This is a genomic window from Mesobacillus sp. (genome assembly GCF_057785455.1).
On sequence record NZ_JBYNSB010000035.1, the window covers coordinates 115,344 to 171,271 of the forward strand.

64 protein-coding genes, 1 tRNA gene and 1 riboswitch (2 of these 66 cut by a window edge) are annotated in these 55,928 nt (G+C 42.5%); of the genes, 15 read left to right on the forward strand and 50 right to left on the reverse strand.

Features of this window, described 5'->3' with window-relative positions; translation table 11 throughout:
- The 4 genes in view from spoIIIAD to spoIIIAA are tightly spaced (at most 19 nt apart) and all read right to left on the reverse strand, a layout consistent with a single transcriptional unit that may run on beyond the window.
- Nucleotides 1-58 carry the start of a stage III sporulation protein AD gene (gene spoIIIAD, locus AC3EBE_RS14410; RefSeq protein ID WP_488595798.1) on the reverse strand. The gene continues 338 nt to the left of window position 1, outside the view, so 58 of the gene's 396 nt are visible here — the first part of the coding sequence; its start codon is at nt 56-58; its stop codon lies beyond the left edge, outside the window.
- A gap of 8 nt (nt 59-66) precedes the next feature.
- Nucleotides 67-273 (reverse strand): stage III sporulation protein AC, encoded by a 207-nt coding sequence (gene spoIIIAC, locus AC3EBE_RS14415; RefSeq protein WP_009794945.1) that lies wholly within the window; start codon nt 271-273, stop codon nt 67-69.
- Nucleotides 274-292: 19 nt separating this feature from the next.
- Nucleotides 293-808: a stage III sporulation protein SpoIIIAB gene (gene spoIIIAB, locus AC3EBE_RS14420; protein WP_488595736.1), complete on the reverse strand. Its 516-nt coding sequence runs from the start codon at nt 806-808 to the stop codon at nt 293-295.
- Nucleotides 809-1,732, reverse strand: coding sequence for a stage III sporulation protein AA (spoIIIAA, locus tag AC3EBE_RS14425; protein WP_488595737.1), 924 nt, complete (start codon nt 1,730-1,732; stop codon nt 809-811).
- Nucleotides 1,733-2,285: 553 nt separating this feature from the next.
- Between spoIIIAA and AC3EBE_RS14430 the strand changes: the two genes are divergently transcribed.
- The 3 genes from AC3EBE_RS14430 to AC3EBE_RS14440 all read left to right on the forward strand — a co-directional run bounded on the left by AC3EBE_RS14430 (nt 2,286) and on the right by AC3EBE_RS14440 (nt 3,689).
- Entirely contained in the window at nt 2,286-2,438 is a 153-nt protein-coding gene (locus AC3EBE_RS14430) for a hypothetical protein (protein ID WP_488595738.1), read from the forward strand.
- 103 nt (nt 2,439-2,541) lie between these two features.
- On the forward strand, nt 2,542-3,204 hold the full coding sequence (locus AC3EBE_RS14435; RefSeq protein WP_488595739.1) for an SIMPL domain-containing protein: 663 nt from the start codon (nt 2,542-2,544) through the stop codon (nt 3,202-3,204).
- Nucleotides 3,205-3,326: 122 nt separating this feature from the next.
- Complete coding sequence (locus tag AC3EBE_RS14440) at nt 3,327-3,689, forward strand: rhodanese-like domain-containing protein (RefSeq protein ID WP_488595740.1); 363 nt, start codon at nt 3,327-3,329, stop codon at nt 3,687-3,689.
- 826 nt (nt 3,690-4,515) lie between these two features.
- Here the strand turns inward: AC3EBE_RS14440 and efp are convergent.
- The 4 genes from efp to AC3EBE_RS14460 form a co-directional block, all read right to left on the reverse strand.
- Nucleotides 4,516-5,073, reverse strand: a complete 558-nt coding sequence (gene efp, locus AC3EBE_RS14445; protein ID WP_488595741.1) for an elongation factor P — start codon at nt 5,071-5,073, stop codon at nt 4,516-4,518.
- 22 nt (nt 5,074-5,095) lie between these two features.
- Nucleotides 5,096-6,157, reverse strand: coding sequence for a M24 family metallopeptidase (locus tag AC3EBE_RS14450; protein WP_488595742.1), 1,062 nt, complete (start codon nt 6,155-6,157; stop codon nt 5,096-5,098).
- A 4-nt stretch (nt 6,158-6,161) separates the two neighbouring features.
- Complete coding sequence (gene aroQ, locus AC3EBE_RS14455) at nt 6,162-6,608, reverse strand: type II 3-dehydroquinate dehydratase (protein ID WP_488595743.1); 447 nt, start codon at nt 6,606-6,608, stop codon at nt 6,162-6,164.
- A 78-nt stretch (nt 6,609-6,686) separates the two neighbouring features.
- Nucleotides 6,687-7,202, reverse strand: coding sequence for a YqhR family membrane protein (locus AC3EBE_RS14460; RefSeq protein WP_488595744.1), 516 nt, complete (start codon nt 7,200-7,202; stop codon nt 6,687-6,689).
- Nucleotides 7,203-7,508: 306 nt separating this feature from the next.
- On the opposite strand from AC3EBE_RS14460, the gene AC3EBE_RS14465 reads away from it, so the two are divergent.
- A complete protein-coding gene (locus AC3EBE_RS14465; RefSeq protein ID WP_488595745.1) occupies nt 7,509-7,886 on the forward strand; it encodes an SA1362 family protein in 378 nt (125 codons plus the stop codon).
- A gap of 10 nt (nt 7,887-7,896) precedes the next feature.
- On the opposite strand, the gene AC3EBE_RS14470 is transcribed toward AC3EBE_RS14465, so the two are convergent.
- The 5 genes from AC3EBE_RS14470 to AC3EBE_RS14490 form a co-directional block, all read right to left on the reverse strand.
- Nucleotides 7,897-8,781: a patatin-like phospholipase family protein gene (locus AC3EBE_RS14470; RefSeq protein ID WP_488595746.1), complete on the reverse strand. Its 885-nt coding sequence runs from the start codon at nt 8,779-8,781 to the stop codon at nt 7,897-7,899.
- Between the two features lie 92 nt (nt 8,782-8,873).
- On the reverse strand, nt 8,874-9,899 hold the full coding sequence (splB, locus tag AC3EBE_RS14475; RefSeq protein WP_488595747.1) for a spore photoproduct lyase: 1,026 nt from the start codon (nt 9,897-9,899) through the stop codon (nt 8,874-8,876).
- Between the two features lie 335 nt (nt 9,900-10,234).
- Nucleotides 10,235-11,245, reverse strand: a complete 1,011-nt coding sequence (locus AC3EBE_RS14480) for a DUF1646 family protein (protein WP_488595748.1) — start codon at nt 11,243-11,245, stop codon at nt 10,235-10,237.
- Between the two features lie 121 nt (nt 11,246-11,366).
- Complete coding sequence (locus AC3EBE_RS14485) at nt 11,367-13,925, reverse strand: vitamin B12-dependent ribonucleotide reductase (protein ID WP_488595749.1); 2,559 nt, start codon at nt 13,923-13,925, stop codon at nt 11,367-11,369.
- A 346-nt stretch (nt 13,926-14,271) separates the two neighbouring features.
- Nucleotides 14,272-15,108 (reverse strand): lipoate--protein ligase family protein, encoded by an 837-nt coding sequence (locus AC3EBE_RS14490; protein ID WP_488595750.1) that lies wholly within the window; start codon nt 15,106-15,108, stop codon nt 14,272-14,274.
- A 244-nt stretch (nt 15,109-15,352) separates the two neighbouring features.
- On the opposite strand from AC3EBE_RS14490, the gene AC3EBE_RS14495 reads away from it, so the two are divergent.
- On the forward strand, nt 15,353-15,673 hold the full coding sequence (locus AC3EBE_RS14495; RefSeq protein WP_488595799.1) for a rhodanese-like domain-containing protein: 321 nt from the start codon (nt 15,353-15,355) through the stop codon (nt 15,671-15,673).
- A gap of 27 nt (nt 15,674-15,700) precedes the next feature.
- Here the strand turns inward: AC3EBE_RS14495 and AC3EBE_RS14500 are convergent, their stop codons facing one another.
- From AC3EBE_RS14500 to gcvT, 4 genes are all read right to left on the reverse strand, one after another.
- A complete protein-coding gene (locus AC3EBE_RS14500; RefSeq protein ID WP_488595751.1) occupies nt 15,701-16,219 on the reverse strand; it encodes a hypothetical protein in 519 nt (172 codons plus the stop codon).
- 224 nt (nt 16,220-16,443) lie between these two features.
- Nucleotides 16,444-17,907, reverse strand: a complete 1,464-nt coding sequence (gene gcvPB, locus AC3EBE_RS14505) for an aminomethyl-transferring glycine dehydrogenase subunit GcvPB (RefSeq protein ID WP_488595752.1) — start codon at nt 17,905-17,907, stop codon at nt 16,444-16,446.
- A complete protein-coding gene (gcvPA, locus tag AC3EBE_RS14510; protein ID WP_488595753.1) occupies nt 17,900-19,246 on the reverse strand; it encodes an aminomethyl-transferring glycine dehydrogenase subunit GcvPA in 1,347 nt (448 codons plus the stop codon). Before gcvPA ends, gcvPB begins: the two co-directional genes overlap by 8 nt.
- 23 nt (nt 19,247-19,269) lie before the next feature.
- On the reverse strand, nt 19,270-20,376 hold the full coding sequence (gene gcvT / locus AC3EBE_RS14515; RefSeq protein WP_488595754.1) for a glycine cleavage system aminomethyltransferase GcvT: 1,107 nt from the start codon (nt 20,374-20,376) through the stop codon (nt 19,270-19,272).
- Between the two features lie 191 nt (nt 20,377-20,567).
- Nucleotides 20,568-20,656, reverse strand: a riboswitch (glycine riboswitch).
- Between the two features lie 169 nt (nt 20,657-20,825).
- On the opposite strand from gcvT, the gene AC3EBE_RS14520 reads away from it, so the two are divergent.
- Nucleotides 20,826-22,514: a DEAD/DEAH box helicase gene (locus AC3EBE_RS14520; protein ID WP_488595755.1), complete on the forward strand. Its 1,689-nt coding sequence runs from the start codon at nt 20,826-20,828 to the stop codon at nt 22,512-22,514.
- On the forward strand, nt 22,492-23,280 hold the full coding sequence (locus AC3EBE_RS14525) for a YqhG family protein (protein WP_488595756.1): 789 nt from the start codon (nt 22,492-22,494) through the stop codon (nt 23,278-23,280). The genes AC3EBE_RS14520 and AC3EBE_RS14525 overlap by 23 nt, the downstream gene beginning before the upstream one ends.
- Nucleotides 23,281-23,513: 233 nt before the next feature.
- On the opposite strand, the gene AC3EBE_RS14530 is transcribed toward AC3EBE_RS14525, so the two are convergent.
- The 9 genes from AC3EBE_RS14530 to comGA are packed head-to-tail and all read right to left on the reverse strand — an operon-like array spanning nt 23,514 to nt 28,215.
- Nucleotides 23,514-23,696 (reverse strand): YqzE family protein, encoded by a 183-nt coding sequence (locus tag AC3EBE_RS14530; RefSeq protein WP_488595757.1) that lies wholly within the window; start codon nt 23,694-23,696, stop codon nt 23,514-23,516.
- Between the two features lie 39 nt (nt 23,697-23,735).
- The gene (locus tag AC3EBE_RS14535) at nt 23,736-24,236 is read right to left on the reverse strand and encodes a shikimate kinase (protein WP_488595758.1); all 501 of its coding nucleotides are present in this window, start codon (nt 24,234-24,236) and stop codon (nt 23,736-23,738) included.
- 16 nt (nt 24,237-24,252) lie between these two features.
- Nucleotides 24,253-24,576 (reverse strand): competence type IV pilus minor pilin ComGG, encoded by a 324-nt coding sequence (gene comGG, locus AC3EBE_RS14540; protein WP_488595759.1) that lies wholly within the window; start codon nt 24,574-24,576, stop codon nt 24,253-24,255.
- Between the two features lie 47 nt (nt 24,577-24,623).
- Complete coding sequence (gene comGF / locus AC3EBE_RS14545; protein ID WP_488595760.1) at nt 24,624-25,067, reverse strand: competence type IV pilus minor pilin ComGF; 444 nt, start codon at nt 25,065-25,067, stop codon at nt 24,624-24,626.
- Nucleotides 25,051-25,380 (reverse strand): hypothetical protein, encoded by a 330-nt coding sequence (locus AC3EBE_RS14550; RefSeq protein ID WP_488595761.1) that lies wholly within the window; start codon nt 25,378-25,380, stop codon nt 25,051-25,053. Before AC3EBE_RS14550 ends, comGF begins: the two co-directional genes overlap by 17 nt.
- Nucleotides 25,364-25,798 (reverse strand): competence type IV pilus minor pilin ComGD, encoded by a 435-nt coding sequence (comGD, locus tag AC3EBE_RS14555; RefSeq protein ID WP_488595762.1) that lies wholly within the window; start codon nt 25,796-25,798, stop codon nt 25,364-25,366. The genes AC3EBE_RS14550 and comGD overlap by 17 nt, the downstream gene beginning before the upstream one ends.
- A 3-nt stretch (nt 25,799-25,801) precedes the next feature.
- Entirely contained in the window at nt 25,802-26,101 is a 300-nt protein-coding gene (comGC, locus tag AC3EBE_RS14560) for a competence type IV pilus major pilin ComGC (RefSeq protein WP_488595763.1), read from the reverse strand.
- A 25-nt stretch (nt 26,102-26,126) separates the two neighbouring features.
- Nucleotides 26,127-27,158, reverse strand: a complete 1,032-nt coding sequence (gene comGB / locus AC3EBE_RS14565; RefSeq protein WP_488595764.1) for a competence type IV pilus assembly protein ComGB — start codon at nt 27,156-27,158, stop codon at nt 26,127-26,129.
- On the reverse strand, nt 27,145-28,215 hold the full coding sequence (comGA, locus tag AC3EBE_RS14570) for a competence type IV pilus ATPase ComGA (protein ID WP_488595800.1): 1,071 nt from the start codon (nt 28,213-28,215) through the stop codon (nt 27,145-27,147). Before comGA ends, comGB begins: the two co-directional genes overlap by 14 nt.
- A gap of 138 nt (nt 28,216-28,353) precedes the next feature.
- Between comGA and AC3EBE_RS14575 the strand changes: the two genes are divergently transcribed.
- Nucleotides 28,354-28,425 (forward strand) — tRNA-Gln (locus tag AC3EBE_RS14575).
- A 62-nt stretch (nt 28,426-28,487) separates the two neighbouring features.
- On the opposite strand, the gene AC3EBE_RS14580 is transcribed toward AC3EBE_RS14575, so the two are convergent.
- Entirely contained in the window at nt 28,488-28,841 is a 354-nt protein-coding gene (locus AC3EBE_RS14580; protein ID WP_488595765.1) for a Spx/MgsR family RNA polymerase-binding regulatory protein, read from the reverse strand.
- 195 nt (nt 28,842-29,036) lie between these two features.
- Here AC3EBE_RS14580 and AC3EBE_RS14585 point away from each other — a divergent pair, with 195 nt between their 5' ends.
- The gene (locus tag AC3EBE_RS14585) at nt 29,037-29,738 is read left to right on the forward strand and encodes a helix-turn-helix transcriptional regulator (RefSeq protein WP_488595766.1); all 702 of its coding nucleotides are present in this window, start codon (nt 29,037-29,039) and stop codon (nt 29,736-29,738) included.
- Nucleotides 29,739-29,817: 79 nt separating this feature from the next.
- Complete coding sequence (locus tag AC3EBE_RS14590) at nt 29,818-30,063, forward strand: DUF2626 domain-containing protein (protein ID WP_226602050.1); 246 nt, start codon at nt 29,818-29,820, stop codon at nt 30,061-30,063.
- An 87-nt stretch (nt 30,064-30,150) separates the two neighbouring features.
- Here AC3EBE_RS14590 and AC3EBE_RS14595 read toward each other — a convergent pair whose 3' ends face one another.
- Both AC3EBE_RS14595 and AC3EBE_RS14600 read right to left on the reverse strand, forming a co-directional pair.
- Nucleotides 30,151-31,245: a class I SAM-dependent methyltransferase gene (locus tag AC3EBE_RS14595; RefSeq protein WP_488595767.1), complete on the reverse strand. Its 1,095-nt coding sequence runs from the start codon at nt 31,243-31,245 to the stop codon at nt 30,151-30,153.
- A 174-nt stretch (nt 31,246-31,419) separates the two neighbouring features.
- Nucleotides 31,420-32,055, reverse strand: a complete 636-nt coding sequence (locus tag AC3EBE_RS14600) for an MBL fold metallo-hydrolase (RefSeq protein WP_488595768.1) — start codon at nt 32,053-32,055, stop codon at nt 31,420-31,422.
- A 132-nt stretch (nt 32,056-32,187) separates the two neighbouring features.
- Here AC3EBE_RS14600 and AC3EBE_RS14605 point away from each other — a divergent pair, with 132 nt between their 5' ends.
- Both AC3EBE_RS14605 and AC3EBE_RS14610 read left to right on the forward strand, forming a co-directional pair.
- A complete protein-coding gene (locus tag AC3EBE_RS14605) occupies nt 32,188-32,655 on the forward strand; it encodes a hypothetical protein (protein ID WP_488595769.1) in 468 nt (155 codons plus the stop codon).
- Between the two features lie 122 nt (nt 32,656-32,777).
- Nucleotides 32,778-32,951, forward strand: a complete 174-nt coding sequence (locus AC3EBE_RS14610) for a DUF2759 domain-containing protein (RefSeq protein WP_488595801.1) — start codon at nt 32,778-32,780, stop codon at nt 32,949-32,951.
- Between the two features lie 58 nt (nt 32,952-33,009).
- On the opposite strand, the gene AC3EBE_RS14615 is transcribed toward AC3EBE_RS14610, so the two are convergent.
- The 6 genes from AC3EBE_RS14615 to AC3EBE_RS14640 all read right to left on the reverse strand — a co-directional run bounded on the left by AC3EBE_RS14615 (nt 33,010) and on the right by AC3EBE_RS14640 (nt 39,825).
- Complete coding sequence (locus AC3EBE_RS14615) at nt 33,010-33,321, reverse strand: MTH1187 family thiamine-binding protein (protein ID WP_488595770.1); 312 nt, start codon at nt 33,319-33,321, stop codon at nt 33,010-33,012.
- Nucleotides 33,322-33,396: 75 nt separating this feature from the next.
- Complete coding sequence (locus AC3EBE_RS14620) at nt 33,397-34,551, reverse strand: YqgU-like beta propeller domain-containing protein (protein WP_488595771.1); 1,155 nt, start codon at nt 34,549-34,551, stop codon at nt 33,397-33,399.
- 214 nt (nt 34,552-34,765) lie between these two features.
- Nucleotides 34,766-36,655: an LTA synthase family protein gene (locus tag AC3EBE_RS14625; RefSeq protein WP_488595772.1), complete on the reverse strand. Its 1,890-nt coding sequence runs from the start codon at nt 36,653-36,655 to the stop codon at nt 34,766-34,768.
- 292 nt (nt 36,656-36,947) lie between these two features.
- Entirely contained in the window at nt 36,948-37,925 is a 978-nt protein-coding gene (locus AC3EBE_RS14630; RefSeq protein WP_488595773.1) for an ROK family glucokinase, read from the reverse strand.
- Nucleotides 37,926-37,932: 7 nt separating this feature from the next.
- Nucleotides 37,933-38,148 carry a YqgQ family protein gene (locus AC3EBE_RS14635; protein WP_488595774.1) on the reverse strand — a complete coding sequence of 72 codons (216 nt, stop codon included), beginning with the start codon at nt 38,146-38,148 and terminating at the stop codon, nt 37,933-37,935.
- 216 nt (nt 38,149-38,364) lie between these two features.
- On the reverse strand, nt 38,365-39,825 hold the full coding sequence (locus AC3EBE_RS14640) for a spore germination protein (protein ID WP_488595775.1): 1,461 nt from the start codon (nt 39,823-39,825) through the stop codon (nt 38,365-38,367).
- 170 nt (nt 39,826-39,995) lie between these two features.
- On the opposite strand from AC3EBE_RS14640, the gene AC3EBE_RS14645 reads away from it, so the two are divergent.
- The gene (locus AC3EBE_RS14645; protein ID WP_488595776.1) at nt 39,996-40,880 is read left to right on the forward strand and encodes a hypothetical protein; all 885 of its coding nucleotides are present in this window, start codon (nt 39,996-39,998) and stop codon (nt 40,878-40,880) included.
- Here AC3EBE_RS14645 and AC3EBE_RS14650 read toward each other — a convergent pair.
- The 9 genes from AC3EBE_RS14650 to AC3EBE_RS14690 form a co-directional block, all read right to left on the reverse strand.
- Nucleotides 40,861-42,402: a rhomboid family intramembrane serine protease gene (locus AC3EBE_RS14650; RefSeq protein ID WP_488595777.1), complete on the reverse strand. Its 1,542-nt coding sequence runs from the start codon at nt 42,400-42,402 to the stop codon at nt 40,861-40,863. The two genes, AC3EBE_RS14645 and AC3EBE_RS14650, sit on opposite strands and share 20 nt — an antisense overlap.
- A 302-nt stretch (nt 42,403-42,704) precedes the next feature.
- Nucleotides 42,705-42,902 carry a hypothetical protein gene (locus AC3EBE_RS14655; RefSeq protein ID WP_488595778.1) on the reverse strand — a complete coding sequence of 66 codons (198 nt, stop codon included), beginning with the start codon at nt 42,900-42,902 and terminating at the stop codon, nt 42,705-42,707.
- Nucleotides 42,903-43,124: 222 nt separating this feature from the next.
- Nucleotides 43,125-44,078: an L-lactate dehydrogenase gene (locus AC3EBE_RS14660; RefSeq protein WP_488595779.1), complete on the reverse strand. Its 954-nt coding sequence runs from the start codon at nt 44,076-44,078 to the stop codon at nt 43,125-43,127.
- Nucleotides 44,079-44,199: 121 nt separating this feature from the next.
- Complete coding sequence (locus tag AC3EBE_RS14665) at nt 44,200-44,991, reverse strand: DUF92 domain-containing protein (protein ID WP_488595780.1); 792 nt, start codon at nt 44,989-44,991, stop codon at nt 44,200-44,202.
- Entirely contained in the window at nt 44,981-45,550 is a 570-nt protein-coding gene (locus AC3EBE_RS14670) for a 5-formyltetrahydrofolate cyclo-ligase (RefSeq protein ID WP_488595781.1), read from the reverse strand. The genes AC3EBE_RS14665 and AC3EBE_RS14670 overlap by 11 nt, the downstream gene beginning before the upstream one ends.
- A 458-nt stretch (nt 45,551-46,008) precedes the next feature.
- Complete coding sequence (gene rpmG, locus AC3EBE_RS14675; protein WP_016204868.1) at nt 46,009-46,158, reverse strand: 50S ribosomal protein L33; 150 nt, start codon at nt 46,156-46,158, stop codon at nt 46,009-46,011.
- A gap of 56 nt (nt 46,159-46,214) precedes the next feature.
- The gene (locus AC3EBE_RS14680; RefSeq protein WP_488595782.1) at nt 46,215-46,844 is read right to left on the reverse strand and encodes a hypothetical protein; all 630 of its coding nucleotides are present in this window, start codon (nt 46,842-46,844) and stop codon (nt 46,215-46,217) included.
- A complete protein-coding gene (locus AC3EBE_RS14685) occupies nt 46,841-48,094 on the reverse strand; it encodes a glycosyltransferase family 4 protein (protein WP_488595783.1) in 1,254 nt (417 codons plus the stop codon). Before AC3EBE_RS14685 ends, AC3EBE_RS14680 begins: the two co-directional genes overlap by 4 nt.
- Nucleotides 48,091-48,552, reverse strand: coding sequence for a DUF4912 domain-containing protein (locus AC3EBE_RS14690; protein ID WP_488595784.1), 462 nt, complete (start codon nt 48,550-48,552; stop codon nt 48,091-48,093). Before AC3EBE_RS14690 ends, AC3EBE_RS14685 begins: the two co-directional genes overlap by 4 nt.
- Before the next feature lie 329 nt (nt 48,553-48,881).
- Here AC3EBE_RS14690 and AC3EBE_RS14695 point away from each other — a divergent pair, with 329 nt between their 5' ends.
- Nucleotides 48,882-49,256 (forward strand): hypothetical protein, encoded by a 375-nt coding sequence (locus tag AC3EBE_RS14695; protein ID WP_488595785.1) that lies wholly within the window; start codon nt 48,882-48,884, stop codon nt 49,254-49,256.
- On the forward strand, nt 49,253-49,759 hold the full coding sequence (locus AC3EBE_RS14700; RefSeq protein WP_488595786.1) for a hypothetical protein: 507 nt from the start codon (nt 49,253-49,255) through the stop codon (nt 49,757-49,759). The genes AC3EBE_RS14695 and AC3EBE_RS14700 overlap by 4 nt, the downstream gene beginning before the upstream one ends.
- A gap of 806 nt (nt 49,760-50,565) precedes the next feature.
- Here AC3EBE_RS14700 and phoU read toward each other — a convergent pair.
- From phoU to AC3EBE_RS14730, 6 genes are all read right to left on the reverse strand, one after another.
- On the reverse strand, nt 50,566-51,225 hold the full coding sequence (phoU, locus tag AC3EBE_RS14705; RefSeq protein ID WP_488595787.1) for a phosphate signaling complex protein PhoU: 660 nt from the start codon (nt 51,223-51,225) through the stop codon (nt 50,566-50,568).
- 37 nt (nt 51,226-51,262) lie between these two features.
- Nucleotides 51,263-52,090 carry a phosphate ABC transporter ATP-binding protein PstB gene (pstB, locus tag AC3EBE_RS14710; protein WP_488595788.1) on the reverse strand — a complete coding sequence of 276 codons (828 nt, stop codon included), beginning with the start codon at nt 52,088-52,090 and terminating at the stop codon, nt 51,263-51,265.
- Nucleotides 52,091-52,108: 18 nt separating this feature from the next.
- The gene (gene pstA, locus AC3EBE_RS14715; protein ID WP_488595789.1) at nt 52,109-52,993 is read right to left on the reverse strand and encodes a phosphate ABC transporter permease PstA; all 885 of its coding nucleotides are present in this window, start codon (nt 52,991-52,993) and stop codon (nt 52,109-52,111) included.
- A gap of 1 nt (nt 52,994) precedes the next feature.
- On the reverse strand, nt 52,995-53,969 hold the full coding sequence (gene pstC, locus AC3EBE_RS14720; RefSeq protein ID WP_488595790.1) for a phosphate ABC transporter permease subunit PstC: 975 nt from the start codon (nt 53,967-53,969) through the stop codon (nt 52,995-52,997).
- A 114-nt stretch (nt 53,970-54,083) separates the two neighbouring features.
- Nucleotides 54,084-55,037, reverse strand: coding sequence for a PstS family phosphate ABC transporter substrate-binding protein (locus AC3EBE_RS14725; RefSeq protein WP_488595791.1), 954 nt, complete (start codon nt 55,035-55,037; stop codon nt 54,084-54,086).
- Between the two features lie 219 nt (nt 55,038-55,256).
- Nucleotides 55,257-55,928, reverse strand: the 3' portion of a protein-coding gene (locus AC3EBE_RS14730) for a peptidoglycan D,D-transpeptidase FtsI family protein (protein WP_488595802.1). It continues 1,464 nt past the right edge of the window; 672 of the gene's 2,136 nt are visible here — the last part of the coding sequence; its start codon lies off the right edge, out of view; its stop codon occupies nt 55,257-55,259.

Sequence of the window (55,928 nt, forward strand, 5' to 3'; positions counted from 1 at the left end):
GCGCAAGGAAGGTCGCAATCAGGGCAACGCCAATTATCTGAAGGATCTCAATGGCAATGACCTCCCTTAGCCCTGAAATAGAAATACAGATTTGATTTTTTGGAACAGATCATCAACAATCGAGGCTACCATAAACAGGATGTAGATGAACCCAAATAATGTGACCCACTGCGCGTACTCCTTTTTGCCGACCTGGTCAAGAATGGTGTGCAAAAATGCTACAACGATGCCTACACCTGCGATTTTAAAGATAATATCTACTTCTAGACCCATCTTGTCCTCCTCCTAAAAGCTACATCAATAAGATGATTAATAATAAACCTGATAAAAACCCGATGCTCTTCACCATTTTTTCGTATTTCATCTGCTTCTCGAAAGCATCCGCTTCCTCCCTTTCAAGATGGGAAATCGTGAGCAGGATTTGTTTTTGCTGGGAGTGCCTGTCATGCCTTCCGAGTGTCTCGCCGAATTGCTTCATGATTTCAAATTCTCCCTGTTTGAAGGCGGTCAGCTTCCAGACTTCTGACAGGCTTTCTTCCCAGGCAGCTTTAACTGTCGTTTCTGATTCGGTCAATTTTTTCGAAAAAGCTTCAAAAAACCACGATAGCGGCTTTGACATCTGTGCAGCCAGTTTCCTTGATGCCTCATGCAAAGGAGTGTGCCCAAACATGATTTCCGCTTCAAGTGACTGAAGTGCCGATTTCAACAGCCTCAGCTGCCTGGGTCGTTCACTTAAATGCCTGGATGCCTCAAAACCTGTCCAAGTTGTGGCCAGGATGATCATTACTGCGCCGATTATTTTTATCATTTATGTCACTCTCACTTTATGCTGGATTTCTTTGCCGTACGCGTCTTTTATCGAAGTTATGGTTCCTGGCCCGGAAACCCGCGCGAGTTCAACAAATCGATCAAAAATACCCATCTCAAGAATCGGTTTAAGTGTAGGCCGCTTCCGGATATCAGCCAGAGATTCACCGTGTGTTGTCATAATCAGCTTAATTCCTGCATTTACCGCCTCAAGAATCGCCTCTCCATCTTCCTTCCGGCCTATCTCGTCGACAACCAAAATATCAGGACTCATCGACCGAATCATCATCATCATTCCTTCTGCCTTCGGACAGGAATCCAGAATGTCGACCCTTGGGCCAAACGTCAGCTGCGGGACGCCTTTCACACAGCCTGCAATTTCTGATCTTTCATCCACAATGCCTGCTTTAAGCGGCGGGAGTTTTTTTGACGGCACTCCGCTCGAAATCATCCTCGCAATATCCCTTAGCAATGTCGTCTTGCCAGTTTGCGGCGGGCCGATGATCATCGTATGCTTCCAGCCATTCTGATATAAAAAAGGAAGAAGCGGCTCAGCGATTCCGATTTTTTCCCTGGCTATCCGGAAATTGAAGGATGAAATATCCCTGATCGCTTTAACGGTTCCATTTTCAAGGATAACCTTGCCCGCAAGGCCGACCCGATGGCCGCCAGCGATGGTGATATAGCCCCTTTTCAATTCCTCTTCCAATGTATACATAGAAAAATGTCCTAGCTTGTTCAACAGCTGGACAGCATCCTCCGGGGGAACAATGTATGCAAGGAATTGCGGCTTTCCCCTTACCGTGATCTCAATCGGCCGGCCAATCCTTATGCGCACTTCTTCCATTCCTTCTCGATCATTAGGAGGCACTGTTTCCAGTATTTCAGCTATTCGTTTCGGCAAAAAAGATAAGATATCGTCCATTATTGAACCTCCTGGCATACGCTTAATTAATATGTATGCCTGCTTGGCCACTTTATGACCTTATGCTGATAGATTCGTTCATGGAGTTTTGTAAATAAGAGTGGTATAAAAATTGGTAGGATTAGTAAAATCGAGAGGACAATACGGCCGTTTAGCTTATTTTTTTGGGAGAATTTTTAATGCGGGGTTAAGAATGATAGGCTTGATTCACGAGTTAACGGAACCTATTGGCATCTCTTTTTTCCGGACGTGAAATAGCTTGAGGAATAGCTTTAATTAACAGGCTCGGCTAAAGCTGATTGTTGTTTTTAAAGCCTGTTGATTGTAGTGGAAGGTGCGAAGACTCCTTCGGGATGAAGCGGGCCAGGTGAGACCCCGCAGGAGCAAAGCGACGAGGAGGCTCACCGCACGCCCCGAGGAAAGCGGAGCACCTGGAACGAAAATCAACTACCTTGTTTACAGAGCTTTTTAAAAGCTTAATTTCGATTAATCCGTCCGTTTAAACAGGTAACAGTTTGCAGAAAATAAACTTCATGAAAGGAGTTGATAAGATATGAATGAGGATCATCAAAAATTCCAGAAAGTGCAGCGTGACGACCGTGCAGCTTATTTAGGAGGCGGCAGAAGCCCTAAAGGCTCTCCAACAACAGATACAAAATACAATAACAACAATGATACAGATAAAGCTCCAGGTGCAGGCGAGTAATTGAGCAGCTGGCCCGGCCAGGCTCTCCTGCTCTCTGCTTGTGATGGATTTCATTATCCCATCATAAGTATAAGAGAATAGGAAAAAGCTTGGAGGGATGCGAATGGTTAATGGAGTATATCCAGACAACCGGACTTCAGAAAGCCAAAGAAAAATAACGGTAAATGGCGAAGGCACCGTCAAGGCAAGTCCAGATCTGGCGACGGCAACACTTGGAGTCCGAACTGAAAACCTCAACCTTCAGGAGGCCCAGGCAGAAAATGCGAAAAAGGCCAATGATCTGGTTAATGCCCTTGTTGGACTTGGCATTCCTAAAGAAGATATAAGAACGGCAGATTACCGTATCGACCCCATTTATTCGTATGAAGATGGCAAGCAGCTTTTTCAGGGTTATCGGGTTACACACCTTTATACGATCACTATTCGTGCTGTGAATCAAGTAGGCCAGGTAATTGATACCGCTGTGGCAAACGGAGCAAATGAAGTAATGAATATCCAATTTACCGTTGCCCAGCCTCAGGCGTATTATAACAGGGCTTTATCTCTTGCCGTCATCGATACATTTCAAAAAGCTGAAACCATCGCACGAACTTTCGGGATAACCACACAGCCACAGCTATTGACGATCAGAGAGGAATCACAAAAGGCCGTGCCTGGACCCTACATGGTGGCCTCTTTTGAAAAAACGGCAGGCAGCGGGACTCCGATCGAACCCGGAAAACTTGAGATAAAAGCAGCTTTAACAGCCACATATTCAATCTCTTAAAACAACCAGGCATTATGCCTGGTTTTATTTTTGTAATAGCCCTGCTTGTCACAATTTGTCTATACCCAAACATCTGCTTTTGTTGTAAAATACCCATATATGTATTTTAAGGAGAGAAGAACATGAAAAAAATCATTGCTGCGTTCATGCTTTTACTGTTGATTACCGGGTGTTCAGGTGCCTCATATAAAGATGTTTCTGTAGATGAAGCTAAGGAATTGATTGATTCAGGCGAAGTTAAAGTCATCGATGTCCGCACACCTGAGGAATTTGCAGCGGGACATATCCCAGGGGCAAAACTTGTCCCACTTCAAGTAATGGAAAGCATGCTTTCTGAACTCGATCAGGATCAAAAATACGTGGTGGTGTGCAGAAGCGGTAACCGTTCGACCGAGGCAAGCGGCATACTTGCTGAGAATGGGTTTAAAAATATCTATAACATGAACGGCGGACTAAATGAATGGAAATATGGGCTTGAGCAATAATTGTTTTTGACTGGCATCTCTTTAACTGAGATGCTTTTTTTATTTTTTGTTATGGATTGGATTGAGCTGGGTTCTCATTTCCGTTCAGTAGCGAAAATTGGAGCTGAAGTGCATCGAGCGGGGCTCTCGTTGCAGTTAAGCTGTGAAGATTCTTTTTGAAGTGCTTGATGGGGCATCTCGTTACAGTTCAGTTGCAAAAATTCTTTTTGAAGAACATTGAGGGTGGCTCTCGTTACAGTTCAGTTGCAAAAATTCTTATTGAAGTGCATCGATGGAGGCTCTCGTTGCAGATCAGCAGCAAAAATCCTTTCTGAGTTGTCTCAAGCAAGCTTCTTAGAACAATTCAACTGCAAAAAATCCCATGTGAATTGTCATGGGCGGGGCTCTCAGAACCATTCAAATGCAAATATCCCTACTGAATTGTCTTGGGGGAGCTCCTCAGAACAATCCAACTGCAAATATCCTATTTGAATTGTCTTAAGCGGTGCTCTCAGAACAATTCATCAGCAAAAATCCCATTTGAATTGTCTTGGGCGGGGCTCTCAGAACAATTCAACTGCAAAATTCCCATTTGAATTGTCTTGAGTGTGGCTCTCAGAACAATTCAAATGCAATACTCCCATTTGAATTGTCTTAAGCGAGCTTCTTAGAACAATTCAACTCCAAATATCACTACTGAATGTCTTGGGGGACCTTCTCCGAACAATTTAAGAGCACATTAACACCACAATTTCAACACGATAAAGTCAAGTGACGCTTTGCCTTAACTAATACGGAGTTGATCACATCCATATGAAAAAACCTGCCCTAAAGGCAGGTTTTTAGTTTATGCACGTGATACATAAGTCGAATCAGTTGTGTTGATGATCAATCTGTCACCCTGGTTGATGAAGAAAGGAACTTGAACAGAAAGACCAGTTTCCATGATTGCAGGTTTAGTTCCGCCAGAAGCAGTGTCCCCTTTGATTCCTGGTTCTGTTTCAGTAACTTCCAGTTCAACTGTGTTAGGAAGCTCGACACCAAGTGTTTCATGTCCGAATTGCATGATATATACTTCCATGTTTTCCTTAAGGAATTTCAATTCGTATTCAATAGAATTAGCTGGCAATTCAATTTGCTCATAAGACTCATTGTCCATGAACACGTGTTGGTCACCGCTAGCATATAGATATTGCATTTTGCGGTTTTCGATTTGAGCTTTCGCTACTTTTTCACCAGCACGGAAAGTTTTTTCCTGGATTGCTCCTGTACGAAGGTTACGTAGCTTGGAACGAACGAAAGCCGCTCCTTTTCCTGGCTTAACATGTTGGAAATCAAGTACTCTCCAAATGCCGTTGTCCACTTCGATTGTTAAACCAGTACGAAAATCGTTTACTGAAATCATTGTTTGTCCTCCTAAATACGTCTTATAGTATGATGAGTTCTTTTGTAGAATGTGTAAGGGACTCGTTATGGTCTAAAGTAATCACAGTATCGTCCTCAATACGGACTCCGCCTAACCCGGCGATATAAATTCCTGGTTCAACGGTTACAACCATTCCTGGTTCAAGTACTGTTTCAGAGCGAGAAGAAAGTCCAGGACCTTCATGAACTTCAAGGCCGATGCCATGTCCGGTTGAATGTCCGAAGTATTCCCCATAGCCTTTTTCTGTAATGAAGTTTCTTGTTAACGCGTCTGCTTCTTTGCCCAGCATACCAGGCTTGATCCCTGCCATTCCCCGAAGCTGAGCTTCCAGGACAATGTCATAGATTTCCTTCATTTTGTCTGCTGGTTTGCCAACAGCAACGGTACGCGTGATGTCAGAAACATATCCTTTATAATATGCACCATAATCAAGGGTAACCATGTCACCCGTTTCAATCACCTTGTCACTTGCCACACCATGAGGAAGGGCAGAACGGTAGCCAGAAGCTACAATGATATCAAATGAAGATGAAGTCGCTCCCTGTTTTCTCATGAAGAATTCAAGTTCATTCGATACTTCCAGTTCTGTTCTTCCCGGACGGATAAACTCAAGTATATGAGTAAATGCAGCATCTGCAATGGCTGCTGCTTCCTTTAATATCTTAATCTCTGAATCAGTCTTAATCAAGCGTAACTTTTCAATTTCGCCTGATACAGGGACAAGCTCTGCTTCGATCCCCTTTTCAAACGTTTTAAATGCAGAATATGTAACATGGTTTTCTTCAAATCCAAGCTTATTTATTCCAAGATTCTTAGCTTGTGCAGCAACCTCATCCTGGATAAGGCCTTTATGAAGGACAACTTCATAGCCTTCACATTGCTTTGCAGCCTGCTCTGTGTAGCGGAAATCTGTAATGAATAATGCTTTTTCGCTGCTGATCAACACCATGCCAGCTGATCCTGTGAAACCAGTCATATACCTGCGGTTAAAATCGCTAGTTACCAGCATCCCATCAATGCCAAGTTTCTCGAATGACGCACGTAGTTTCTGTATCTTTTCCATTTCTCTATTCCTCCCCTTTTCCTTCTTTGATAAACGCTTCAAGAGCAAGCTCATAACCAATTAGTCCAAGCCCGGCAATCTGGCCCTTTGAAACGGGTGCAATAACCGATTTGTGCCTGAAGGATTCTCTTTCATATACATTCGAAATATGTACTTCGATAACAGGACAATTTATTCCTGCTATTGCATCCCGTAGGGCATAACTATAGTGTGTAAATGCCCCGGGATTAAAAATGATTCCATCTACACCAGTGTCCTCTGCCTCATGGATTTTGTCAATCAATTCTCCTTCATGATTGGATTGGTAACAAACGATTTCGATGTCGGCTTCCGCTCCGAGCGAAACCATTTTCCTTTCCAAGTCCTTGAGTGTTTTAACTCCATAAATACCAGGTTCCCTTTTCCCAAGACGATTTAAATTGGGTCCGTTTAGCAAAAGTATTTTTTTCATAGAATGCTCCCGTAAAAAAAGAATGTCCAATATGAACATTCTAACATAAATATTTTTCTGAACACTACCTTGAACGACTTAAGTAGCAGCCTCTTTATGCTTTTTCTCACGGTTCTGGATTTCATTTTCTTCATATGATATTGAATACCCTACAAATACACCATACAGGATGTAAAAACACGCTGATGTGAAAATGGTGTCTTTGGATAGCTCCCAAAAAGGTTTGATCCCTGGGAATATCGGGTTCAGGACATAGAATACAAGGAAAAATAACACGAGCCCAAAAGCTGCCCCCGCCCAGATAGATTTAATCTTTCTCATCGCCGCATAGTAAACGAGGGCTGCTCCGATTGAAAAGAGTCCAATTGCAATTATCGAAATCACTGTTCCCAGCCATTGCTCCTTCCATTTTCCTAAAGCCCATGGCTCGAGGATGACGTTAGGGCGGATATCGGTAAAATTGAAAACATACGCCAGATACGCTAGGGAACTCCACAATATTCCCCCGAATAAACCTGTAATGATTGTCATTGCAATGAAGGACATTGGCTTTTCACGCTGGTTTTGTTCAAGATCTTCTCGATTGTGTTCCATTCATTACACCTCCGCTGTTAGTATGTCCCGAAGCAAGAAAGGAGTTGCATGAACTGGAAAAATTGTCGCATGGCCGCTTAACCGTATAGTGATTTTTGCATATTTTTAGTAAAATGAAGGAAACAATAAATTTATTGGATATTTTCGAACTGAACATGTGCCACAAGTTGTTAGAATTCTTCCGTTTAATTCCCCTGCAAAAAAGGAAAAAGAAGCAGGAGAACAGTATAATATCGAAGAATTTGTATAAAGTAAGCGATGGCAAGTTTAAAAGACTGAAAAAATGCTCATGATGCTTTTAGGGAGGTGGCTTTCTTGAATAATCGAACTTCTTTGTTCCTGGTTACAGGACTCATAATCCTTGCGATCATCGGATTTGTAAGCGGAATCCTGTACAATCCTGCTGGTGTTCTCCAAATGATCGCTATGGCAGCAATAATCGGTGCAATTATTTATTTCCTGGTACGGCGTTTTTCTGGATCCAGCCCTGGAAAGCAGCAGCATCGAGCATTTCAAAAAGCAGCTAAGCGATCCAAGAAAAGATTTCAGGCGAAAGAAGCAAATGCTTCTGGAAAAAAATCTAAAATAAAATCTCTCGCATCTGCTCGCAAGAAAAAGGATGCGTCTCATTTAACTGTCATAGACGGAAAAAAAGGCAAGAAAAAAAATCGGGCATCGTTTTAGCCCGATTTTTTTAATAGCACCAGGATTTGAAAAATTTGTCCGCATTCTTTTTCCCCAATTCAATAAGCTCCCATTTTTTACTATCAGTTAATTGAAACTCCGTTGTCAAAGAGCCTTCTGTGGGAATGAAAATAATATTTTTTTCATGTTTTCGGGAAATATATCGCGAATCATGCGCGTCCTTCATCGTTTCAAATAATGCATCAAACATTTGCAGCGCATTCTTGATTTTATTGGTTGGCTGCTGAATATAATGCTGGCTCAGCTTGACTCCAAGTACTGGCCTTACTTTTTTCACATTTTCCTTGTCAAACAGCCACATTGGAAAATTGCTCAATACTCCCCCATCAACAACAATATTGGTGCCAATTCTATCCCTCAGCTTAACCGGCTCGAAAAAGAACGGCAAGCTACAGCTCATCCGGATTGCCCTGGCAACGGGGAAAGTCCGGGGATCGATACCATACTTCGGTAAATCATCAGGAAGGATTAACAGCCTACCATTTGTTAAGTCTGAAGCAATAATTCTTAGTGAATCTGGCGCAAGATCACCAAAGGTCCTGAGTCCTCTAGCTGCAAGCGTATTGGCGATCCAGCATTCGAGCTCATCCCCTTTATACAGTCCCAGCCTCCAATAAACAAACAGCCACTTAGTCAATGCTGAGGGGATAATTGTTTTTCGCGAATCAAGGAACTTTTTCAGATCCAGTTCATCCACAAGACTGGCCATTTCTGCACTTGTATAGCCAGCAGCCAGCAACCCGGCTATTATGGAACCGGCACTTGTGCCTGCAACCCTTTTGAACCTGAATCCCCGCTCCTCAACTGCAGCACAGGCACCGATCAACGCAAAACCTTTGATTCCTCCGCCGGAAAAAACGCCGTCTATATACATATCAGCCACTCCCGTCGATGTAATCCCATCGTTACATCTTTAAGCGCTGTTTTTGTAAAATAGTACGGCGTACAAGTTGAAAATTTTTGGCTCTAAGTAAAATATTGGATTTCTGCCTCAGGGAAAAATGAATGGATATAGCCCCGGATTGTCTCTTCCAATTCGCGGGCTTCATCGGTTTGGTAGACATATTTGCCGATTCCGTAGCGTCCCCACTTGTATTTGCGCTTTTCTTCATCCATTTCCAGCTTGGATTTTGGATACCTCTTCTGAATCACGTTTTTAGCCGGCTTTGTAAACCGATGCTGGATCAGCTCAAAGCTCAGGCCAGTCAAATCGACTCCTTCAAGAGAGTGGCTCAGCCTTTCAAATAATTCATGATACCCTTCCCTCCAGCCTTCGTGAATATATATTGGCGCGACTATAAAGCCTAGCGGATAACCCGCACCTGCAACCTTCCGTGCCGCCTCCAGCCTCTCATCAAATGAAGATGTTCCGGGCTCGAAATTCTTGATGACATAGCGGGCATTTACGCTGAAACGAAATCTTGTCTTGCCATTGTGCTTTGCATCCAGCAAATGATCGACATGATGATATTTCGTCACGAACCTTAATTGACCATATTCGGTCTGTCCAATGAACTCGATTGTCTTTTTAAGAGCGTGGGTCAAATGGTCGATCCCAACAATATCAGAGGTACATGCAGCCTCAAACCGGGTGATTTCCGGCGCTCTTTCTTCCATGTATTTTTCTGCCTGTTCAAATATTTCATCGAGATTCACGTATGTACGAATATACGGTTTACTCCCAAGTGTTGTCTGCAGATAGCAGTAATGGCAATGACCCATGCACCCAGTGGCAAGCGGGATTGCGTATTCTGCTGACGGTTTGGAGGTATCGAATTTAAGAGTACGTCGCACGCCAACCACAAGAGTCGATTTGGCGTTTCGGTATTGTTGCAGTTCATTGTCTCCAGGAATGCCGCGAACCTGGTTGTGTGAGGTGGTCTCTCTGATCTCAAGCCCCATCTTTTCAAACTTTTCTTTCAGTTCCCTGCCTAGCGGGTATTCCAGAGCCTGTGGCTCAATGTATACTAATTGAGGTTCAAAAGGTTTCACTGTATATTCCTCATTTCTGTCCAGGTTCATTAATGTTAGTATGGTCAGAAATGAGAAAAGAGGATGGGAAAAATATTTCCATCCCCTTTTTGATGCTCTGTTAAACAAGGCTGTTGATTTTCGTTCCAGGCGCTTCGCTTTCCTCTGAAAAATTATGAAAAATCCCAACTGCAGGCTTTTTCAAGGGCAAATTTTTCTTGGGGCGTGCGCTAAGCCTCCTCGTCGCTTCGCTTCTGCGGGGTCTCATCTGCCCGCTTAATCACGAAGGAGTCTGCGCGCCTTCCACTACAATCAACAGGGTTTAAAAAACAAGATTCGGAATTAACCGAGCCAAACTAAAAGAAAAAAAGCACGAAGTAATATAGAAGCATCGTTGCCAGACCGACGGGTACTCCAAATGCAGCCCATTCTTTGCTGGTAATATTCAGCTTGCCAGCGGAAATGATGTTGGGAATGTTGCCCGGTATCAGCATTCCTCCACTGATTATCAGCCCCAGCAAAACTGCCCTGATTGTTTCCGAACCCATATCGGGGCTGATTTCTGCAGCGGCAAGTGTTGCATTATCAAGGATCGCAGAGATCATATTGATCCAATATAGGAGAGAAGGTGAAAGCCCGATGACATACTCATGAATAAAAGGTTCAAATCCATGGCCAAGAAATGTGAGGCCCATAACAAAAAAGTATATTTTCACCGACCTAACGATTATTTCCCTATAGCTTTCTGATTTGCTGCTAGACTTTAAACCATTGGTATCTGTATGCGGTTTTACCAAAAACATCGACATAATCCCGAAAATCACTATTGCCGGCATTACTTCCGAACCAATCAATTTAAACAAATAAAAGAAGTCGGCATCCAGTTTGCTGATTGTTATGGTCGCTAATGGTTCGCCAATAGGTGTTAAAGCTGCTCCAAGTCCGATTGAAAAACAGGCCAATACAGTGAAACGTATTTCCGATTTTCGGTCGAGCGGTAGCACATTAATGATGATAACAAGGATGATTGCTGCGATAATCGCTGTAATAATACTAGATGCTAACCCAAGTATAATCACTGTCAGTGCGAAAAACACTCTTGGTGTCAATACTCTGTTTCCCCATAAAATTGATTTTTCCATCGGCCCTTGAAACCATTTGGTTAACAAGCCTGCAGCAAAAACGGCAATAGTGATGGTGATTGAATCCATCAGAGCTTTTTCAACTAATTGATGATCCAGCATTCCGCTGATTCCTGCAGCTGCAATTCCCATGAAAAACAGAAAGAATTCCAGGTTGTGTTCTACTTGTTTCACTGTAAAAGGCAATAGTAAAACCAAAAGCAAAATGATGATTAAGCCAGTCATATTCTCCAGTCCTTTTTATGCAAGTGCTTTTATTATAAAACTATTCATATTATTTAGATAATAATTAACTCTAATAAGGTAAAAAAAATACCACGGCATGGCCATGGTATTTTCTCTTTATTTATAATCCACATTTCAGCTGTGCGTTACAGTTTGTACATGTATTGCAGCCGCCAATTTCTTTTACTTCACCTTTGCGGCAGACCGGGCAAGTATTGCCGACTTCAGAACCAATCGTTACATTCGTAGAGCGAAGCTCGTTGATTGTATCAACAAGGACAACATGCTGCTTCTGCTTTTCTTTCTTGTCGATTTCTTCTTCCATTGTGTTCTCTTCAGCTTTCAGCGTCAGTACCTGAGAGTCGCGTGAACCGTCTACATAAACAGTTCCACCCTTCGCTCCGCCTTTATACAGGCGCTCATAAACCTTTTCAACCTGCTCAACGCTATATCCTTTCGGAGCATTGACCGTTTTACTGATCGAGCTGTCAATCCAGCGCTGGATGACACACTGTACATCAGCATGAGCTTCCGGTGCCAATTCCATTGCTGACACGAACCAGTTAGGAAGGTTTTCCGGATCCGCATCCGGGTTGGAGTCAAGGTATTCCTGAACGATATCAGCCTTCACTTCAATGAACTTCCCAAGACGTCCGCTGCGGAAGTAAGAGAAGGAGAAGTAAGGTTCAAGGCCTGTTGAAACGCCAACCATGGTTCCAGTAGATCCCGTGGGAGCAACAGTCAATAAATGCGAGTTGCGAATACCGTTTTCAAGTATCGACTCACGAATATCTTCTGGCATTTTCTTCATGAAGCCAGTGTTCGTAAACGCCTTGCGAAGCCTATTTGAATCTTCTTCAGTCTCGCCTTGAAGGAATGGGAAGCTTCCTTTTTCCTTGGCAAGCTCAACAGATGCTCGGTAAGCAGATGTCGCAATCGTTTCAAATACTTTATCTACAAGCTTGTTGCCTTCTTCTGATCCATATTCAGTCTCACAATAAATCAGAAGATCGTGGAGACCCATTACGCCAAGGCCAACACGGCGTTCGCCTAATGCCTGTCTCTTATTGTCTTCCAGGAAGTAAGGCGTCGCATCAATGACATTGTCCTGCATGCGGACACCTACTTCAACCGTGCGTTTCAATTTCTCAAAGTTTACTGTTTTTGTTTCCTTGTCTGCCATTTCTGCCAGGTTAACGGCAGCGAGGTTACAGACTGAATTAGGTGCAAGTGGTTGTTCCCCACATGGGTTTGTCGCTACAACCTTCTGTCCATAAGCTTGTGCGTTTGTCATATCGTTGGCATTGTCGATGAAGAAGATGCCTGGTTCTGCTGAGTATGTCGCACAGATATTGATCAGGTTCCATAATTCTTTAGCTTTGATTTTTCTGTAGGTACGTACCTTGTATCCAAGCTTTTCCCACTCTCGTACATCGCCTACTTTATACCACTCTTCATTATAAAACTTCATTGTTTCAGTATCATAGCTTTCAACATCAGGGAAACGAAGTTCATATTCTTCATCATTTTCCACGGCATCCATGAAGTCTTTAGTCAATGTCACTGAGATGTTAGCACCTGTAAGGAATTCGGAGTTATGGACTGTATAGGTGCCGCCTGTCGCAAGCTTCTCTTCTGCTGATTTCACGATATCAGCGCTGAAACCGCCATAGCCTGGGATATGCTTATAGTTCACGATTCCCTGGTACATTGCTTCTTCCTGCAATGTCAGCGGTGTGAATTTCAATTTTTCTTTCGCTTGCTTTTTGATCGTTTCGTCTTGAGTATTTTCAATCAGGAAGCGAAGGATTCTTGGGTTTTGCATTTTTGAAATGATGAATTCTACGATATCAGGATGCCAGTCCGAAAGCATGATCATCTGTGCTCCCCTGCGGGAACCACCCTGCTCAACCAAATGAGTCAGCTTCGCAATATCATCCAGCCAGGAAACCGAACCGGAAGATTTTCCGTTAACACCCTTTGCAAGAGTATTACGTGGTCTTAATGTTGACCCGTTCGTTCCAACTCCGCCGCCTCGGCTCATGATTTCCATAACCTGCTTGCGGTGCTCGGAAATACCTTCGCGTGAATCCTTTACAAAAGGCATTACATAGCAGTTGAAGTAGGTTACATCCGTGTCGGCGCCTGCTCCATAAAGCACACGGCCTGCCGGGATGAAATTCATCGATACAAGCTCCTGATAGAACTTTTCAAACCATTCCTGGCGCTTCTCTTCTGTTTTTTCAACAGCTGCGAGTCCAGTAGCATTTCGCTTTGCGATTTGCTCGTAAAAAACTTCCAGCGGTTTTTCAATGACATCCAATGAACGTTTGATTACGCCAGTTGAAACCTCCTCCGGATCATCGAGCACTCCTCGGAATTCTTCATCTACTAGGACCCTGGCTGTTTTGCTTTCCCAATCAATATCTAGTATGAATCCTAATCCCCTGGCTGGGAACTTCGGATCCTCTTTGATCGTAAGGACGACGAAGTCCCCATTTGATAGAGTGATTTTTTCAGTGTCTTTAAAAGTATAGCGGTCCAGCATGACAAGTCGGGATACGCCTTTGTGGGTTAATTTCATATCTGGTGTAATCGGATGAACCTGTGGGAACAACTTAATATCATCGTTCAGACTCTCCACGTTCAGGCTCATTTTCTGTCCAATGGTAACAGACATTTCTACAACTCCTTCATTGGTTTTATTGCACATCTATATAGTTTTACTAGAAGTATGTAACTCTAGCTGCAATCTTGAATTACCCTTACGTTATCATAATGAAACATAAAAAATCAATATATAGTGTATTTTTTATTTTCGACAACACTATATATGGTGTTTAGGTCAAATAGAATTAATTTTGTCAAAAACGAAATCTATTAAGAAACAGAGAGAAAATGAGAGAAAGATAGATAATCAGCCATTTATGATAAAAATCAACAATTTTCGAGGGTTGCACATTTTACGAACAAAATGGCCCCTTGAAAATACTGGATAAAATAAAAAAAGCGGCTCTCCGCTTTTTTTATCTTTTAAAATTCCACTCATCAGACTCATATTTATTTTTTGCCAGACTGTTTACATAATCTAATTCTTCATCACTCAATGTGTACGGCTCAAGAGTGATGCCGAGCCCATCCTCAAAGCCTTTTTTGAAGGCATCTTTCGCCTCGTTAATCGTGATTTTTCGGCTGGAGATTTCATTAATGGCAACGGCCTTTGACTTAAATGCTTTCTGCATTCTTTCTTTGACCCGATCACTTGGGTATTTAAACAAACTGAAAAGTTTATCCTCATCAAGATCCAACAGAATGGATCCATGCTGAAGGATTACACCCTTTTGCCGGGTCTGGGCACTGCCGGCAACCTTTCTGCCCTCTACAACTAGCTCATACCAGCTTGGGGCATCAAAGCAGACTGCGGAACGGGGATTCTTCAGGGCCGCTTTTTCTTCGGAAGTTCTAGGAACCGCAAAATATGCCTCCAGTCCAAGCTTCTGAAAGCCTTGCAAGATCCCTTCGGAAATCACCCTGTATGCCTCTGTTACTGTCTTAGGCATTTCAGGATGCTCTTCTGAAACAATTACACTGTATGTTAGTTCATGTTCGTGCAGGACACCCCTGCCGCCAGTTGGACGGCGGACAAATCCAAGTCCGTGCTCCTTCACGGCATCCATGTCTATTTCCCTTTCAATCTTTTGGAAATAGCCAACAGAAAGGGTCGGCGGATTCCAGCCATAAAAACGGATGACAGGGGGGATTTTCCCAGCACCATGCCAATCCAGGAGAGCCTCATCAAGGGCCATATTAAAAGACGGAGAATTGTCTCCGGAATCAATAAAACGCCATACTTCTTTTTCCATGCCATTACCCCATTTTTGATTATTTGCAGATACGATTTTTTAAGTCTATCAAAATAATTCTCAAATGCAAAGCAGCTTGATTTTTACAAACTCTTTAAGAAATTTAACAAATTCCTTTGCTCTCAGGTCCAAGGACTTATATAATTATAAGTGGCTCAGCTATGCTTGAAAGGAGAAAGATGTTTTGGATACACTAATTTTTTTAATCGTCCTAACAGTTGCAGTAATCCTTTACTCGGTCTACATGTATTTCTACCAAAAGAAAATCGTGAAGACATTGTCAGAGGAAGAGTTTAAGAGCGGCTACCGCAAAGCCCAATTGATTGATGTCCGCGAACCAAATGAGTTCTCCGGCGGACATATTCTAGGTGCGAGGAATATCCCTCTTACGCAACTGAAGTCCCGCTTGAAGGAAGTGAGGCCGGACAAGCCAGTCTATCTTTATTGCCAGAGCGGATCCCGGAGCGGCCGAGCAGCACAAATGCTGTACAAAAAAGGCTACAAGGATCTGTATCATCTTGAAGGCGGCTTCAAAAAATGGGGCGGCAAAGTTAAAGCTAAATAAGCAATATTACCATATAAGACCCCTCAGCTAAAATCGCTGAGGGGTTTGGCTTTTTGTTTCTTTGTATGATGATAAAACAGCACCTCCCCATATCGCCAATGCCGAGAGGAAAACCAGCAAATAGATATTGAAAAACATAGTATTAGTGTACTGATTTAACCAGGGAAAACGATAAATTCTTGACTCCGGGACAAGGGGCCCTCCTCCAAGAAGTGAAATGAGTTCAAGACTATCCTGCCACATTCGGGCAAGGGAAAAGATGATGATGAGCGGCAATATCATTGAAAGGAGCAGCTTCCATTTACCGTTCATGACTTCCTTAACAAATATAAACAAGGCTATTAAATAGATTGGCAGTAATATTAAAAAGGGAATAATCACTACTACCGCAAGATTCCCATTTCCTGAGGTCCTGCGTGGATCAATCGTCATCGCTTCAATACCCGCTATCAGTAAAATGCAAAGAAAAGCTAGGACTACTATATAAGCCAGCTTATAAGCTTTTGATAAACTTTTATAAAATTGAATCGTTACTTCCACCCCCAACTCACTGCTCCCACTTAATTTTATTCGCACTTAACATCCCGATTCCCTTCAATCCCCCCATTTTTAAAATTCCCCCTTCCATACCGCTAGTGCATTTGCGCACTCCTCATTGATGATCCAATCGAACACATTAATCTTCACTCTCACCTCCACTCGAATTCCTTCAAAGGTTTTACCTCATAAAAAACAGTCCTGCCAAAATGACAGGACCATTCCTTTAATCTTTATTCAGCCTTTTGATAACGCAAAATCGGTTTTCTGGCTGCAGTAGTTTCATCAAGGCGTCCTACAACTGTTGAGTGTGGAGCTTCCTGGACGATTTCCGGATTTTCTTCTGCTTCCTTAGCAATCTGGATCATGACATCAATGAACGCATCGAGTGTTTCCTTAGACTCTGTCTCTGTAGGTTCGATCATGATGGCTTCTTCCACGTTCAGAGGGAAGTAGATGGTTGGCGGATGGTAACCGAAATCAAGCAAGCGTTTTGCAATATCCAGCGTGCGGACACCCAGCTTCTTCTGGCGTTTTCCGCTAAGGACGAATTCATGCTTGCAGTGCCTGTTGAATGGAAGGTCATAATGCTCAGCAAGCCTTCTCATCATATAATTCGCGTTTAGGACTGCATATTCTGTAACTGCCTTAAGTCCATCCGGGCCCATTGTGCGGATATATGTGTATGCACGGACATTGATGCCAAAGTTTCCATAGAAAGGCTTAACTCTTCCGATGGATTGCGGGCGGTCATAATCCAGCTTAAACACGCCATCCTGCTTAGTCACGATTGGTTTTGGCAGGAATGGAATCAAGTCAGCCTTAACACCTACAGGGCCTGAACCAGGGCCGCCTCCGCCGTGAGGACCTGTGAATGTCTTATGAAGGTTTAAGTGAACAACATCGAAGCCCATGTCGCCAGGTCGCGCTTTTGACATAACTGCGTTCAGGTTAGCTCCATCATAATACAGCTTTCCGCCTGCCTCATGGACAATCTCAGCCATTTCAAGGATATTTTCTTCGAATAGGCCAAGCGTATTAGGATTAGTCAGCATCAGCGCTGCAGTATCCTCGCCGACCACTATACGAAGGTCCTCTAAGTCAACAAGACCATTTTCATCGGATTTGACCGTGATCGTTTCAAAACCTGCCACTGTTGCGGAAGCAGGATTTGTACCATGAGCCGAGTCAGGAACGATTACCTTTGTACGATTCTGGTCCCCGTTTGCCTCGTGATAGGCACGGATCATCATCAATCCTGTCCATTCACCATGCGCACCAGCTGCCGGCTGAAGGGTTACTTCATCCATGCCAGTGATTTCAATCAAATGCTCCTGCAGGTCATACATCAGCTCAAGGGCACCCTGGACAGAGCTCTCATCTTGAAGCGGGTGCAAATGGGCGAATCCATTGAAGCGTGCAACATTCTCATTCATCTTAGGATTGTATTTCATCGTACAGGAACCCAGTGGATAGAAACCTGAGTCAACACCATGGTTCCGCTTGGAAAGTGCTGTGTAATGGCGCATGATATCAAGCTCAGAAGCCTCTGGAAGTTCTGGCTCCTCTTCACGAAGGAAACCTTCCGGCAATAACTCTGATAAATCTGCTTCAGGAACATCCATCTCTGGCAGGCTGTAGCCTACACGGCCTGGAGTACTGAGTTCGAAAATGAGTGCCTGATCTTCCTTATGCATTGATATCCCCCATTTCTTTTACAAATGTATCAATTTCTTCTTTTGTCCTTAGCTCAGTAACCGCTACGAGCATATGCTGCTCAAGTCCAGGGTAATCACGGCCAAGGTCATAGCCGCCGATGATGCCTTTTGTCAGCAGCTGCTGGTTCACTTCTTTAACCGGCTTATTGAGCTTGACAACGAACTCATTGAAGGAAGGTCCATCAAAAGCAATTTCAAAGCCATTTTCCATCAATGCTTTTTTTGCATAATGCGCCTTTTGAATATTGGATAACGCCATTTCACGGACACCTTTTTTGCCAAGAGCCGTCATGGCAACCGAGGCAGCAAGTGCGTTCAAGGCCTGGTTTGAACAAATATTTGAGGTCGCCTTATCTCGGCGGATATGCTGTTCCCTCGCCTGCAGCGTCAATACGAAACCGCGGCGTCCCTGGTCATCCTTCGTCTGGCCGACAAGTCTTCCTGGAACCTTTCTCATCAGCTTACCTGTAACAGCAAAATAACCGCAGTGAGGTCCGCCAAATGCTGTCGGGATTCCGAATGGCTGGGCATCTCCTGTGACAATGTCAGCTCCGAATTTGCCTGGAGGTGTCAGCGCACCAAGGGCAAGCGGGTTGCTTGATACAACAAAAAGGGATTTATTGTTATGTGTGATTTCCTCGATCTCCTTCATTGGCTCGATGCGTCCAAAGAAGTTTGGATACTGGACGATGACTGCACCAATTTCTTCGTTCGCCAGATCCGTTAAAGCATCAAGGTCTGTCACGCCATCCTTGTGAGGGATCTCAATTACATCAATATATTGTCCCTTTGCATATGTCTTAACAACATCCTTATATTCTGGATGCACCGCGCTAGAGATGAGGACCTTCTTGCGCTTGGTGTGGCCAGCGCTTAACATGGCTGCTTCAGCCAATGCGGTTCCCCCATCGTACATGGAAGAGTTCGCCACTTCCATTCCAGTCAATTCACAAATCATTGTCTGGAATTCAAAAATCGCCTGCAGCTCACCCTGTGAAATTTCAGGCTGGTAAGGTGTATAGGCAGTATAAAATTCAGATCGGGACAGGACGTGATCAACAATGACCGGGATATAGTGGTCATACACACCTGCACCAATAAAAGAAGTATTCATCTTCAGGTCAGCATTCTTTGCGGCGAGCTGTGCCAATTCCTTCATTAGTGCTGTTTCAGGCTTGGCTGGCTTTATATTGTATTCTCCCGCAAAACGGACTTTTTCAGGAATATCGCTGAACAATTCATCGATTGAGGAAACGCCGATGCTTTCCAACATTGCGACTTTATCACTTTCAGTAAGCGGTAAATAGCGATGCTTCATATTTCTAACCCCTTTCCGGTTATTTACTTTTTTTCTCTCTTATAAAAAGGTGTAGCTGATACAGCGGCTTTCAAACGCTTTCCGCGGATTTCAACTTCCACTTCATTGCCAATCTCAGTTTCTTTTGTATCAATCAGCGCAAGGCCAATGTTTTTCTTGAGGGTCGGAGATTGTGTACCAGTGGTGACTTCACCGATCTTGACATCTCCCTTATATACCGGATATCCATGGCGAGGAATTCCGCGGTCAATCATTTCGATTCCTACCAGCTTTCTAGGAACACCATTTTCTTTTTGCTTCTTGAGCGCCTCTTTGCCAATGAAATCTTCTTCTTTATTCAGCTTCACTGCAAAGCCGATTCCAGCTTCAAGCGGGCTGATTTCAGGAGAAAGCTCCTGTCCGTACAATGCAAGATTCGCTTCAAAACGGAGTGTGTCCCTGGCACCTAAACCGCATGGAACCACGCCAGCAGATTTACCTGTTTCAAGAATGTCCTTCCATAAACTGACGGCATCCTCAGATTTACAGTAAACTTCGAAGCCGTCTTCTCCCGTATATCCTGTTCTTGAAACCAGTGCTTTCTTGCCATTCAAATCCACTTCCTCACTGAATTTGAAGAATCCGATTTGGCTTAAGTCATGCTCATTAGCAAGCTTTTGCAGAACATCCTCTGCTGCCGGTCCCTGTAGTGCCAGCTGGGCCATATCCTCGGAAAGATTCTTGATTTCGACATCTCCCTCAAGATGGTCCTTCATCCACCCGTAATCTTTTTCAATATTGGATGCATTCACTACTAAAAGATAATGATCCTCTTCTATCTTATAAACAAGCAAGTCATCGACAGTGCCCCCGTTTTCATAGCACATGGCTGTATACTGGGCACCGCCATTTTTCAATTTTGAAACATCATTTGTCATCATTTTTTGCAAGTAGGCGAGACTTCCAGGGCCTTTTACTTCAACCTCTCCCATGTGGGAAACGTCGAATAAGCCTGCTTTTGTCCTTACAGCTTCATGTTCTTCCTTGATGCTTGAAAACTGAACGGGCAGCTCCCAGCCTCCAAAGTCGATTGTTTTCCCACCATATTCCTTGTACACATCAAAAAGCGGTGTTCTCTTTAATTCAGTCATTATGTATCCCCCTTCGTCCTGTGCCTGATTATTCAGCAAACAGCCGTGCACTGATGAGCATGCCACATCAAAAAAGGACAGAGTACCCCCTCTGAATTTGAGAAGGTCTCTGTCCTTTTCACCTGAAAGTTTACCTGTTAAGGCTTTCCCCTTTGGTGGCCCCCCTATATTGGAAGCACTCTCCAGAGATGCGTCAAACAAGAGTTCTTTTGCCTGAGAGATTCACAAAGATTGCTTGCTCCTTCGGCGCTACATAGGTAGTCTCTCCCCTTGCCGTCATCCGCATTTATATATTTTTCCAAATTGGGCATGCTAAACCTTATTAGACATGACTGCAAACTGATTTTAACTATAAAGTGACAAATTTCAAAACATTCAAAGCTACCTTCATCCTACCATTAGACAGACTTGTTCGGCAATACATTTATATTTTGAAAGAGGTGTGTAAAATGACCGTGCAAATTAACTTTGATTCTACTTGGCAGGAGGAAATGTCGACCCGGATCGAGAACGATGGCCCTTGGGGAAATTGGGAGCTTTTCAAGCTGGCGGTAGAAATCGAAAAACATACAATTATTCCGGAATTTGAAGGTCTGCAGGCCCCTGTACACTTGCCAGAATTGACTCCGCTTCCCCATCAGCTTGAAGTAGCGCGTCAGGTTGTCGAAAATATGAATGGAAAGGCGATCCTTGCAGATGAGGTAGGTTTAGGGAAAACAATAGAAGCAGGCTTGATCCTGAAAGAATACATGATCCGCGGTCTTGTCAAAAAGGTCCTTATCCTTGTCCCGGCATCGCTTGTGTCTCAGTGGGCTATGGAGCTTAATACAAAATTCCATATTCCTGCGATTGCGCAAAAAAAGAGCTATGTCTGGGAACAATGCGAGGTGGTTGTATCTTCAATCGATACCGCCAAACGTGCACCGCACAGGGACATCATCAATAACCTCAATTACGACCTTATTATCATTGATGAAGCTCATAAGCTAAAAAATAACAAAACAAAAAACTATGAATTCGTCCAGAATTTGAAAAAGAGATTCTGCCTGCTGCTGACTGCCACTCCAATCCAAAATAGAATTGAGGAGATTTTCAATCTAGTTTCACTTCTGAAACCAGGCCACCTAGGCAGTGAGACAGCGTTTTTTGATAAATATAAAAAGGATTCGAGATCCGTCAACGACGATGAGCACCTGAGAGAGCTTGTAAATAAAGTAATGATCCGCAACAGGCGTGCCGATACAGGCATCGAATGGACCAAACGCCATGTTGAAACCTTTCCAATTGAATTTTCAACAGAAGAACGTGCTTTGTATGACTCTATTCTGTCATTGAGAGAATCCGAGGGCGGGCTTGCCTCAAGCCAGTTTTCGCTGATGACGCTTCAGAGGGAAGCCTGCAGCAGCAGGGAGGCGGTTTTCTATACTTTAAAGAACATGCTGCAAAGGCAGGAAAATCCTTCAATCGGCTTTCAGCAAATCATCGGCCAGCTGATTAAAAGAGTTGAAGCTGTTACTAAGAATTCGAAAGCCGAGAAAGCGCTGGAATTAATCAAACAAATAAATGATAAAGTCATCATCTTCACGGAATATCGTGCAACCCAGCTCTATCTTCAATGGTTCCTGAAGCAAAACGGAATAACCTCCGTCCCTTTTCGCGGCGGTTTTAAAAGAGGCAAGAAGGATTGGATGAGGGAGCTTTTCCAGAAAAACGTCCAGGTTTTGATTGCAACAGAGGCAGGAGGAGAAGGGATCAACCTTCAGTTCTGCAGCCATATCATCAATTTTGACCTCCCCTGGAACCCAATGAGGCTGGAGCAAAGAATCGGCAGGATCCATCGCCTCGGTCAGGAAAAGGATGTGAAAATCTATAATTTTGCCACACGGGATACAGTGGAAGAACATATACTCAAGCTTTTATATGAAAAAATCCACCTGTTCGAAAAGGTAATTGGAGAGCTGGATGATATCCTGACAAGGCTGGAGTTCGGCAATATCGAAGATCACCTGGTTGATATTTTCGGAAAATCTTCCTCCGAAGGCGAGATGCGGATTAAAATGGAGAACCTTACATCGATGATCCAGTTTGCAGAGGAAATGAAGGAGGGAAATCAGCGTGCAGCAACAGGAAATTCATAATTTTCTCGAGCGGTATTTTACAGCCAATAACTGTGAGCTCCTTGAAAATAATTCGGGCTATATGACCGTACAGCTAACGGTAGATCTGGACAAGGAATTGATGAACCGTCCGTTTTACTGGCACTATCTTGAAAAGACTGGCGGCGTGCCGAACCCTATGAAGCTGACGTTCGTAACCAACAGCCAGCAGGCTCCTGACACTGTAAAAGGTGAGGTGATCCATTTCGGCTCACCCCGCCTTCATCAAATCTTCCAATCAACAAAAAGTCTTGCCGGTTTCATCAGGCTCTATGAAAACAACAGTTATGGTGTCCAGACACCACTTATTCCCTGGATCGGATTGAATATGAAAATTTCATATCAATGTGATAGGAAACGTGACGTCTTTCATTCTATCGGTCTTCATTTAATCAATGGAAGGATGGTTGAAGATTTTCATGAAAAGCTGCTAAGACTCCCGATGAAATCCAAAATACCAGATTATGCTTACACCCTGTCACCATTGATCAAACCAAAAAGCGGTGTTAACAGAATCCAGTCTTTTATCAACAGCAGGATCGAACAGGAAGACCACTCCTGGGCAGAGGAAGCAAGGAAACGCTGGAAAAAGGACCTGGATCTGCTGCATCATTTTTATGAAGATGCAGAAGAGAAATCCGAAAGCTTTGAAACGGAGAAATTGGCACTCCAGGAACAGTACGAACCAAAAATCAATATCTCGATCGTAAATGGCGGCTTGTTTTATCTGACTGAGAGATCTATTTAGCAGAAGATTGCTTTTTGTCAACTTTGCTTGGCTTGCCGCCTTTTCTGGCAGAATTACTGGTACTTTCTCACGGATTTATAAAAGGTGCAACCATTTCTGTCACAAGCACGTGGATTTTCTGTCAGAATTAAACAGAAAGCAGACCTTTTGTGCAAACTTGGGACAATCTTCAGATGAAGCATCTAAAGTTAAAAACTAATAAAAAATAAACCCGGCTCTTCAGCCGGGTTTTCCTATTGCCTTTTCTTTTTGATACTGGACATCAGCAAAAATGGCAGAATACCGAACCACCTGAAAAGGAATGTTGCCTCAGCTTCTTTCTTTTCCTGTTTGATTCTTTTCCGCTCTTCCTTTGGCTGATCGATATACTTTACAACTGTCTGGGTGATATATTTCACATAATCATTTGTTTTCATGTCTACACCTGCCCTTACGGTAACAAGTATATCCACTGATTACTTTTTCATACATCCTGCTATTTCACGGACGATTTCCTCAATTGACTTCCCAGAAGTCTTAATTTCATAATGGGCAGTCTCTCGGTATAACGGCAGGCGGCTAGTGTATAATGTTCGCGCAGCTTCGTGCCCATTCTTTTGAAGCAAGGGCCTGGTATTGTCTCCTGCAAGACGCTGGAGGATTTCCTCCATCTCTGCATAAAGGAAAAACACCAGTCCGTTTTCCTTCATATGCTTTCTGTTCACCTTTGCAGACACGATCCCTCCTCCGGTTGCTATTACCGCATCATCATTGGGCATTGTCTGCAATATTGACGATTCAAGTTCTCGAAACTTCCCTTCTCCTTCTGAAGAGAAGATATCATTTATTGATTTTCCGGCGGATTCAACTATTTTTTGATCTGTATCATAGTGGGCAATTGCCAGTTCCTCAGCCAGCTGCTTAGAAACCGTCGTCTTCCCTGCACCCATGAAACCAATCAGGTAAATGGCTTTCATTTATCCCTACCCCTATCTAATTCCTTTCTTTCCATTTTACCATCCTGCCCTGTTCCTTGTCATAGGTGCCTGTTCCTGTGATTTTCGTTCCGCGGTCAAGGCTCAATGTAAAAGTGATATCTTCAAGGTATTCAGATAGAGTTACTCTCGAAAACGCTACTCTTCCCTTATCAAATTCAATGGAGCCGTTTGTTGTAAGACTATTATCCAGCATCCTCTGTTCAGCAAGCTTCAGGGAGCTTAACATATAATACTCCTGAAGCCTGATGGCTTCGGTTTCTTTTTTGAATTTTAGCTCAGCGAGGTACTGCTGAGTCATGATGACTAAGAATACTGACATAAATAAAAGCAGTATCATTGTCAGAGGATAAACGAACCCTTTTTGGTCTATAACTCAACCTCTCCTATCTTGATGAAGTTTTGGATCCTGGTGATATAACGCTTCCCTTTTGTATCAGCTGCAGATATTTCTACACCTTCAGGAATCGTCTTAAATTGAAAGCTCGAAAGATTTTGCATCAGAATTTCATATCCCTTGAAATTAACCCTTCTCCTAATATTCGCGCCATATTTATCATAAATGATTGTGTTCGAACCTGATTTCAACAGGATTTTATCTGTGCTGACCGTCATTTGGTCTGCGGAGCGCATCTCCTTTTTTACCTGGCTGCTGAAGATTTCCCATTCCATGCGCTGTATCCCGCTTGCATTCACACGCTCATTGAGGATAATTTTGACCGCAAGCGGAAAAGCAGAGGCTATCATTAGAAACACAATCAGCGCTAACAGCATTTCAACAAGTGTAAAACCACGCTCATTCCACTTTTGCACATTTACGAGTTTCTTTTTGATTCTCGCTTTTAAAATGGATACACACCTCCGTGGACTGGGAATCCTTGTACACTCTCGTTTCAAAGAAATATCCCTGGAGATTCACAGTTTTCCTGTCAGATTCCAATCCATTGATTTTTATATACATAAGCTCGTCGTATAAAATATGGATAGCAGCTGTTTCCGCCCTGGTCTGCAAAATCTGGCTGATCACCATATTTGCTGCAGGCAGGAGCACAATAGTACCCACCATGAAGGCAGCCAGGGACAGGAGCATTTCTGCTAAGAAAAATCCATCATTCTTCCGTAACATAGAATCTGCCCTTTCCTATCTGAATCATAAAAACAAAGCTTCTCTTCCCGATTTTGATGTAAATAGGGCCAAACTTATCGATATTCCCATCTGGCATATAGCTGAATTTTAAAAGAATGCTTTCAATCTGAATTTGAGGGAAATACTTCCGATGAATAATATAGCCCCCGCCATATGATTCCCCGATTATGTAATACAGTTTATCCTCAGGGACAATATGGACCGTTATCTTCTCCTGATGGGAAATCGCATATTGCTGGGCAAATAGCAAATCAGTTTTAAATTGCGAAAAAAAGAGATTTTGTTCGAGAAGCTCATCCTGGGGAGAGAAAAGGAAGATTGCTGAAAAGGAAAGAACCATAAAAGCCGAGAGGACAACGAGCATTTCCACCATCGTAAATCCTTTTGAGTTTTTCATGTGTTATTGTTTTTTTACATCGCCTTCAGCTGTGATTACAATTGTAGAACCATCCGGACATGATGCTTCAGGGCTTTTCAAATAGTTTTCAGCCGCAAGCTCCGTGAATCCCGGGGTTTCATTATGTTCAATTTTATAAGCCTGAACCTGGGCCTCGACAAGTTTCATATACCCTTCACAGCCCTTTGAATTGATGTTTGAGGTGTGCTTTGAAATATAGGGCACTGTGATAATCAGCAGCATTGAAATGACCAGCAAAACAATCATCATTTCTATAAGTGTAAATCCTTTTTGATTTTTCATTTCGTTTTCTCCTTTGATCATTAAGTTAGATTCCTTGTATCAGCTCGAACATAGGCAGCAGAATTGCCAGATATAAAGAGACGATCAGCATACCCAAGAAGCTGAATAGCACCGGCTGGATGATTTTCATCAGCTTTTCCGTGCTTTCTTCCAGCTGGGAGAGGCAATGCCTGCTATAAAAATACAGTTCCTGATCGAGCTTTGCATTTTCCTGTCCATGTTTGATGATCCTTGACAGCTCGTTTTCAAAAAATGGATAGGATACAATAACCAGTTCAAGCGGTTCTCCTTTAGCCAGCTTCGCAATAGTGCTGCTGCCGATTTCCTTTAGGAACGGGTCCTTCCGGTTTTGCTCGAATATTTTAAAGGCATCCAAAATAGACAGCCCTCCTGCTAAAAGATAGCTTAATTGTGCCGAGTAGAAATGAGTTATGAATAGTTTGATCAGGCTGCCGGCCAACGGCAATTTTATAAGGAGCGACTTTTGCCGGAATGGAGTGAGCCTGCGAAAAAACCAGTAGTAATAGGCAATCAATGAAAGAGACACTATGATGAGAGAAGTTAGGAGATATGGAAATAAAGAAGCAGCGAAACTGATAGTATTCATGAAGATATTAGGTTTAAGATTCATATCCAGAAATAGAGATGAGAATTTTGGGAGCAATATTCTTTCGATGAAGAAAAAGAGGACTCCGGTGAGCAATACCAGAAATAGTGGATAGAATGCGAGCTTTCTGATCCTCTTATAATCACTGTCACGTTTTAAGACGATTTCACTGCCCTCCAGAACTGCTTCGGCCAGTCCGCCATGCTGTTCAGCAAAATAAACATAGCTTACCAAGTCCTTATTGAAATTCAGGTTATTAAGAATCATATACAGGGGATAGCCCTCTTTAAGGGTGGAAAGGCTGTTTTGGATATCACTCCATCTCTTCTTTTCCAGGTAAAACGACAATGACTCGATCGCCTCAGCCAATGAATAACCGCGCATCAGAAGTTCACCAGTTCTTTTAAGGAAGCGGGCCTGCTCCTCAACAGACCATTTATTCTCCATCATTCAGTACCCACCTCTGATATTCTGTTTCCTTGATGTAGCCAAGTGCGATTCCTTTTGTTATGGCATCCTTCAGTGTTTTGTACCGGTGGACCTGCGGCTCCCCTTTCGCTTCCATCATCACAGCAGCCAAATCCCTGCCGCTGAGGATTTCAAACACATTCCCCCTTTTACCGCTGCCAGTGGAATAACAGAATGGCGAACAGCCGCCATCGCAGTAGGGACAGGTCAATTCCACAAGCCTTTGTGCCGTTACAGCTATCAGTGTCTGTTCTATCTCAAGCCAATTTATCCCGAATTCACTGAGCCTGTAAATGGCACCTTTTGCATCCCGCGTATGCATGGTCGTTAACACGAGATGGCCGGTAAGCGCTGCCCTGATTGCTGTTTCCGCCGTTTCCCTATCCCTGATTTCCCCAACCATGATAATATCCGGATCATGTCTTAATATCGCTTTAAGGCCGGCAGAATAAGATATGCCCGCCCGCTCATTCACCTGGACCTGCAGCACTGTCTCACTTGGTTTTTCTATGGGATCTTCCAATGTAATGACATTGCGGTTCACAATTTCTGCCGTTTCGGACAGCATTGAATATAGGGTTGTTGTCTTTCCGCTGCCGGTCGGACCTGTGAAGATGATTAGACCATGGGCATGCTTTAATAATGAGATGAGCTTTTTGGATGTTTCCGGGAAAAGGGATAGTTTGAATGAAGGAATCTTGTTATTTTGAGGCAGGAGCCTTATGACCATGCTTTCGTTCTTATAGGCGGGGAGAGTCGAAATCCTCAGGCCAATTTTTTCATCTTTATACTGATAAGTATAAGCACCGCTTTGCGGCCTTCTTTTTTCACCAATATCCATTGAGGCTGTGAATTTAAAATGGGAAATGAGCCGGTCGCAATCTGTTTGATCTAAAGTGAAGCGGGGCAGCAGCTGGTTACCCAGCCTGAATTTGATGAGGGTGTCTTTTTCGCGGGGAATGATGTGGATGTCAGAAGCCCCGCTGATTAAAGCATCCTTTAAAACACTATCTGCCAGTAGCTCTATTGATTTTTCAATGAGTGAACACCACCTTTTTCTGTTATACCTTATATTTCTCTATCTCCTTTTGTTATCCTGCAATAAAAATAAATCAAATGTGTATAAAAAGTGACAAATAGTTTTATACTACTATCGTAGTCAACACAGCTTCTTCATTGGGCTATAGCCAAGCGGTAAGGCAACGGACTTTGACTCCGTCATGCGTTGGTTCGAATCCAGCTAGCCCAGTAAAAAACTCCGCAGCTTCATAGAGCAATAAAGAAACGGAAGCAATAACTGCTTCCGTTTTTTTATTTGGCTATACTTTTTAAAGCATCAGGATTAAAACCGACAATTAGTTTCTTTCCATCAGTCAAAATTGGCCTCCTTAGCAGTTTCGGCTCGTCAATCATCAGTTTGACCATTTCTGAAAGCGGCAGGTCCTCTACCTCTATTCCTAATTTTTTATATGTCTCCCCTCTTGTCGCAAGGAGTTCATCCAGCCCGTCGGTGGTCAGGGATAGGATCTGCAGTAATTCGTTTCTTGTCGGAGTGTCCTTAAATAAATGACGTTCTTGAAATTGGACGCTGTTCGAGACAAGCCACTTCTTCGTTTTTCGGCAAGATGTACAGCTCGGATAAGAAAAAAACGTCAGTTCCTTCACTTTAATAACCTCCTGGAGTTATATATAATTTCTTCTTGAATTCATTGTATAACTTTTGTATAACTTTTGTACAGTAATTTGTCATCAATTCGCCATTTAGTTGTGAACATTTTCTAAACATATTGTTTAAACAGTGTAAACCTTATTTTCCTCTGTATTATAATTGAGGAAAATCGTGGGCTGAGGTGAAAAAAGGTGGAACAAACATTAAAAATCACAAGTGTTTTGTCTGACCCTACTCGTTATTATATTTATCAGTACATTACAAAACGGCATAAGGATGTAACTGTCCAGGAAATCGCGGACAATTTTGACATCCACCCGAATGTCGCAAGGCTTCATCTTTCAAAACTTGAGGATGTCAACATGCTCGTGTCTGAAACCAAAAAAACAGGAAAAGGCGGACGGCCGAGCAGACTGTACCGGCTATCGGATGATGTGATCCAGCTGCACTTTCCCTACAGGGACTATCAGCTGCTGGCCAAAATCGCCATGACAACCATGATGTCCTTAGGTGAAGCTGGCAAAGACGCTTTGTATCAAACTGGTAAGCGCTTCGGGGCCGAACTGATGGACCAGGAAATTTCCCGGCATCCTCAGATACCTGTAGACATGACTTTTGAACATAAGCTCAATGCCATAAAGAATGCTGCTACCCTTGCAGGTTTTTATCCTGAGTTTGAAACAGATAGCGATAGGACAAAAATTTATTTTCAAATTTTCAATTGCCCTTTTAAGGAAGTTGCCGCTGACCATACAGAAACTGTGTGCAATATGCACTATGAATTCCTGAAAGGCATGTTTGAAGCGCTCTTCGGAGATATCGAGCTGATCGAGAAGGAGAATATGTTCACTGGCTGTGACTCGTGTTCATATCAGGCTGTTATTGCACAATAATCAATCCTTGTTTACTTTTCTGTCTACTTTACTTTATAATATGATAGTGATGGACTTGCAGGGTAAAGGAGGGATATCTTTGGATCGTATGTACAGAGTATTAGGATTCTGGACGGGAATCTTTGCAGTGATGTTTTTCTTAGGTCACATGTATACGACGTCCTTGATTTTCTTTGGTCAAACAGGATTTTTCTTGCTATTAAGTTATTTGAAACTGTCCGAGCGTATGTACATATACGTTTTCGGCGCATACTTAACGGTTTTCTTTGCTGGATTTACTTACTGGTCAACATTTATGATGCCACTTGGCGGAGCTGGCCATTAATTCTTTCCACAATAAAAAAAGCGATGGTGTCCATCGCTTTTTTTATTTGTACCCATAAGGCTGTATTCCGGCTTTCCCTTTCGAGGTTTACACAAATAATCTTTCTGCTGAATCCCCTAACGCCTTTCCCTGAATAATGACATCAAAGGATTGGCTGATGCTTCCTGGCAGGACCAGGCTTCGGATCGCCCTGTTTCGTTTACTCGCCTCAGAGAAAGGATTCGGATCATTGTGCTCTGCCAATTCCTCCAGGATCCCGATCATCAGCAGGAATTCATCCTGTCTCTTTTTCAGGAGGAATTCCAAGCCGTATTTCTCTCCGAGCGAAATGATAGCGTCCAGATGCACATGGCTGGTGATGTCCATTTCTCCAGGCATTTTGAGTACATCATTTTGCATTTGGTGCTGATAATACCCGCGGAGACTTCCATTTTTACGTTTCGGTTCCTTCCATTGCTCCTTTGTGTAGCCATAATCAACTGTAACTATAAGACCTTTTTGCAAGCTTTTTGAAATCGATTCAATGAAAGGTTCCATTGACAATGGGATTTCCATCCTTTGCCCTTCAGAAAGCTGGATATCCTGTTCAAGCAGGAAGGAAGTGATTCTGTCATCGTGCAGAGGCATAAGTCTCTCAATTAAATCACCATTTTCGCAGGCTATGAACACTTCCTGGAGTACTCCTTCGTTTTTTTCAATGACATGAACAGGAAAAGCATCATATAGTTCGTTCGAAAAGATTAAGCCTTGATCCATTCCTGTTTCTGCAAACGAATTTGCATAGATGATCTCAGCATTTTCGATTCCCTTCAATTCTTCACTTTGCAATTTTTTATGGTACGGACTCGCTTCAATAATATGATATATAAGAAGCTCCTTTGAGACATCATTCCATCCCTGGATAAAAGCGCGTGCAAAGCGTCCATTCCCTGCTCCTATTTCACAAACGGCTGCTGGCAGTCCTAAGCTCTCAGCCTTTTTGGCATACCATTTACCAATCAATTTTCCATAGATGTCGGATATGTTACTTGTGGTAAAAAAATCGCCTTCCCTGCCAATCTTTTTGCGCTCCTTCATATAATAGCCTTCTTGAGGGTGGTAAAGAGCCAAATCTATGTAATCAGCATAAGTAATCATTTTCTTTGGTGAAGCAGCAATATACTCGCATATTATATCTTTCATATTAACTCCCCGGGTGCATTTTTCACTATTGACATAGTGTTTTCTATGCTATATTGTTTATATAGTAGCTTAACTATATCCCCTCCCATGATATGAATAGAACATCCCCCAGAAAGGCCCTTCTCATTGAGAAGGGCCTTTCTAGTATTTACAGTTAATACTAAAGCCTACAGTTTAAAAACCATTCAGGAATGGATTAGAGTCCATCTCATGACCAATTGTAGTCGTTGGCCCGTGACCTGGAAGTACTTCAGTTTCCTCTGGCAATACCAGCAGCTGTTCATGTATACTCCTGATCAACTGATTATGATTTCCCCCCGGCAGGTCTGTCCTTCCGATACTTCCCTGGAAAAGGGCATCTCCTGCTGCAACGAAATTATGGTTCGGAAAATAAAAGGATACACTTCCTGGCGAATGTCCTGGCGTTTCTAATACAGCAAAGTCGAACTCTCCAATTGTCAAATTACCTTCAGAATTGAAAAAGTGGTCTGCTTTGCGCGCTGTGATCATACTGCTAAGCATAAAGTGCTTTGAACCATTCAAAGCAGGATCTGTCAGCCATTCCTTCTCTTTTTCATTCATATATACCTTCAATGCATATTTATCCCTAATGCTGTCTACAGCGCCAATATGGTCGAAATGAGCGTGTGTAAGCAAGATTGCAGCTGGCTTTAATTCCAATTGTTCAATCACGGAAGATAATTTCTTTGGATTATCACCCGGGTCTACAATCAGGCAGGATTTACTATCATTATAGATCAAATAACAGTTTGTCTGCAGCGGTCCGAGCGGTACCTGTTTCCATTTCATCGTATTGCCTCCAACTCCTTATTGTTTTAACGATATACTTATTCTACACTATTGTTGTATAAGTTTTAACAAGACTGTTCGTCATCCGGGAATTCTTTATAATATTGACAGTATAATGTAAGGGGATTTAGCATGAACCTATATATCGGTCTCGAAACAAAAACATATTTAAAAGAAATTCCAGATTTTCTGGAATTCTTCTTGACTGAATACCCTCCTATGAATAATTATGGTAGTCTTTATATTTTTGAGCCCGGCTCCCGCGCTGAAGATGCAGCTGAGCTTTTAAAGGAAGCGGAATTGCTCGAAGAGAAACACGCCCTTATTCTTGCAGCCGCAGGTGAGTCAATGGGGGATTTTGGTGATTACGGATTTTCAGTAAATGATTCAACATTCCTATACAGGGATGAAATATCAGCTTTTTCATTTACAGGAGGAGAGCCTGTCCAAATAGAAATGGCTCTGCTTCAACTCGAGGAACATTTGATTTATACTGCAGCAAACCGAATTTATTTTTCACCCAGACACTATAATGAATTAATTCAGGGTATAGTAAAAGCATATAGAGCCGAAGTTAAATTTTTAGACCTCGACAAATGATTTAAAAAAATATAAAATATAAAGCGAGTGTATGCTTGTCATTACATACAGGCTGCCGCCTATAACTTCTGCAAACAGGCACCATGCCTGCCAAATAATATTGAAGGGGGCTATATATTATGATGGGATTGCCAATTATTTTCGCTTTAGTTACGCTACTTGCCGGATACGGTACATTCACGGCGCTTAAAAACAAGAACCTTCTTGGAATTGTATTTGGCGGAGGATCATTCCTGGTATTTGGCTGGTTCGCAGTCATGACTGTACTTCACCACGGATTCCCGACAGCGCATTAATTTGCACAAAAAAAGACCACCTCAAAGGTGGTTTTTTTTGTATTCTCAAAAGGAAAGCCTACTTTAACAGTTCGTTGACACGGTCAACCTTTTCATGCATTTTCCTTTTGACGTCTCTGCGGTCATCGATTCTGATGTTTGTTGCTACACGTTGAATCCCTGCGTTAAAGGGAGCTTCATGGATGGCCTGAATCACTTCAAAGAGAACAGGCAGATCTCCTTCAATTAAAGTATTCATCGGGGTCAGCTGAAATTGGATTTTCCCTTCATTCTCAAAGCCTTTCAGGATTTTCTGGATATCTGCTACATATGTACTGACACTTGGTGTCTGTGTTCCTATCGGGATGACTGTCACATCTGCTATTGCCATTATTCTCTCTCCTATCTGTTGGAATATTTAATATGATGCTGCAAGGATTTCTCAATTATGAAATTTTTTCAGCACTTATTGAATCAGATCGATTACTTCCCTGGTGGCAATGTTTATTACCTTTTCTAATTGAAACCCATAAAGGCACATATTGCCTGATGGGGAACAGGAAATGTATTCATTATTGAGGCCGTCTAAGATAACCTCTTCCTTCTGTTTCGCAATATTGTAACTTACTAATTCGAAACCATCCTCATAGATATCTGCTTCACCTTCATGAAGCGGCCGCAGGTAAAAAAATTCTTTCCCATCATCCATTAAATCATAAAAAGGGACCAGCCATCCAGAAAAAGATGTTAGTGCCGGAACATCTATGCTTCCCACAGGGGTTAATCCGCCTAAATAAAAAGTATATCGGGCAGAATAATTATTACTTTCATCCTCAACTGCAACAGTCAACAGAAGCTTCCCTATGGAATCAAATTGGTAAACATCTTCAATTTTCTTAACACTTTTTTGATCGTTAATCGACCTAATCATAACTGGGGCCTTTAGAGACATGGAATCCTCCTGCCATTCCTGATAGGCAAATTCTTTTTCAGAAACCCAGCGAATAAATGGTTCCGGAATTTCATGTTCTACAAGTTCCTTCTGGTCCAAATCAAGTAAATAAGTCTTGAAGTCCCAGTCCTCGCTGAATGCCGAGACGGCAATAAGATTTTGGTTAAAAGCATTCCATTCAAAGTTTAATTCATAGGATTCAAGTTCGGCTGAAAATTCTTCTTTGCCATCAAGGTCAATGACAGTCAGGACCCCTTGATTAGATTCTGCCTTATGAACCAGGATTTTATTTCGATCGGGACTTATTTCGGCATTGACTACAGGTATGGAACTTTCATATATCAGTTTTGATTTTCCGGATCCAAGGATATATGAATATAAGGATGATCCTTCACCGTTGTCGGTTATATAAAGAATCGAACCATTTGTCAGCCAGCCAGCAGACTTATGAAATTCCTCGGCACCAGGCTGGATCGGCTGGATATGAGTGCCAAAAAAAGCTGTGTCAGGAGTTTCCTTTTCCTTGTCAAGATGATGCTTGGCACTCGTGTGCTGCGACTCTGCCCGACTTTCGGAACACCCCTGGATTACTGCGGAAGAAGCGATGATCAACAGAAAAAGTAAGGACATTACGAATCGACTGTATGCAGACTTATTAATTCCTTTCACTGCTCCCACCACCTTAAAAAACACTGTAAATAACTGTACGTAAAACATACTCAAATGTTTCACTTAAAGCAGAAAAATCTGATATTTATTTTCTTTGTATTTACACATTAGAAATAACATACACCCCTATTTGCCAAATTTCAATCAAAATAAACACAATGGCTGGCACAAAAAAGGCCCATGCTGCAAAGCAGCACGGGCCTTTTCAAATGAATTATTCTTTGGTTTCCGGGAAAGCTTCCTTGATACTGCCTGATTGTTCATCATAGAACCTCAGCAGATCACCATAAATGATCTTATCAGAGTATTCAAGTTCGTTCTTTGATTTTTCCATATAAGGCTCACAGCTTGCCTTGTCTGTAGGCTCACCGGTGGCTTTATCATAACAAGCCTCACGGGTAAATACATAATCCTTGGTGATGAAGCTTCCGTCACGCAATGTAGCGAAATCGAGTCTGTCCTTAGCGAAAAGGTCGGAACCAAAATCAATGTCGTTCTTAGTATCAATTCCTAACAAGTGAAGGATTGTTGGTTTAAGGTCAATCTGGCCGCCAACAGTGGAAATCGTTTTGCCCTTCTCACCTGGAATATGGATGATCAGAGGTACCTTCTGAAGCTGTGTGCTTTCAAAAGGAGTGATTTCCTTGCAAAGATATTCGCTCATCGCTTTATTATGGTTCTCGGATATACCATAGTGATCACCATAAAGGATGATGATTGAATCCTCATATAAACCTTCATCTTTTAATTTTTGGATAAATAGCTTTAATGCCTCATCCTGATAGCGAACAGTTGGGAAATAATTATTTACGGTCTTGTCGTTGGATGTGTAAGGCTCAATAAAGCGATCTTCCTCATTCAATTCAAACGGGAAGTGATTAGTTAAGGTAATGAATTTTGAATAAAATGGTTTTGGCATATCTTTAAGATGCTGTACTGACTGCTGAAGGAAATCAACATCCTTCATGCCCCAGCCTACAGAGTTCTCCTCTGTCACTTCATAGTCAGGAAGAGAATAGAATCGCTGGTATCCTAATGCCTGGTACATGATATCACGGTTCCAGAAGCTCTTGTTATTGGCGTGCAGGGAAGCCGTAAAGTAACCGTTTTTGTTCAGAATTTCTGGTGTGGCAGTGTATTCATTGCCTGAATGAGTAAAGAATACTGCACCACGGCTTAATGGGTAAAGTGAATTCTCAACAAGAAACTCAGAGTCAGATGTTTTCCCCTGGCCTGTTTGGTGATAGAAATTATCAAAGTAATAGCTATCCTTGATGAAGTCATTAAGGAATGGAGTGATTTCCTGTCCATTCACTTTTTGGTTTATGACGAAATTCTGAGTTGATTCCATGGAAATCAGAATGACGTTCTTGCCTTTTGCCTTCCCAAACATAGCTTCGTTTGGCGGGTTGTAATTCGCTCTCACATAGTTGTCGATATCAGCTAATTCACTGCCATCAGCCAATGCGCGCTGGGCAGAGGATTTGGACTGCAGGAATGCATCGTATAGATGGTAATTGTAGGTACCGATGTTTTTGACAAGCATCTCGCGGTCAAATGTTCTTGTTAGCAGCTGCGGACGCTCAGCTTCAGCCATTCCCAGGTTAAAAAAGGCAATCGCAATCGCTACAAGGAAGAATGCTCTTCGATCCACCTTTGTATATTCCCTATATCCAATAAATTTTGGTTTAAGTTTAAACAGAACGGCTAAAATGATAAAGTCTGCGAAATAAAATAAATCACTGAAATTGATAAGTTCTGTTACACTGCTGCCTAAATCGCTCATATTGCTGGTCTGGAACAAGACCGGAATCGTCAGGAAATCATTAAAGAAACGATAAAACACAACGTTAGCGAACAACACAGCAGAAACTATGAAACTTGTAATCAGTATATAACGCTTTTGGTTTTTCTCCTTCATGAATAAGCTGATTCCGAAGATGAACATCAGAAAGCTCAGAGGGTTTATGAACAGGATAATTTCCTGTCTCCAGTTTTCAATTTTAATGTCAAAACTCGTCTTGTAAGCAATATAGGTTTTCAGCCACAGCAGGATTGTCGCAATGGCGACAATGGACGCTTTTGACCATTTTTTTGTTTGCATGTGCTTTACTACCTCCCTGTTATAAATAACAGATATGGGAATTTTTAGGCGACCCGAAACATCTGCTTCGAGAATCAAAGATAATCTTAATACTTTTTTTACAAAAAAGCAAACAGGATTCAATACATAAAAGGTATAATCTTCAATTGCCGCCATCATTGAGATTTTCCACCATTATAGACGATTTAAACCTCAAAAAGTTTCACGACTGTCCAAATTCCGAAAATTGAATCTTTAGTCACAGACAAAAACAGGGAGTTTTCTCATATAAAAAGAAAACTCCCTTCCGTTATTAAAACTTTCCGATTTTATTCTTTACAAGCCAGGCGGCTCCGATGACACCAGCATCATTTCCCAATGTAGCAATACTGATTTCTGTTGATTGGGCAACTCTCGGGAAAGAGTTTTTTAAGAATTGTTCTTTTACCGGATTCAGAAGTACATCGCCAGCCCTGGAAACTCCGCCACCAAGGACGATTTTTTCAGGATTCATTGTATTCGCGATATTTGCCAGCGCAATCCCCAAATGAAGTGCAACGGTATTGATCACGATCAATGCAGCTTCATCCTTTCTTCTCGCTGCATCAAAAACATCCTTCGCAGTTACCAGGCCTGTATTCTTATAGATTTCCGCCAGCTCACCGCTTGGGTTGTTTTGGTCCAGCATTTCCTGTGCCAGCCGAACTATTCCAGTCGCAGAGGCAATCGTCTCGAGGCATCCTGTCTTGCCGCAGTTGCATGGAGCTCCACCCTCTGCAAGTGAAGTGATATGGCCGATTTCTCCCGCTGCTCCGCTCACACCATGGACAATGTCGCCATTGGCAATGACTCCGCCTCCTACACCTGTACCTAATGTGACACAGACGATATCCTTAGCGCCATTGCCGGCACCCTTCCACATTTCACCGAGCGCTGCACAGTTCGCATCATTATCAATAACAGCAGGCAGCGAGGTTTCAACCTCAAGCAAATCCTTCAAAGGATATGGCTCTCTCCAGCCGAGATTCACCGCTTCAAAAATCACACCTGATGACAAATCGACAGGACCCGGTGCGCCCATTCCAATACCCATAACCTGATCTTTTTCATGACCAAGCTCTTCAAGCTTCATATCAATCGATTTTGCGATATTCAGGGTGATGTTCTTCCCTTCATTAGAGATATCTGTCGGGATTTCCCATTTATGAAGAATTTCTCCGTAAGGATTAATGAATGCAAGCTTTGTTGTTGTTCCGCCTAAATCTACTCCAACCAGCCATTTTTCAGCCATTCTACCGTCACCTTTTTCTGTTTGCGTTTTTTTCTTTTTGCAGCTGTATTTCATGCCTTAGCAGCAACAATGCGTTCTGATAGTCTTTAGTGTCAACCAACTGGGAATGAAAAAGCTCCCTTAACTCGGTTTCCATAAGTTCTAAATCAGACACTCTGTCACCGATGTAAATGATTGTCCCAAATCTTTTCAGGAATTGCTGGATTTCATAAATCGTTTTCAATATTTTCCCCTCGTTGTTTGTGAAAATAAGAGCATTTTACCATACATAAGTATAAAGGATACCAGTAGTCTCCTCAAGTAGGCGGGCAGGATTTTATTATAATTCTTCACTATAGCTGCCACTTTTTATCCACATTGACCATTGCATCAGATTGTAGGCGATCATTAAACTTCTCACCAGCTAAAAACAAAAAGCAGCCATTGGCTGCTCTTGAATTTACCGGTCAGGATCCTGCGGATGTAAAATGCGCGGCCGTCTGTTTTTCAGCGGGATTGGTGACCTCACGAGCACATCCCTGAAGGCTCTGAAGTTGAACGGAATGAAGGGCCAAAGGTATGGCACGCCAAAAGATTTCATCCTTGCCAGCATAATGACGAACAATACGAAGCCTATTATGAAACCATACAGCTGGAATGCCGCGGTTAAAATAAGCAGCAGCAGCCGTACTAGCCTGTTGGCAAGGCTCATTTCATAGCTCGGGGTCGCAAATGAGCCTATCGCTGCAATCGCGAGGTACAGAATGACTTCATTCGTCAGCAGGCCAACTTCTACAGCTACCTGTCCAATCATCAGTGCAGCTACAAGGCCCAGCGCTGTAGCCAGTGAAGTCGGTGTATGGATCGCCGCCATCCTTAAGACATCAATTCCGATTTCAATCAGGAAAAACTGGAGGAACAGCGGTATTTGCCCGGGGTCATTCGGCCCGATAAAGGATAGCTTGTCAGGGAGCAATTCTGGCCTGACAGCAAACAAGTACCATAACGGCAGCAGGAACAAGGAAGACCATACTGCCAGGAATCTCACCATTCGAAGATAGGCTCCGACAACAGGCTTGTTGCGGTATTCCTCAGCATGCTGTAAATGGTGCCAATAGGTAGTTGGTGTTATAAGCACGCTCGGCGACCCATCGACGATAATACAAACATGGCCTTCATAAAGATGTACAGCAGCGGTATCTGGACGCTCTGTATACCTTACAGTAGGGAATGGATTCCAGTGGCGCCCGGAAATAAATTCCTCAATCGTCTTTTCGGCCATCGGCAGGCCGTCTGTATCAATTTTACTGATTGACTCTTTAACCTTCTTAACCATATCAGGATCCGCAATGTCCTCTATGTAACATATGACAATGTCTGTCTTTGACCTGCGCCCGGCTTGCATATATTCCATTCTCAGCGTCCTGTCTCTGATTCTTCTTCTTGTCAGGGCTGTATTGAAGACAAGCGTTTCTACAAATCCGTCCCTGGATCCCCTGACAACTCTTTCTGTATCCGGTTCCTGTGGTCCCCGGACAGGATAGGTTCTCGCATCGATGAGGATTATTTCGGAGATCCCGTCAACGGCAAGAGCAGTTGGCCCAGCTAGCACCATATCAGCAACCTTATCAAGATCATCTGTTGTCTCTACCTCGACATAAGGGATATATCTTTTCACGAGCTTTTTAAGGGTGTCAGCCTCTAAAGTACCTTCTTCTAGTTTTGCGAGCAGCTTCATTATGTGAAGCAATATATCATCTTTAGCAAATCCATCAACGAGAAAGAGGGCCATGTCCCTGCCTGCATATTCTACATCAAGCTGGATGACATCAAAGCTTTTGCCAATGCCGAGCTCTTCTCTTAGGAACTTTATATTTTCTTTTAGGTTCTCTTGAACAGGATGCTTCTTTTTTTCCGCCATAACACTACTCAAACACCTTTCATTACAGGAGTGAACCATAATTTTCCTGACTTTTTCACTTCACCATCATAGCCAAAGAAAACGAAAAACATACTTATCTGCATGTCTCTCGGATCAGGTTCATATAGTGTTATACCGGACAAACCATTTTGAATGTTAAGAGGGATCTCATGCGAAAAAAAATGATTTTTATCAGCGTATCCGGGCTGGCCATCGTATTGTCAGCCTTTCTGCTCCAGCTCCAGCTCCTGAAGCCAGCATTGGAAACCATTACGTTTTTCCCAATAGATGAATCCGTGCAGTACAGAATGGCAAATACAACATTGACACTGCTGAATAAAAAACAAAACAATAAGCATCAGGTGGATTGGAAATTGAGTTCGACTCTTGATCGTAAAGCATATTTAAGGCAGGATTTAGGTCTTTTATTTGTAAATGGGGTATTAGAGGCAAAGACAGCCAAGTGGGAAGAAAATACGGCAAACCTGACACAGGAACAAATCCTTTCTGCGGGAGAAAGTGCGCGGTATGATGCAATCACTTTCCATTATTCAGAACTGCATGGACCAAATGACATCATTACCAGCGCCCAAAGGATGTCAGAAGACATGCTGTATGTAATCGATTCACGTTTCAGTCCGCTGCGCTCATTCAGGGCTCCAAAAAACAATCAGGAACGAGAGTGGAAGCAAGTACTGGATAAAAGTACGGATAACAGAATCAACAAGACTCTTGCAAAAGCGGCCAAAACTTTTCAGATTGACACGAACAGCTATATCATGATTCCGCTGAACGAACTGCGGAAATATGAAGACCAGCCGTTCCCGGGTTTTAATCAAGGGGAAACCGCAGTCATCCTCGGAAGGCTGTGGGAAGGCCTGTATAAAAATTATTACCTGGGCATAAAAAAAAGCGATGGTGCTGCAGTTGACCCGCTCGATAGCACCATGCCGCTTATTTTGGTTTCAAAAAATAAAAGCCATTTATTAGTAGTCACCCAGACGAAAGACGGAGAAAGCATCGTTCTTAAACAGCTTATTCCAGGTAACTCCTGATATCGGCCAGTGTATCCTGATAATCCTGTTGATCAGGTTTTAGCTCCACTGCATTCTGTGCATATTTTTCTGCTTCAATGTAATTCTGTTCTTCAAAATATATAAGGGCCAAATTATATGAGGCTTCGTGGAAGCCTGGTTCCATTTTAATCACCTGATGAAGATGCTCCTTGGCATCCCCCAGCTGATTTTGCTTTATTTCCACAAAGGATAAAAGGAACAGAGTACGGGCCGACGGACTTTCCTTTTCTGAATAGGAAGAGAGCAGTTCATCGGCTTTATCGTATTCTTCAGCCTTGATATGCTGCTGCGCCAGGACAATTACTGATTGTTCATCAACAATTTCTGCCTTGCCGCTGAAGCTGTATTGCAGTGAAAAAAACACGATCGCAATGGTACCAGCCAGGAAGGCAATCTGCATCCAGGGACGTTTTTTCTTGGGTAGGTGCATAATCCCGGCAGCAGCGAATCCACCTGCCAAGCCTCCCAGGTGGCCAGCATTATCAATTCCAGGAAGAGTGAATCCAAACACAAGGTTGATACCAAGGACAATCAAGATGTTAAGGCCAAGTGTCCTCCAAAACAATCCAGGATTAATAATCCCAAAGTACAGCAAGGCTCCAAAGCAGCCAAATATGGCTCCGCTTGCTCCAGCTGAAAGATTAGGACTGAACAAGAAGCTGGCAAGCACTCCCCCGAAGCCGGCTAAAATATAGATAACCAGGAACCTGAAATTCCCGTATACCCTTTCCACTAATGTGCCCAGATAAAATAGTGCCATTGTATTCATCAGTAAATGCAGCAAGCCAATGTGGATGAAGATTGGTGTAAAAAACCTCCACCATTCCCCTTCAAGAATCAGGGGATTGAACTTCGCCCCAAATTTTATCAGGTTTGCAGTATCTGTACTGCCGCCAGCAGCTTCCATAATGAGAAATACAACGATTTGTGCAGCAATGAACAGATAGGTGAAAAACGGCTTGCCGTAGTTAAAGACTGATTGCTCTGCCCGTGCCCGATCTGCAGCTTTCGTTAGAGTATTGTTCTTTATATCTTCTATTTCCTGCATTGATAATTCATTATTTATTTGAATATTAATTGGTGCATCAAAAAGCCCTTCAAGCGATTGTATGGCAGCAGGTCCATGCTCACGGTCAATTAAGAGGCTTTTTACTTCTGCCTTTCCGTCAGCAGACAAGTAAGGGTTAGCAAGGCGGAATTCGTAATCATCAACAGGTACGTAGGCGGTAAAGTAAAGATTCAATATCTTTAACTCTTTATTTTTCCCAAGTTGTTTTCGGATACTAGCCCCATTTTCGGCAGTCATTTCTATATCCCTCTGAAGCCAATTGCTCCAGTCAATATGATAATGAAGCAAACGGACCACCTGTACCTGCTTGCTTTCCATTTTCTCGAGCCACAGTTCCCCATGGCTCCTTGAAAGCTGCAAAATCCTATACCCTTCCTGATCAATCAGGTAATCTGCCACTTTCCAAAAAACATATTCCTCCGTAAAAGACAATTTCTCCCCTACTTCCTGCCTGAATAACTGGCTTTAATTATATATTGATATGTATGTGGACAATTCATTTTTTCTCTACAAAAATATTATAAACTAAATTTCATTACACAAGGCATATATAGGCTTGAAAGCAGCTTAGCAGCACCTATTGTGTGTCTTTACAAAAATCCTTCTTCGCTCCCCCGTAAAGGAAATTGCTTTATCCTCAAATTGAAACAGCCGCAAAGCCGGCGCATGAAAACTTTCCCAACCATTAATCTTAGTGGCAGTATAAACCAGAAAAAAGACCACAATGGGTCTTTTTACTGGAATTCTGATGGTCCTGAGAAAACGGATTGCATCATCTTGCTCCTGACTCCTGGAAGGCCCATGATCGAACTGACTGCCAGCGTCCTCAGGAACCTGTTGCCGAGCAAGACATTCATGACTCGGTACCTGTTTTCGAACAGGAAGTAACCTGCGAGACCCAACATGAATATCGATATCATTTTTCTTGTCATTTAAATCCCTCCTCTTTTAGTTTAGGAAAAAGTATAGACTTTTATCCTGCCGACAAAGAAATACATTCCAAAAGTTACATATATAATAGAAGAAAACGGTTACATTTTAAAAAAATCAACAAAATGGCTTCAGTAGAACTTGACGATTTAAAAGGCAAAAAGGATTTGGAACCAGCTGATTCCAAACCCCTTCTTAAGAAACTTAAGCCCATGCGCTATTGCTTATTCACTCTTTAACACCGGATCCATGACCTTCCTTAAAACCTCTACAGAGTGATCAAATTTCTTTTGCTCCTCATCATTCAGCGAAAGCTCAACAATTTCCCTGATCCCGCTGCGGTTTACGATTGCAGGCACTCCGATGTAAATATCTTCATGGCCATATTCTCCGTTCAAGTGGGCGGATACCGTCAGGATAGAATTCTCATCATGAAGAATTGCTTTAGTCAAGCGGACAAGACCCATCGCAATTCCATAATATGTTGCACCCTTGCGTTGAATGATGTGGTATGCAGCGTCACGCACATTTGCAAAAATGTCTTCCAGGTCATCCTGTTTATATTGTTCGCCGTCCTTCATCATATTGGAGATTGGCTTGCCCCCGATATCTGCATGGCTCCAGACAGGCAGCTCTGTGTCGCCATGCTCGCCGATGATATAAGCATGGACATTCCGCGTATCAACCTTGAAATAGTCACCCAGCAAGAAACGGAATCTCGCTGTATCAAGGATTGTGCCCGATCCGATGACTCTCTCTTTAGGCAGTCCGGAGAATTTCCATACTGCATAGGTAAGGATGTCCACTGGATTCGTTGCCACCAGAAAAATTCCATCAAAGCCGCTGGCCATTATTTCATCCACAATACTCTTGAAGATCTTTGCATTTTTTTCAACGAGGTCCAGCCTTGTTTCACCAGGTTTTTGATTGGCACCTGCACAAAGGACGACAAGGTCGGCATCCTTGCAATCAGCATACGAACCAAACCAGATTTTTGTCTGTGAAGGTGCAAACGCCATGCCATGGTTTAAATCCATCGCATCCCCTTCGGACTTTTCTTTATTCAAGTCTACAAGCACCAGCTCCTCTGCTACTCCCTGGTTCACCATAGCGAAGGCATAGCTTGAGCCTACAAAACCAGTTCCTACAAGCACCACTCGATTTACTCGATTTTTCATAACAGCATCCTCCTTAAATGGACAGATTCCTCTCTTCAATATAGTACATTATTGAACAAAGAATATGTATGGCTGGAAACGATATCAATATAAACATTTTGTTACAATTGTTTACTGCATTTTATCTTAGCCACCATATAAAAAACATTCCCGCAATGGCGGAGCCAAAACATGAAATAAAATTGACAGCATCATTGTTGATTGCTTTATATCCCTTAATTTTCATTGTCGGCACGCTGCAGTGAATGGTTTTTTCGGTGTCCAATCCGCATTCCCGGCATTTATAGCCCGACTGTATGAAGGCACCTAAAATTGTATCAATGATAGAGCCCGCGAAGCCAAACAGAAAAATGCCTGCTGCCCACGAAAAATCGATGGCAAAAAGAAAGTAAGCAAAGAGCGAAATTACCAGCGCCCCTGCACCCGCTGCCATTGTCCCAAATCCGGAAATTCCACCAGAGGTTCCACTTGGCACTTTCTTCAAGGTTTTGATTGAAACCGGATTTCTTTTGCTCAAAACACCAAGCTCTGATGCCCAGGTGTCCGCATTGGCACTGGCGAGGGATATCGAGAATAGCAGCACCCATGCTGGGTCGGGAAACAACAGATTGCCAAGTCCCGCCAAAGCAGCTGTCCCGCCATTTGCCGCTACCTGTGCCCAGTCTCTGGCAGATCCTTTTTCATGTACCTCCCCCAAATATGCCTTCTTCCTCCGCTTGTACCTGGAGAGCAGGCTGGAAGTAAGAAAGAATATCCCAAGCAGCACCAAACCCTTTATATCGAATCCAATCCAGATCAGGAAGCCTGTCAGAAATGCAGCAAGACCGCCGGATGCAGTTAAAAGCTTAAAATACTTCGATATGAAACTGATAGCAGCAATGATAAGAATCATTAGATATATTTCAGCTTTCAACCTTGATTACCTCATGATTGGTAATGATCTTCCGTACGGGGATATCATGCTTTTCCCTCGGGACCTTGTCAACAATCTGTTTTTCAAATGCAAGAGATAGTGTATTGCCATGATAGTTTGCCAGGAAACGGTCATAGTAACCGCCGCCGAAGCCGAGTCTGTAGCCGCTTCTGTCAAAAGCTAACCCTGGGACGATGACTAAATCAATTTCTTCGTGACTGACAGATTCAGTTTCAGAAACAATCGGCTCATACAGGCCAAAGTAAACAGATTCCAGCTGTGAGAATCGGGTTAACTGACGAAAATCCATAGTGCGCGATTCAGATTCACATTTGGGGATGACCACTCTCTTCCCTTGCTCCCAGGCCTTTCTGATAATTTGGCAGGTATCCACCTCGGGAGTCCTTGAGATAGTAATCGCCACCGTGGCAGCATTGTTCCAATCCTCATCCATATAAAGCTGTTCCGCTATCAGAAGGGACCAATCCTCATACAAAGGAAGCGTAAGGGCTTTCAGCACATCTTTGACCTGTTTTCGGAGTTCCTTTTTATCATCCATTGCCGCATCATCCTTTTACATGAAAATTATTCTATGTATTTACTCTACCATTATTTTCTTTCGTTAAAAAGGCGCTAATTCTCTGCAATAGACGAACGCCGTTAGGGTGATAATTATGAGTCAGGTTCTTATGGGCTGGGTGCTATTTTGCATGTACAAAGCAGCTGAAAAAAACCACTGATTATTTCCAGTTTGCAGGATTTCGACAAAATTCTGTGGAATATCAGGTGAAAGTTGCGGGATTTCGACAAATAATGGCGGAATGCTGACTAAACACATTCCAGAATAAGTATTGAAATTTACTTACATTCCTTTTAAGAAAGTCTCTATTAAAATCAGGCTGCTGAATTCGGTCCAAGACGCTTCTTTTCCAATACTATCAACAGTTGTTCTCAATCAAATCAGCCAATTATAAATCCTTAGACAAAGAAAAAAGCAGCTGGGAAAATTCCCGCTGCTTACTTTGTTTCACGGTGTACAGTTGTACGCTTTTCTCTTGAGCAGTATTTCTTTAGCTCAAGACGGTCAGGGTTGTTTCGCTTATTTTTTTTAGAAATATAGTTGCGATCTCCGCACTCTGTGCAAGCTAATGTAATGTTTACACGCATGTATTTTCCCTCCAAACTATTCAAGCTAGGTTCGTGCATACGACTTTTCTATAATATCACTTTTTGTCGGGAAATGCTAGTGTGTTTTTTAAAAGCATTTGATTCAAATGAATAATTGTTTTTTTATCGGTTCCTTCAATCATCCAGCAGCTGCTTTTTCGCGTTTCCCTTGGTCCCATTTGAACATCCAATGCATAGATGCTGGCAGCAGCGCCCTTTGCCATCGGCTGATAATTCAGCACCCCAGACTCCTGGCAGCTCCAAAGACGATCAGTCCCTACATTCCAAATCGGCTGGACTGTACATTGCTTCATTTTTCCGCAGCTATTCATTCCGTTAACGAGATAAATGTGTTTATCAGCAAAATGGAATATGACATTCTCATTTGGTGATATAAAGCTAAAACTCTCATTTGCAGTTTCGGAATGGCTCTGCATCAAAATGAGTTTTGCTTCCTTGTCCGTTTGGGAATGGTTGGTGACGAAAATATCATAAAATTCTATCTTAGAATGTATATTTGCCTGTTTCATCTTAATAGACAAATCCTCCGAAGGGAGCAATTTTTCCGTCGAATCACCAAGCCAGTATACCTTGCCGTTGACCCATAAACCCGGAGTGAAGATTAAAGGCTGTCTATGCAGAATTTTTTCTGCATTCTCCTCACGTACATATGCATTCAGATTCATTTTAACACCCTCCTCTGTATGGTATTGGTCTCTTCGATTTCTGCAGAGCAAACCCCTTGCTTTCCTGCAAGCGTGCTATAAAGACTTTCAGTAGATTTCGCGTTCTCCTTCCAGCTGAATTTGGAAGTGACGGCTAGTTGTCCTTGATGGGCAATATGTTTCGCTTGTATTTCATCTGCTAAGATATATTCAATCATTCCTGCTAAGCTTTTCTCATCACCCGGTTTTGTATAGAAGGCTGTTTTCAGATGTTCCGCCAGGCCTTTCATCCCGCCGGTATCAGCAATAATCGTCGGGACACCTGCAGCGAGCGCCTCGGCAGCGGCCAGTCCAAATGGTTCATAGGTGCTTGCAAAAACAGCGATATCTGCTCTGCCCAGCAGCCCTTTTCGTACATCCTCCTGGACGAACCCAAGGAAATAAACATACTCTGACAGCGACAGCTTCTTGATCATTTGCCGGTAATAATCTAATAGTGGGCCATTACCTGAGATAACAAAACAAAGCTCGGGATATGTTTCTTTTAAAATCGCAGCTGCCTTGATTATCGTTTCAAATCCCTTTTCCCTGACGATCCTGCCAATTGAAAAAACCACTTGTCTGCCCTTAATAAAAGGAAATGACTCATCAGCAATTATTTCTTTTTGAGACTTAGTCTCCATAAAAGCACCATTTGGAATGACAGAAATTTTCGATTCAATTATTCCAAATAACCCCTTGATTTCCTGGCTCATATGTTCACTGCAGACAATAATATGCTGTGAAGACTCTGCCAGCTCTTTCTCTTTATTGAATATGAACTCCTGAAGCTCATTAAAAATCCCGCTGTTCCTGCCGTATTCTGTTCCATGAATAGTGCTGATCAGCGGCAGTTCCAGCGCTTTGCTAATATATCCTGCAGCTGCACCGGTCATCCAATCGTGATTATGAACAATATCGAACCTGATATGGCTCTCCATTGTTAACGCATAATCTGCCATTGCCAGATTCAGTCCCCCAATCCATGAGAGAAAATCAGCATCCTGGGCATTCAAGGGAACTACCCGATGTACATGCACACCATCCATTTCTTCATAGCTGGCTGCATTGGATGGATTTGAGGTAAGGACATGAATCTCATGGCCGCTCTTGACTAGTTCAGCTGACAGAGCATGGACATGCCTGGCCAGGCCTCCAACAATATGCGGCGGATATTCCCATGTAAGTATAAGTACATTTTTCCGGGATATATCGGTTTTCCCTTGAGTCATTTCTGTCTGCTCCCTTCCAAATCATCATAATAGGTATAGGTAGACACTTTCCCATCCCATTGGGGAGGAACAAATTGACTGCGAGGGGAATTTGCAGCATGAGTATTTTGTGATGAAACAGTATTCGATCTTAGTAACGGAAAAAAAGACATCCCTTCCCGTATAATCCCAAGTTCTGCATAATAGCAGTGTTTATCTGACAATCCCTTAAAAAGCCAGCTCTCAGTTCCCGGCCTGATGACCATCTCATGGATCATGCCAGTCTTCTTTCCAGCTGAAGCTCCATCCAAAAGTCTTAAGGACATCACGATCTGTTTCTCTTCGATATTGAAGTATTTTGCTATGAACCCTATCTTTTCTTCGCTGAGCTGCCAAAAAACAAACAGCTTACCTGGAGAGAGCAGCCGTGCCGAAAGATGGTCTGTCTTTTTCCAAACTGTAGTATTCTGCTCTGTCACGATGCACCCTCCAACCTGCAATTATATTGTTAAAATTAAGAATATATTCTATAAATTCATGTTAGCATTTTAGCTGCACAGCTACAATAAACGCAATTTGTCGGAATCTGCAGCTCCAGTCATTCACTATGGAAGCAAGGACAAATATTTTTATATAGTCATAACGGATTACAAATATGGTCTGTAATCGACAACGTTTACAGCCTCTGGAAATCATATTATGACAAAACTATCATTTTTTTTTAGGTAAAAATTATGAATCGAATTTTGCGGTATGGAATGGTACACTAATTCTATGTGTTTTTATTTCAGCACGGGAGGAATTACATATGGGGTACATAATACTCAGCCTGATTGCCCTCGCAGCCATTCTTTTCATCCTTTCATTTTTCCTGAAGGATCCATACAAGGAACTGCGCGAAGAAGTTGATCAGCTGACCATCCAGCAAATCCAGGACTTATACCAAATTAAAAAAAAGCTGAAGGTGCTGGAGGAAGAATTGCTTGTCAGTGATTCTGCCTTCGATAGACAAGCTTCATTCAACTCGGGAAAAAAACAGATTCATGATATCATTAAAAATCAAGTCTGGTCTCTTGCCCAGCAAGGTATGGATATTAATCAGATTGCAAAGCAGTCATCCCTATCCACACAGGAAGTACAAGAAATCATAAATGAATTCATTGATAAAGGACAGATGGTATGAATAAACGGACAGCACAAGCATTCGCATTAGGCATTCTTTTTTCTGCCATTTTCCTTTGGGCAGGAAGCAATGTAATAGCGGATCAACAATCCGAGAAGGAGCTGACTGTTTCAGATGCGAAGCAGCTCCTTGAGAAAAAAGGATTTACTGTCATGGACAGCGGAGAATTCGCTAAGATGAATGAAAAAAAACCTGAGGAAAAAGCAGACAAAAAGCCAAAAGCGGAGGCTCCAGCAGAAAAAGCTGAACCCCCTGCAGAAGAAAAAGAAGTAAAAGAAGAGCCAAAAGAAGAAAAGAAATTCACGCTTGTCATTGCTGGCGGGATGACACCGGGTGACGTAGCTGTCATGTTGAAGAGCCAGGGTATCATCGATGATGAGAATAAATTCGAACGATTCCTGATTGTCAAGGGCTATCACACAAAGGTCCAAATCGGTCGCTATGAATTGACCGGCGGAATGGATTATGATCAAATTGCGAAGGTTATTACCAAAAATAGATAGTTCTTATATGTAAAATTTCAGACTATAGACACTCGATGGAAATCTTGATGTCTATTGTCTTTTTTTATATGCCTCCTTTAAATCAACTTACAAAAAAGAACCTGGGATTCTTTATGCTTCTGAAACTGTATACAAACCCGAAAAAACCCTTAATGGTATGAAGTTTCTTATTTTGGTTAGAGGGTAAATAGGGGCTGTTGATTTCCATTCCAGACGCTTCGCTTTCCGCGGGGCTGGCGCTGAGCCTCCTCGTCGCTTTGCTCCTGCGGGGTAAAATGGCCCCTTCTTTCCGGGCCATTTCTACCGGGGTCTCACCTGTCCAGCTGCGCCAGCAGGACTCTGAAAAGCTTCCTCGAATGGGCCCACGCACGATGGAAATGCGTTAGCATTTTCGGAGGAGTCTACGCGTCTTCCATTCCAATCAACAGAGCTTCCTAACATAGTGTGATAGAACCAAATACATATAAAAAGAAGTATAGAAGAAGATTGAGGAAAGCTAACCAAATCCCGAAAGTGGCTACTATGTAATGGCAGAAAGGACAAAGCAGCTTGCATATTCGTTTTATCCGGTATCCAATCAAAATGGATTTGTCCTTCATTTCGCTGCCTTATATTTGCAGAAAATTGCCAACTGGTCATACAGTATTCCCATTTCAGACTATAGATGAGGCAGGGACTGGTCTATTTTTAATCAACAATACAAATAAAACTGCAAAAGTGCAAAAAAGGGGCTTGGAATGAAATCATTCCAAGCCCTTTTTTTACATACTATGAAGCAGGGAATTCCCCTGCTTCTTTCCTAAATCTTATTGATTAAGGTCATATCTTTTTCCTTTTACTAGGTAAAAGACGTGTTCTGCAATATTTGTTACGTGGTCTGCTGCTCTCTCCAGGTAGCGGCTGATGAATGACAGCTGTGTGATTTGCGCAAGCTGTTCCGGTTTGCTTTGCGCCAGCGTCAATAATTCCTTAATTGTCTGACCATATAGATCATCAACCTGATCATCCATCTGGGCGACCTGTTTTGCTTTACCAAGATCCTCTTCATTGAAAGCTTCAAGGGAAAGCTTTAGCATCTCCACGGAAAGCTGATGCATCTGCTTAATGTGCTCTATAGGTTTTACTAGAGGTTCATTCCCTATTCGGATAGTAGATTTAGCGATATTGACAGCAAAATCCGCCATCCTTTCAATATCTGTGGCGATTTTGATTGCCACGATCAGTCTTCTTAGGTCTACAGCAACAGGCTGCTGCTTGGCGATTAGCAGGATTGCGAAATCATTTATTTCTTCTTCAAGAATATTGGCATCTGCATCATCTTCCAAAATTTTTAGTGCCAGTTCAATATCCTTATTTTCTAATGCAGTTAATGAATCATTTAGTGCATTCACTGCAAAATTGCCAAGCTCGAGCAATTTTTGCTGCAATGTTTTTAAATCTTCTTCAAATTTTCCTCTAACGACCATCTAATCCTCATCCTTCCAACTGAATTGTATGAAATAATCAACCGAAACGTCCAGTAATATAATCTTCTGTCCTCTTGTCAGAAGGATTGGAGAAAATCTTATCGGTATCAGCAAATTCAATGACTTCCCCATTCAGGAAGAATGCAGTCTTATCAGAGATACGAGCTGCCTGCTGCATATTGTGAGTAACAATGATGATGCTGAAATCCTTCTTCAGTTCCTGTACAAGTTCCTCAACCTTCAATGTTGAAATTGGGTCCAGCGCGGATGTTGGCTCATCCATCAGGATGACATCCGGCTCAATGGCAAGGGCACGTGCAATACAGATACGCTGCTGCTGTCCGCCAGAAAGACCATATGCGTTCTGGTTCAGACGATCTTTGACCTCATCCCAGATCGCTGCTCCCCTTAAGCTTTTTTCAACAATTTCATCCAGCACTTTTTTGTCACGGATACCATGGATTTTTGGTCCGTAAGCAATATTTTCATAAATTGATTTTGGGAAAGGATTAGGTTTTTGGAAGACCATTCCTACGCTTGTTCTTAAATCCTCCACCTGGTAAGATTTTTCCAGGATATTGCGGCCCCGATAGAGTATTTCACCAGAAATCTTAACTGTCGGCACCAATTCAACCATTCGGTTCAGGGTTTTGATATAGGTTGATTTACCACAGCCCGACGGTCCGATGATAGCTGTTACTTCATTCTCATTGATCGCTAAATTAATATTTTTCAAAGCAAGGCCTTCACCATACCAGAGATTAAGATCCTTTGTATCATAAACGACTTTTTTATTGTCCTTTGTACCACCATTATTTACGTTTGAAATTGAAGTTGAATTCGTTTTATCTGTAACCAACGCCATTTGTTAAAACCTCCTGGACTAGTATCTCTTTTGGAATTTATTTCGAATCAGGATAGCTATTGAGTTCATGATAAACAAAACTAGCAATAGAATTACGATTGTTGCTGCGGCAAGATTTGCATATTCAGCGACAAGAGCAGAGTCAATGGTCCAATAATAGATCTGTACCGGCAAAATCGTAAATTTGTCAAAAATCCCATCTGGAACAGGAATTAACAAAGCGGGTATACCGATTACAACTAGAGGTGCCGTTTCTCCGATCGCACGGGATAATGCAAGGATTACACCTGTCAGAATCCCAGGTATTGCAGCTGGAAGGACAACGTTTTTAATTGTCTGCCATTTTGTTGCTCCCATTCCATATGAAGCTTCGCGTAAAAATTGCGGTACTGCACGGATCGCTTCCTGACTTGCCACCACAACTACCGGAAGGACAAGCAATGCCATTGTCAAGCCCCCTGCGAGGACGACAGAGCCTAAATCAAGTGCTCTCGCGAAAACAGTTAATCCAAGGATACCAAATACAACTGAAGGTACACCGGCAAGGTTCGAGATATTTGTTTTTATAAATGAAGAAATACGGCCTTTTTTCGCATATTCCTCAAGATAAATTGCTGTCCCAATGCCAAGGATCATCGTAACAGGAGCCACAACAAGCATGAGCCAAAACGTTCCCATAATTGCTCCCCAGATTCCGGCTCTTTCTGGATTCGTAGATAATTTGTTAGTCAGGAAATCGATATTGATCCAAGGCAGCCCATCGGATAATACACGATAAATAAGTACCACTAGTACCACTAGGCCAAACAAAGTCGCCAGCAGGAAGAGACCTTTAGCGAGATTATTCGCTAATAATCTAGAGCCCATTTTTTTCTGGACTTGATTTGCATCTACATACTTCATTTTAATATTCCTCCCTGAACTTGCGAGAGATGTACTGAGCAACAAGGTTCATGATCAATGTGAAAACAAACAAAGTCATCGCGACAGCATACAAGCTGTAATATAACGTTGTGCCAGCGGCCGCTTCCCCGCCGGTTACTTCAACAATATAAGCAGTCATTGTCTGCATTGATTGCGTAACATCAAAAGTGAAATTTTTTGAGCTTCCGCTTGCAATCGCCACAATCATCGTTTCACCAATTGCCCTGGATATACCAAGTACAAACGAGGCGATTATACCTGAAATTGCTGCAGGAATGACTACCTTCCATGTCACTTCAAGCTTTGTTGCTCCAAGTGCCAGAGCACCTTCTCTCATTGCATTCGGAACAGAGCTCATCGCATCCTCAGATAAGGAGGCAACCATCGGGATTATCATGATTCCCATGACAAGTCCCGGGCTCAAGATATTTGTCGGCTCCAGTCCAGGAATAAATGACCGTAATAACGGAGTTACAAAGGTAAAGGCAAAGAACCCATAAACGATAGTAGGAATCCCTGCAAGAACTTCAAGTATCGGTTTCAAAACTCTTCGGGCTTTTTCTGAGGCATACTCACTTAAGTATATGGCTGTCATAAGGCCGATCGGAATCGCTACAAGCATCGCAATTACTGTAGAAATGAGTGTTCCAGTCAGCAATGGCAGAACTCCGAAGACGGCATTTTCCCCTAAAGGCTTTAACTTTGTTCCTGTAAAGAAATCAATTATTGAAACGTCTTTAAAAAAGGCGATTGTTTCCGTTAATAATGTAAGTACAATTCCGATAGTTGTTAATACAGAGATTGCTGCTATGCCGAATAAAATCTTCGGTATTAATTTTTCAGTAGTGTTATTAATGCTTTTTGTCTTCTTTTTTTCCTGAATCATTTCACGTACGTTCAGTTTATTACCGCTATTGTGAACAACGCTTTTTGCCACGCGAATAACCCCTTTCATCCTTCTCATCCAAGGAAGAACTTTTCCTTATAGTACCCCAGGGAAAAAATAATAATAGTAACACACGCAAGAAGATGAGAAGGTTTGACCTCTCATCTCCTTGTGGTTAAAGGTTTACTTCTTCAAGCCATTCAATGTATCAAGGGTTGCCTTCACATCCGCATCGGATAGCGGAGCGAATCCAGTTTCCTTAGCAACATCCTGGGCATTGTTCATTGTATAGATTGCATAATCCAGAACCTGCGGCTTTTCTTTAGCCTGATTCACGTTCAGGTAAGTAAATACTGGACGAGTGAATGGAGCGTAATCGCCATCTTCTTTGATTGTATCTAATGACGGTTCCACAGGGCCGTTACCAAAGTCCACTTTAACAGCAGAAATCTTGTCTTTGTTGCTTTCATAATATCCATAACCGAAGAACCCAATTGCATTCTTATCTTTGGACACAAGGTCAACTAGAGTTGAGTAATCCTGCTGAAGGTTGATGTTTTCAGGAAGATCCTGTTCTCCAAGAATATTTTCGAACATGAACTCGTATGTTCCATGGTTTTCATTAGGTCCATAAGTCTTAATTTCTTCATCCGGGAAATCTGCACGGACATCTGACCACTTTTTCTTTCCTGCGCTAGCAAGGAAGATGTCTTTTACTTCTTGTTCAGTAAGCTCTTTAGCCCAGTCATTGTCTTTATTGATAACAATCGTAATACCGTCAAGCGCTACTTTCATTTCCTGTACTTCGATGCCAAGCTCTTCAGCTTTTGCTTTTTCCTCATCCTTAATCTGGCGGGAAGCATCATTATAGTCAGTTCCGTCTTTAGCAAGGAATTTTTTGAAGCCTGCTGATGTTCCGGAGCGGCTGACTTCAACAGATACATTTTCTTGTTCTCCCATATAGTTTTCAGCCATCATTGCCATGAACGGGTAAACAGTTCCTGAGCCATCAATTACGACACTGCCTTCAAGCTCTTCACCATTTCCGCCATCATTATCTCCACCGCCGCAAGCTGCAGTAAATACCATTACAGCTGCCAGCATTAAAAACACACTCATCTTTTTAAGACTCTTCATTCCTCAATTCCCCCTACGAGATGTGGTTGTTTTGTCCTACCTGCTTAGAATAAAACTTAACTTTTAACGCGGTTTTAACTGAATGTAAAGGTTTTGTAAATTTAGCTTTCGATTGTGTAAAGGCGGCAAAAATCAGGTATAAAAATAGGTTTGTCCGGTATCAGTTAGTATGCCCAACGCAAAAAAAAACTGCCTCAATAGAGACAGTTTTTATCAAGTTTATTGTTCAGTTTCTGATTCTATTTCTTCCAGAAGGTCTGCGCCTTCTTCCTTTTTCTCGATTTCCTGCACTGGCTGCTCAGGGTTCATATTCCCTTCTATGCGCTTCTTTTTAAGCTCAAAATAGGTATCAAGAACCCGGCGTCCGATATCATTGTTTGCGTGATGCCCCTGGCTTCCTTCATATGCCCAGGGAACCATTACTGCCAATGCGATTTCCGGATTATCATAAGGTGCATATGCAATCATGCTCAGGTTCATTACTTCAGGGGCAGATTGTCCTTCAGGAAACTCTATTGGGCCATCATAGGCTGCCTGGGCTGTACCGGTTTTGCCAGCAGGCTTATAATCAGCATTATGGAAGGAACCATAAGCTGTTCCGCCTGGTTCCTGCATAACCCTTCTGAAGCCTTCCTGCACTCTGTCAAACCATTCCGGTTTGGCATCGACTTTGTTCAGTATCACTGGTTCAATTTCTTCCAGGACAGGCCCGACTTCATTGTTCTTCATGACGGGTTCCCGGATTTCCTTCACGATTCTCGGCTGCAGACGAGTTCCGCCATTTGCAATGGTTGAAACATATTGTGCAAGCTGAATCGGTGTATATGTGTCATACTGGCCTATTGCAAAGTCAAGCAAAAGACCAGGCTTCCGTTCCATTCCTTTGAAACC

What these genes read in the sequence shown, in the direction of transcription:
- spoIIIAC (WP_009794945.1), bottom strand. Translation starts at nt 273, where the DNA reads ATGGGTCTAGAAGTAGATATTATCTTTAAAATCGCAGGTGTAGGCATC.
- spoIIIAB (WP_488595736.1), bottom strand. Translation starts at nt 808, where the DNA reads ATGATAAAAATAATCGGCGCAGTAATGATCATCCTGGCCACAACTTGG.
- spoIIIAA (WP_488595737.1), bottom strand. Translation starts at nt 1,732, where the DNA reads ATGGACGATATCTTATCTTTTTTGCCGAAACGAATAGCTGAAATACTG.
- AC3EBE_RS14430 (WP_488595738.1), top strand. Translation starts at nt 2,286, where the DNA reads ATGAATGAGGATCATCAAAAATTCCAGAAAGTGCAGCGTGACGACCGT.
- AC3EBE_RS14435 (WP_488595739.1), top strand. Translation starts at nt 2,542, where the DNA reads ATGGTTAATGGAGTATATCCAGACAACCGGACTTCAGAAAGCCAAAGA.
- AC3EBE_RS14440 (WP_488595740.1), top strand. Translation starts at nt 3,327, where the DNA reads ATGAAAAAAATCATTGCTGCGTTCATGCTTTTACTGTTGATTACCGGG.
- efp (WP_488595741.1), bottom strand. Translation starts at nt 5,073, where the DNA reads ATGATTTCAGTAAACGATTTTCGTACTGGTTTAACAATCGAAGTGGAC.
- AC3EBE_RS14450 (WP_488595742.1), bottom strand. Translation starts at nt 6,157, where the DNA reads ATGGAAAAGATACAGAAACTACGTGCGTCATTCGAGAAACTTGGCATT.
- aroQ (WP_488595743.1), bottom strand. Translation starts at nt 6,608, where the DNA reads ATGAAAAAAATACTTTTGCTAAACGGACCCAATTTAAATCGTCTTGGG.
- AC3EBE_RS14460 (WP_488595744.1), bottom strand. Translation starts at nt 7,202, where the DNA reads ATGGAACACAATCGAGAAGATCTTGAACAAAACCAGCGTGAAAAGCCA.
- AC3EBE_RS14470 (WP_488595746.1), bottom strand. Translation starts at nt 8,781, where the DNA reads ATGTATATAGACGGCGTTTTTTCCGGCGGAGGAATCAAAGGTTTTGCG.
- AC3EBE_RS14480 (WP_488595748.1), bottom strand. Translation starts at nt 11,245, where the DNA reads ATGACTGGCTTAATCATCATTTTGCTTTTGGTTTTACTATTGCCTTTT.
- AC3EBE_RS14485 (WP_488595749.1), bottom strand. Translation starts at nt 13,925, where the DNA reads ATGTCTGTTACCATTGGACAGAAAATGAGCCTGAACGTGGAGAGTCTG.
- AC3EBE_RS14490 (WP_488595750.1), bottom strand. Translation starts at nt 15,108, where the DNA reads ATGGAAAAAGAAGTATGGCGTTTTATTGATTCCGGAGACAATTCTCCG.
- AC3EBE_RS14495 (WP_488595799.1), top strand. Translation starts at nt 15,353, where the DNA reads ATGTATTTCTACCAAAAGAAAATCGTGAAGACATTGTCAGAGGAAGAG.
- gcvPB (WP_488595752.1), bottom strand. Translation starts at nt 17,907, where the DNA reads ATGCATAAGGAAGATCAGGCACTCATTTTCGAACTCAGTACTCCAGGC.
- gcvPA (WP_488595753.1), bottom strand. Translation starts at nt 19,246, where the DNA reads ATGAAGCATCGCTATTTACCGCTTACTGAAAGTGATAAAGTCGCAATG.
- gcvT (WP_488595754.1), bottom strand. Translation starts at nt 20,376, where the DNA reads ATGACTGAATTAAAGAGAACACCGCTTTTTGATGTGTACAAGGAATAT.
- AC3EBE_RS14520 (WP_488595755.1), top strand. Translation starts at nt 20,826, where the DNA reads ATGACCGTGCAAATTAACTTTGATTCTACTTGGCAGGAGGAAATGTCG.
- AC3EBE_RS14530 (WP_488595757.1), bottom strand. Translation starts at nt 23,696, where the DNA reads ATGAAAACAAATGATTATGTGAAATATATCACCCAGACAGTTGTAAAG.
- AC3EBE_RS14535 (WP_488595758.1), bottom strand. Translation starts at nt 24,236, where the DNA reads ATGAAAGCCATTTACCTGATTGGTTTCATGGGTGCAGGGAAGACGACG.
- comGG (WP_488595759.1), bottom strand. Translation starts at nt 24,576, where the DNA reads ATGTCAGTATTCTTAGTCATCATGACTCAGCAGTACCTCGCTGAGCTA.
- AC3EBE_RS14550 (WP_488595761.1), bottom strand. Translation starts at nt 25,380, where the DNA reads ATGTTACGGAAGAATGATGGATTTTTCTTAGCAGAAATGCTCCTGTCC.
- comGD (WP_488595762.1), bottom strand. Translation starts at nt 25,798, where the DNA reads ATGAAAAACTCAAAAGGATTTACGATGGTGGAAATGCTCGTTGTCCTC.
- comGC (WP_488595763.1), bottom strand. Translation starts at nt 26,101, where the DNA reads ATGAAAAATCAAAAAGGATTTACACTTATAGAAATGATGATTGTTTTG.
- comGB (WP_488595764.1), bottom strand. Translation starts at nt 27,158, where the DNA reads ATGATGGAGAATAAATGGTCTGTTGAGGAGCAGGCCCGCTTCCTTAAA.
- AC3EBE_RS14595 (WP_488595767.1), bottom strand. Translation starts at nt 31,245, where the DNA reads ATGAAAGATATAATATGCGAGTATATTGCTGCTTCACCAAAGAAAATG.
- AC3EBE_RS14600 (WP_488595768.1), bottom strand. Translation starts at nt 32,055, where the DNA reads ATGAAATGGAAACAGGTACCGCTCGGACCGCTGCAGACAAACTGTTAT.
- AC3EBE_RS14605 (WP_488595769.1), top strand. Translation starts at nt 32,188, where the DNA reads ATGAACCTATATATCGGTCTCGAAACAAAAACATATTTAAAAGAAATT.
- AC3EBE_RS14610 (WP_488595801.1), top strand. Translation starts at nt 32,778, where the DNA reads ATGGGATTGCCAATTATTTTCGCTTTAGTTACGCTACTTGCCGGATAC.
- AC3EBE_RS14615 (WP_488595770.1), bottom strand. Translation starts at nt 33,321, where the DNA reads ATGGCAATAGCAGATGTGACAGTCATCCCGATAGGAACACAGACACCA.
- AC3EBE_RS14625 (WP_488595772.1), bottom strand. Translation starts at nt 36,655, where the DNA reads ATGCAAACAAAAAAATGGTCAAAAGCGTCCATTGTCGCCATTGCGACA.
- AC3EBE_RS14630 (WP_488595773.1), bottom strand. Translation starts at nt 37,925, where the DNA reads ATGGCTGAAAAATGGCTGGTTGGAGTAGATTTAGGCGGAACAACAACA.
- AC3EBE_RS14640 (WP_488595775.1), bottom strand. Translation starts at nt 39,825, where the DNA reads ATGGCGGAAAAAAAGAAGCATCCTGTTCAAGAGAACCTAAAAGAAAAT.
- AC3EBE_RS14645 (WP_488595776.1), top strand. Translation starts at nt 39,996, where the DNA reads ATGCGAAAAAAAATGATTTTTATCAGCGTATCCGGGCTGGCCATCGTA.
- AC3EBE_RS14655 (WP_488595778.1), bottom strand. Translation starts at nt 42,902, where the DNA reads ATGACAAGAAAAATGATATCGATATTCATGTTGGGTCTCGCAGGTTAC.
- AC3EBE_RS14660 (WP_488595779.1), bottom strand. Translation starts at nt 44,078, where the DNA reads ATGAAAAATCGAGTAAATCGAGTGGTGCTTGTAGGAACTGGTTTTGTA.
- AC3EBE_RS14670 (WP_488595781.1), bottom strand. Translation starts at nt 45,550, where the DNA reads ATGGATGATAAAAAGGAACTCCGAAAACAGGTCAAAGATGTGCTGAAA.
- rpmG (WP_016204868.1), bottom strand. Translation starts at nt 46,158, where the DNA reads ATGCGTGTAAACATTACATTAGCTTGCACAGAGTGCGGAGATCGCAAC.
- AC3EBE_RS14680 (WP_488595782.1), bottom strand. Translation starts at nt 46,844, where the DNA reads ATGAATCTGAATGCATATGTACGTGAGGAGAATGCAGAAAAAATTCTG.
- AC3EBE_RS14685 (WP_488595783.1), bottom strand. Translation starts at nt 48,094, where the DNA reads ATGACTCAAGGGAAAACCGATATATCCCGGAAAAATGTACTTATACTT.
- AC3EBE_RS14695 (WP_488595785.1), top strand. Translation starts at nt 48,882, where the DNA reads ATGGGGTACATAATACTCAGCCTGATTGCCCTCGCAGCCATTCTTTTC.
- AC3EBE_RS14700 (WP_488595786.1), top strand. Translation starts at nt 49,253, where the DNA reads ATGAATAAACGGACAGCACAAGCATTCGCATTAGGCATTCTTTTTTCT.
- phoU (WP_488595787.1), bottom strand. Translation starts at nt 51,225, where the DNA reads ATGGTCGTTAGAGGAAAATTTGAAGAAGATTTAAAAACATTGCAGCAA.
- pstB (WP_488595788.1), bottom strand. Translation starts at nt 52,090, where the DNA reads ATGGCGTTGGTTACAGATAAAACGAATTCAACTTCAATTTCAAACGTA.
- pstA (WP_488595789.1), bottom strand. Translation starts at nt 52,993, where the DNA reads ATGAAGTATGTAGATGCAAATCAAGTCCAGAAAAAAATGGGCTCTAGA.
- pstC (WP_488595790.1), bottom strand. Translation starts at nt 53,969, where the DNA reads ATGAAAGGGGTTATTCGCGTGGCAAAAAGCGTTGTTCACAATAGCGGT.
- AC3EBE_RS14725 (WP_488595791.1), bottom strand. Translation starts at nt 55,037, where the DNA reads ATGAAGAGTCTTAAAAAGATGAGTGTGTTTTTAATGCTGGCAGCTGTA.